The sequence below is a fragment of the Flavobacterium sp. GNP010 genome, from assembly GCF_056428945.1.
In genome coordinates this window covers 57,672-115,342 of sequence record NZ_JBWJVK010000005.1, presented here as the reverse complement: position 1 = coordinate 115,342, position 57,671 = coordinate 57,672, and the positions used below count along the sequence as shown (strand labels likewise).

Sequence of the window (57,671 nt, the reverse complement as noted above, 5' to 3'; positions counted from 1 at the left end):
TAAAATTCTTGGTTTCAAAATGCAAGGCACTGGCTAAAAATGAATCCGAAGCTTTGTTCAACGAATAATCCATCACATCTTGATCGTTTGAAATGCCGTTCATGCGCAACGGAGAAAGCAAAATAAGCCCTTCTAATGAGCGCAAACGTGATAATGCAACATATGCCTGTCCTGGCAGGAAAACTTGCGAAACATCAAGCGCAGCTTTGTCAAAAGTCAATCCCTGGCTTTTATGAACCGTTATAGCCCAAGCTAATTTGATGGGATAATGCACAAAAGTTCCCAAAACCTCTTCTTCAATTTCCTTTGTGGCTGGATCTACTTTGTAACGAATGTTTTGCCATTCGTATTTTTCGACTTCTATAGTTTTGTTTTCTTCGGGAAAATGAACCAAAATCTCTTGGCTTCCCAAGGATTTGATAACGCCCATTTTTCCGTTGAAATAATGTTTATCAAAGGACAAATCGTTTTTTACAAACATAATTTGAGCACCTACTTTCAATTTCAATTCTTGTTCCACGGGGAAAATCTTATCGGGAAAATCGCCTGTAATAACTGGTTGATACGTTACTAATTTACCTTCTAGATCCTCTAAAGCTTGCGCATTCATCGAATCAGCTTTGTTGTTGTGCGTGGTTAAGGTAATGTATCCTTTGTTGGCTTTTAAGTCAAAGTCGGGTTTTACATATTGGTTTAACGTTTGAATGTCTTGCTGAGAAATCTGGTTGTTACGCAGATTATTCAAAACCGAAATAAACGTATCATCAGTTTGACGAAAAATCTTGGACAATTCAATGTATAATGGCGGATGTTGTTGCACCACGTGCGAATGGAAAAAGAATTTTCCTTTGTAATAACTTTTAAGCGTACGCCATTCTTCGTCCCGAATTACCGGTGGCAACTGCAATAAATCGCCAATATACAACACTTGAACGCCACCAAAAGCAGTGCTTTTTTTACGAACGGTTTGCATCATATAATCCATAGCATCCAGTAAATCTGCACGAAGCATACTCACTTCATCAATAATCAATAATTCCATATTGCGAATTACTGATTTCTTCAAACCGCTCATTTTGAAATGCCTACGCAAAGTAGCTTTGGTTTCAAATTTAGTACTTTCAGAAAATTGAGGCGATGAATTATCTGGAATAAATCCTCCAAACGGCAATTGAAACATGGAGTGAATCGTAACTCCACCAGCATTTAAAGCCGCAATTCCTGTTGGCGCCACAACAACCGTATTCTTGTGCGTGGTTTGAATAATTTCCCTTAAAAGTGTGGTTTTTCCCGTTCCTGCTTTCCCGGTAAGGAAAACGGATCGATGGGTTTGATTGATGAATTGTAAGGTATAAGCGGCGGCTTCTGAAATAGTTTGCATTTGGCGTGTATATATAAAGCTAAAGTATTGAATTTTAGGAATACATTTTATAGTTGAAGAAACTATTTGTCTGATGAATTGTTTTTTTTAGCCGTGATAGTAGCGGAAATCCTCGAGACTTAGAAAGTGATTTTTTTATAGCCAGAAAAGAGCGACCAACGGAAACTTCTTTGAAGGGTAAGAAAACACACTTTATAAACGAGAGATTACTTCATTGTACATTTATTTTATTGGTGTTCAGTGAACTACGTTTACAGCGGATAGCGGGACACAAGCGAAGCGAACTGACGAAGTAAATAGCTTCAAAAAAAATGCCTTCAATCTAAGGATAGACGAAGGCAATTTTTTGAATTAATATAAAAAATTATTTTTTAGCTTCTGCTTTTTCTTCTGTTTTAGCAGGTGCTTTGTATTTGTCGTTCAAAGCTTTGATGATTTCTTTTGTGATATCAAATTTGTCTTCAGCATATAGAATTGAAGCCGCGTCACCTGTACCGTAGATGTATGCATATCCTTTTTCTTTACCGTATGCTTTGATAAATTTTTTGACTCCTGAAACTAATGAATCCATTTCTTTTCCGCTCTCTACTTGCAATTCCTGAGATAACGCTTGTTGTGCGTACCCTAATTGTTGCTCTCTTTTTTGTAATTCAGCCCCTTTTTGCTGTGCCCAAGCTTGACCGTTTGCTTGTGCTTGTGCTTGAAAGTTGGCAGCTTCTTGTTTGAAACGATTAATTTCAGCTTCTAGCTGTTTACCTTTCTCTTCAGATTTTGCTTTGTATTTTGCTTCAAGATCTTTTGCCTCTGTATATTCTTTCATCAATTCTGAAGTATCTACGTAAGCGGTTTTTACTTCTTTGACTGCTTCGACAGGTTTGTTACAAGCAACAATCGAAATTGATAATGCAAGTAACACTAATGCTTTTTTACTTTTATTTTTAAAATTGCTTTTTTGGTATTCGTAGATCATTGATTTCATTTTATTGAATTTCTAGTTTTGAGTAATATGGACAAAAATATAAAAAAATAGATAGGATTGACATAAAGTTTTAAAAATGCTACTTTTTTTATGATATAGGATTTTATTATTGTGATTGGTTTTGATATAATTTACAACTATTAAAATCGGCTTTCATATCTTAATTTAAATGAACCTTCTTTAAAATCCCGATTACTGATGTGGATTGATTAAAAATCGGTGTTTAAATACGTTTAAAATGATTTTTAGTTGTTTTTAAGGATGTAAATGTGTGATGAATACTCAAAATTTTGCTTTGCTTTAAAATTTGAACGTAATCCCACAAAAAAAGCTTTTACATAATTCATTTTACCAGTTTTGTATTTTTCCGAAAGTAAGCTCACATAAAAAGAGTCAAACTTCATAGGAAGTACTTTTACCAATTTCATGTCTTCTTTTTCGAAAAGCATTTTAATAGCTGTTTTAGAGAAATGCCAAAAATGAATGGGTACATCGTAAGCGGCCCAAAACTTTCCGTAATATTTTGCATCGAAGGATTTGAAATTTGGAACAGCAATTATTAAAGTCCCGTTTGGTTTTAGCAATCGTTTCAATTCTTTGATTTGGTTTTCCAAATTAGGAACGTGTTCCAAAACATGCCACATCGAAATCACATCGAAAGAATGATTCTCTAATTCGCTGGTTTCTTCAACAAATGAAACACCTTTCTTTTTTGCAATCGCTTTTGCTTTTTCGCTTGGCTCTACTCCTATTGTGTGCCAACCATTATTTTTAGCAACTGACAAAAAATCTCCTGTTCCGGCACCAATATCTAAAATGCTTCCTTTCTCTGGTTGCAATGAATTGATTAAGTTCAATTTGTTTTTAAGCGCAATGCTTTTTACAAAATGATATGCTTTTTCAAATAAAGACCTTTTGCTATCCGTATGCGAAATATAATCTACGCTTTCGTAGTACTTTCCTAAATTTTCTAAACTAGGTTGCGGAGTCGTAATCAGCATGTCTAATTTAGCGTCATGATACAGGTCGAAAATTTCCTGAGAAACAGAATAATCTTTAACGGTTAAAAAAGGCTTTTGGTTTGGAATGTCCATTAATTAATACTCTTTAATATTTTAATTTTAAACTAAACCCTGAAAACACCAACGGATGCTTTCAGGGCTGACTTATTTATTTTTATGATTCTTCAGTTATAGCAAGCCTTCACAACGTAGTTTCACGTGGAACAAAATGATTTAAGAATAAAGATTAACGATTTCTGATTACAGAACTTTCATAAATCTGCAATCAAAAATCGTTAATCAAAAATCTACAATGCTTAACGTCCCATGTAAATCAACAACACCGAAACATCACTTGGTGATACACCACTGATCCTTGATGCTTGAGAAATAGTTACCGGACGAATCTTGCTTAATTTTTGTTTTGCTTCTATAGACATCGATTTGATTTTTTCATAATCAAAATTCTCTGGTATTTTTACATCTTCCAATCGAAGCAGTTTATCCGCATTGTTCCTTTCTTTTTCGATGTAACCAGAATACTTGACTTGGATTTCGGCTTGTTCCAAAATTTCTTGGTCCAAATCATTTTCTGCCACATACGCTGCAACCTTATCGAATTTCATGATGTCTTCTAAACCAATTTGCGGACGAGAAAACACTTTGAACATTTTGTCCCCTTGCGTAATCAGCGCCGTATCTTTTGATTCTAAAATAGGATTTGCTTCTGCAACCGAAACACTCGTTTCTTTGAAGAAAGCCACCATTTTTTCAGATTCATTTAATTTGTGTTCCATTCTACGCAAACGCGCTTCTGAAGCCAAACCTATTTCATGCGACATTGGCGTCAATCTGAAATCGGCATTATCTTGACGTAATAACGTTCTGTATTCCGCACGAGAAGTAAACATTCTATACGGCTCCTCTGTACCTTTTGTGATTAAATCATCAATCAAAACTCCGATGTATGCTTCGTCTCTTTTTAATATTAAGGGCGCTTTTTCATGCACTTTTAAATGCGCATTTATTCCAGCCATCAATCCTTGGGAAGCAGCTTCTTCATAACCGGTGGTTCCGTTTATTTGTCCTGCAAAATACAACCCTTCAATAAGCTTTGTTTCCAAGGTATGTTTCAATTGTGTTGGCGGGAAATAATCATATTCGATTGCATAACCTGGACGAAAGAATTTAACTTTCTCAAATCCCGCAACAGAACTTAAGGCTTTAAATTGAATATCTTCCGGGAGCGAAGTTGAAAATCCATTTACATACACCTCACATGTATTCCAACCTTCGGGCTCAACAAATAATTGGTGTCTTTCCTTGTCAGCAAAACGATTAATTTTATCTTCAATAGAAGGGCAATATCTTGGACCAAGACTTTTTATTCTTCCGTTGAACATTGGCGAACGATCGAAACCTTCTCTCAAAATATCATGAACTTCAAGTGACGTGTACGTCATGTGACAAGATCTCTGATGAACCAAAGGTGACGTCACGTCTGAGTAGGAAAACTTATCCGGCTTGGCGTCTCCTTTTTCTTCGTTCATCTTCGAATAATCCAACGAACGTCCATCCACTCTTGGAGGCGTTCCTGTTTTCATTCGACCTGATTCAAAACCTGCAGCTACTAAATCTTCGGTAACTCCATGCGAAGCACTCTCGCCTGCTCTTCCTCCTCCAAATTGTTTTTCACCAATATGAATCAAACCATTCAAGAACGTTCCATTGGTCAACACAACCGATTTAGATCGTATCTCCAATCCAAGAGAAGTACGGATTCCTTTTACTTTTCCATTTTCAATAATCAAACCTTTGACCATTTCTTGGTAGAAATCAAGATTTGGAGTCCCTTCCAACATCATTCTCCACTCCTCAGCAAAACGCATACGGTCACTTTGAACACGGGGCGACCACATCGCAGGACCCTTAGATTTGTTCAGCATCTTAAACTGGATTGCAGTTCTGTCCGAAACAATTCCTGAGTATCCACCCAATGCATCAATCTCACGCACAATTTGTCCTTTTGCAATTCCGCCCATCGCTGGGTTGCATGACATCTGGGCTATATTCTGTAAACTCATTGTCACCAATAAGGTTTTCGAACCCAGATTTGCGGCAGCAGCAGCAGCCTCAGAACCGGCATGTCCTGCACCCACAACAATCACATCATATTCATTTAGAAACATCTTCTTGTATAATTTAACCCTGATTCAGGATTGTAATTTAGAAATCTGTGTATTTGTTCCACGTGAAACATTGACGACTAATTTATCAGATCTGTACCTTGTGTTCCACGTGAAACACTTTAGATTTGAAAACCAAAACAACACTAATGTTTCACGTGGAACATAGCGATTTTTTCATCTTCTTTAGCGCGCATTAAAAGCTCTTCTGCCTCGCCTTTATCTTTGAAACCGCAGTAGTGTAAAATTCCATGCACTAAAACGCGCTTTAATTCTTCCTCAAAAGAAACATTAAAGTCAACAGCGTTGTCTTTAACTCTTTCGATAGATACGAAAATGTCCCCGTGCAATTCATTACCCATAGAATAATCAAAACTGATAATATCCGTTAACGTATCGTGATCAAGATACTCTACATTGATTTTATGCAGGTATTCATCGTTGCAAAAAATATAATTTATCTCTCCTTCTTTCTTGTTTTCCGAGGTTATAACTTTTCCCAACCAAGCAGCAACAACGTCTTCGTTGTCTAAATTAAAATCGGTTTCGTAATTAAAATTGATCATTTTTTATTAAAATATTCTTGAACCTTTTGATTAAAATTCGAGCGCAAAGGTAAGGATTGTCTATTTAATATTTCTATGCTATTCAAATAATCTAATAAAGCAGCTGGCAACGCATTAGACCGATTATTAAACTCCTTTTTATTGGTTTCAGATTGCCGTTTGTTTTCCTCTCCTTGTTGTTGAATGGCGGTGTTCAATTTTAATAATTCCTGCTTTACATTCAGTATCTTTTGAAGCGTTTCGTTCTTAAACCCTTTATTCAATAGTTGCTTTTCAATTTGCTTCATTTGTTCCAAAGCGCTTTGTCCATTACCACCTAATCCTTGTTTGTTCAATTCGTTTTGTAGTGCTTCACGTAATTGCTTTTGCTCCTTATAAATTTCCAAAATAGCTTGCGCATCACCTTCACCTTCTTGTCCTGACTGACCTGATTTGCCTTGTTTGCCGTTTTGTCCTTTTTGTCCCTCACCTGGCTTATCTCCTTTTTTCATTCCATCTTTCATCTTCTCACCAAGACCTTCTTGCTTTTTAATAATATCTGGCAATTGCATGCCCAGTCCTTGACCGGGTTTCGGTTTGCCAGAACCAGCACCTGACATTTGCATTTGCATATTGTTAAGCATGTCGCTTAGAAAATCTGCTAACTTATTAGCTGCAGAGATTGTGTATTGTTGGTGCGACAAACCTTTAGTAACTTGTGCATCGGTTAAACTGGATAACGATTTGTCAACGTTGTAAATTACATTGCCAATTTCTTTGGTAATATCCTCAGCTATTTTTGGATTACGCAACGACATCGCAAATAAACTATCATCAACATGTTTAAACTGTTGTTTTAAATCTTGCTGAATTTTAATGTTTTTATTAAATGCTGGCGACCCAGATTTATGCTTTCTAAACTGATTCATCACCTCTTCCTGAGATAAAGAAAAAGCCAATAAATTATCTAGTATTTGTCGCAACATCGCAACATCTTCCTCCAACTGCTCCATATCTCCTGCAGCCATACTTTCGGCCATTTTTTTCGCCATCTCTTTCATCTTTTTAGATGCACTTTTTTGATTTGGCTTCGCTTTATCTTTTTTGTCTTTCTTCAATTCCTCCAAAGCTTTCTTTAAATCATCATCAATACTTTTTTCTTTAGTATCGTCTTTTGGTAAATCCAAAGGTGATTTTAATTCCTTATTTTCTTTTTCCAACTCATTTAAATCTTCTTGTAATTTATCGAACTCCCTATTAATATCTTCTTGCTTTTCCAGTTTGTTCTCCTTTTCGTCATTGGATAATTGATCTTGCTTTTCAGAAAGCTTGTCCAATTTGTCCCGTAGTTGTTCGGCTTTCTTTTCTACATAAAACTTCTTGGTCAACTCCACCAACTGTTCTAAATTCTTAGTTTGGTTTTTACTGTTTTGCTTAAATTTATCCAACTTAGTCAACAGCTCTTCATTCTGAATTTTATCGTTCAGTTCCTTTAATTCATCCAAAAGCTTTTGATTTTTCTCCAATTCTTTTTCAGCTTTGTCCATTCGCTTTTGAAGCTCCTCTTTTAAATCATCCTTTTTTTCCGTTTTAAATTGCTCCAAATTATAGTTCATTTTTTTTGTAAATTCCTTCATCATTTCATCTTGTTTCATTTGACGTTTGATGAAATCATTTACTTTTTGCTGATCTTTGAAGTCCAAAACTTCTTTCTCTTTTCCCGACTTTTGCAACTTCTCCATTTCAGAAATTTGCTTGTCCTGGTTTTTCAAAGACTTCTCTAAACTATTGATATTGTCATTTTGTTGTTCCAAAATTTGATCTTCATTTTCTTCATCTGTAGCAACACGATTAGAGAAAACAGATGACTTCGTACTTTTGAAATTATGAATAGCATCATTATCAAAAACTTCAAAATAATAATCATAAGATACACCTTGCACAACCGGGAGATTACTTGGAAACGAAAATACAAATTGGTCAAAAGCACTTTTCTCAACAGCAATTGTTCCACGTCTAGCAGTTTGCGGCTTCTCTCTTTCGTAATACACAACCTGAAGTTTAGACAGGCCATAATCATCCGAAATTTGACCTAAAACATAGTTCTTAGCCACCTTCAAACTGTCGGGTGCGTTGTTTACATTAATCGTTGGAAACTGATCTTTTACTATAGAAAGATGATAATTGAGTTTTTCGTAGTTTTTTACTTTATCATTCGAAGTAAGAATTTGATAATCTGTATTTTGACTAATATTTTTTGATAAAACGAAACTGTTTTCTGTTTTCGAAAAAGTAGCTTTTACAAATCCGTCTATCCAATCCACGCTTTGTGTGGCTAGCGTATTCATCTTCCAAGTAACACGAGTTCCTTCAGGAATAACAGCATTTCCTGTTCCTTTGATAACTTCTGATTTTTTATTCAAATACGCCGAAAAGTTCAACTGCATTTCGAAATTTGCAATAGAGGGAACGGTTATCACTTTAAGTTCATAATCAGGAGAAGAAATAGCATTTCCCTCCACGTGGAACAAAATATTTTCTGAGGGCTTTGCCATCTTAAATTGAAACTCTCCCGCTTTAGTCGATTCCATAAAATAACTTTCGTCATCAATAAAAATCATCGCATTCTCAGGAACTATCTTTCCTTCAGTTTTAATTCGAAGTGTAAAATCCTTTCCTTGCTCCGTTTGTAAATTCGAATTAAGAACTACAAATTTAAAAGGAGCCGGTGGCATAAATGCAGAATTGAAATGCACTACTCTATTCAAACTTTGAGAAATCATGCTGCTGTTTCCTGAAAAATAAAAGAAAGCAAATAACACTATTGGAATCAATGCCAAAGGAAAATATTTCCTGTTACCGTTATAATTTATGGCATTACCAAAAGGTATTGGTTGCAACGCATTGGCTTTTTGTTCTATCGAAGCGGATAATAATTCGGATTTAATTTGATGCTCATTAGGATTTGATAATTGTAAAAAGTTAGTCAATTTATCACTCACTTCAGAAAAATGATTTCCTATAATTGCCGAAGCCTGATTGTAATCGATTCCTTTTTGAAGTTTGAATAATTTAAAAATGGGGAACAAAATAAATCGACACAACAAATAGACTTCTACTCCAACGAAAGTCCAAAATAAAATGGTTCTTCCTATTGGCTTAAGCCAAAGAAAATATTCGACAAAAAGCGTAAATAGAAAATACAACAAACCTAAACCGATAAAGAAAATAGTTCCTCGAATCAATTCGTTGGTATAAAACTTTCTGATGAAAGCTTCTAATTTTTGATAAATAAATTGCTGTTTTTCCAAAATTTATACTTTGATTTTTTATAACCACTAAAAGTAATAATTTAAATGAATAAAGAAATGTTAAAAATCACCAAACTCATTAATCTTACAATATCTCATTTTCAGATAATAACATCAGAAATCGAATTTGTATCTTCGCAAAAAATTTACAGCAATGTCTAAACAAGTTCGGGTGCGTTTTGCACCAAGTCCAACTGGACCTTTACATATTGGCGGCGTTCGTACCGCATTATTCAATTATTTGTATGCCAAAAAAAACAATGGGATTTTCTTCCTAAGAATTGAAGATACGGATCAAAACCGATTTGTTCCTGGTGCAGAAGAATATATCATGGAAGCCCTAGAATGGTTAGGAATTGCGCCAGATGAAACTATTGATAAAAATGAAAAATTTGGCCCTTACCGCCAAAGCGAAAGAAAAGATTTGTACCAACAATATGCTACTAAATTAATCAATTCCGGAAATGCATATTATGCTTTTGATACAGCGGAAGCTTTGGATGAAGCAAGAAAATTAGAAGAAGAACAAGGTAAAACGTTTATTTACAATCATACAAACAGAGAAAAACTGGATACTTCGTTAGTGATTTCTGCAGACGAAACTGCTAAAAGAATTGCAAATGGCGAACATTATGTCATCCGTTTTAAAACTCCGGTGAATGAAACCTTGCATTTGCATGACATTATTCGTGGTGATGTAAAATTTGAAACTAATCTTTTAGATGATAAAGTATTATTCAAAAGTGACGGAATGCCAACGTATCATTTAGCTAATATTGTAGATGATCATTTAATGGAAACTTCGCATGTAATTCGTGGTGAAGAATGGTTGCCATCCATGCCTTTGCACGTTTTGTTGTACAGAGCATTTGGTTGGGAAGCACCACAATTTGCTCATTTACCATTGATTATGAAACCTGTTGGTAACGGAAAATTATCAAAACGTGATGGAGATAAAATGGGATTCCCTGTATTTCCATTGGACTGGACAACAAACATAGGCGTTTCATCAGGCTACAGGGAAAAAGGATTTTTCCCGGAAGCTGTAATCAACTTTTTAGCATTATTAGGTTGGAATGACGGTACGGAAAAAGAATTATTCTCACTGGAAGAATTAGTAGAAGCTTTTGACTTAAATAGAGTTCACAAATCTGGAGCTAAATTTGATCCTGAAAAAAACAAATGGTTCAATCACCAATATTTAATCAAACAAGACGATGCTATTTTAGCTAAAGCCTTCTCCCCTATTTTGGCTGAAAAAGGTTTTGATATTGAAGAATCCAAGGTTACGAAAATTGTTTCCTTGATTAAAGAAAGAGCACATTTTGTATCAGAGTTCTGGGAAATGAGTGATTTCTTTTTTGCAGCTCCAAAAAATTATGATGAAAAAGCCAGTAAAAACTGGAAAGCTGAGACTCCGGCATTAATGCAAGAATTAATTTCTGTTGTCGCAGCAATTACCGATTTCACCTCTCTAAATATCGAAACCATTGTCAAAGACTGGATGACGAAAAACGAAATTGGAATGGGAAAAGTAATGCAACCATTTCGTTTGAGTTTGGTTGGCGCGTTGAAAGGCCCACACCTATTTGATATTGTAGAAGTTATCGGAAAAGAAGAAACTATTTCGAGAATTCAGAAAGCAATTTCAACTTTGTAAGATTACAAAAATATTGTTTAACAGAAAGGCATCTAATTCATAAATTAAGAATTGTGAATTAGATGCCTTTTCTTTTATGTCACTTATAATTTATCTATTAAAAAAATACCAAGTAAGTAAACATTTTAATTTGTAAATTGTGAGATAATTTTTAACTAAAAATAAAAACATTATGAACATTGCATTAATTATCTTACTAGTCTTTGGATTCTTTATTTTACTGTCTTCCTTTTTTACGGTAAAACAACAAACAGCTGTTGTTGTAGAGCGATTCGGAAAGTTCTTAAGTATCAGACAATCCGGTTTACATTTAAAAATTCCTTTAATAGATAGAATTGCAGGACGTGTGAATCTAAAAATTCAACAATTAGATGTTATCATTGAAACAAAAACAAAAGACAACGTTTTTGTGAAGCTAAAAGTTTCAGTTCAGTTTATGGTTATCAAAGAGACTGTTTATGATGCTTTTTATAAACTGGAGTATCCACACGATCAAATTACTTCGTATGTATTTGATGTCGTTCGTGCCGAGGTTCCAAAATTAAAATTGGACGATGTTTTTGAAAGAAAAGACGATATTGCCATTGCCGTAAAAAGAGAATTGAACGAAGCCATGACTACTTATGGATACACAATTATCAATACTTTGGTAACAGATATTGATCCTGATATTCAAGTAAAAAATGCAATGAATAGAATTAATGCTGCTGATAGAGAAAAAACAGTAGCTGAATTTGAAGCAGAAGCATCAAGAATTAGAATTGTGGCTAAAGCAGAAGCAGAAGCCGAAAGCAAGCGTTTACAAGGACAAGGTATTGCAAATCAAAGAAGAGAAATTGCCAAAGGTTTAGTAGAAAGTGTTGATGTTTTAAATAGAGTTGGAATCAATTCTCAAGAAGCTTCTGCATTGATTGTTGTAACCCAACATTATGATACGCTGCAGGCTATTGGTGCTGATACCAATTCAAATTTGATCTTATTGCCTAATTCTCCACAAGCTGGAAGTGACATGCTCAATAATATGATTGCATCGTTTAGCGCTTCTAATCAAGTGGGTGAATTAATGAAAAAAAGAGGTGAAAAAGGAACTTCAAGAAGAGAAAAAAACATCGACCTACCTGAAAAACCAGAAGCTCAAGAAGATCAAGAAACAGAAGAATAGAGTACTTAAATTCATAAAAAAAAGAGGCTTAATTGCCTCTTTTTCTTTTAGTAAACCAATTTTTTATAAACGGAATTGCTTTATTTAATATAAAAGGAGCCGCAGTAGAAACAATTGCTCCATACGGAATAACAGAACTATACGTCCCTATTAAGTCACTTACAATATTTTGAGGCGTAATACTTTCCTTTGTTTTTTGAAAACAATAAGCCAATTTTTGATAACTGATTTCTTTTTCAATCTTTAAAATTTCGAGTTCCCTTTCTATTTGAGCATACGAAGAATATTTTTTGGTTTCCATATATTAGTCGTTAAAAAAGATTTCTGAAAATTTCTCTAAAATGGGTCCTTCTACGATTTTATCTTTTATAGAAAATAAAATTCCTGTTACTACAAGATAAACGCCCCCAACGATTAAAAATCCCAATGCGTAACTATCTAAAGCCATACCAATAGCTAAAGCCCCAGCTACCGAACAAAACAATAAAACCATACTGAAACACAATAAAATCAATGAAAATTTTATGATCATGGTTGTCGATTTCATAGCGACCTTAAAACCCCACAATTTATAATAAGCCACAGTGCTTTCTAGATACGCTTTGGCTTGTTCTTGAATGTTTTCTGTATTTTCTTTTAATTCTTCAAAAGCCATAGATTTTATTTTAGGATTTGATACAATGAGTAAATCAAAATTATTTTTGAAGTTTAGCGTTCTGCCTTTTTAGTTCGGCTAATTTTTCTTCTAAAAAGGAAATTACATCTTCGGTCTTGTGACTCATATTTGAAACCAATTCTTCATAGGTTTCTTCCAGATCAATTTTTGCGGTAGAAAATTTATCTTTAAATTCTTCTGAGGCATGATCTAGTTTATTTTTTAATTCATTCTTAACATCATCAAAACCATCTTTCATTTTTTCTCTGGTTTTTGATCCTTTATCGGGAGCAAATAAAATTCCGATTCCAGCTCCAATTACTGCTCCAGTCAAAAGAGCCAAAAATGTATTTCCTGTTGAATTCGACATGATTCTTAATTTTAAAAGTTTGTTTCATAAAGGTACCTGTTTATTAACAACTCCCTGTTAACAACTCGTTAAAGTGTAATTTCACAAGGCAAAAAGCGAATATAAGCGAACTGTTTCACGTTTATTTTAATTCCATATGAATTGTTATTTGTTTTAAAAAACGGTCTTAAAATCAATTTATGAACGTCGTTTTTAATAATAAAAAAATATTAAAAACCATATTTTTATAACTAATTACAATAATAACAAAAGCCCTCTAATAAGAGAGCTTTTGATTGGTAAAATCTATTTAAAATAAAGGTCTTAAAATTTAAGGTCTTTTAATAATTGTAACACTTTTTCGTTTTTCTCGATTGATTTTAATTCTGACAGTTGTGTTTCGAAAAGGCTAAAATTATTCAAATCATTTTGCAAATTTTCAATCGCTAAAATTCTAACCGCTGCCATTTGACTTTTTAATGACATGGTGTATAATTTTGTCAAAGCTTCTTCTTCGATATCTTTTACTTTTACTTTATTTGAATGATGCAAAATCAAATTAGAAAATAAGAGCGAGTTGTTATCATTTTTAATGCTTTTTACAATTGTCTGAATAATTAAACTGTAATTGTCAATACTTTTAATATTGTCAACAATAGTATTTAGAATCAAATTGGCATTGTTTTCGTCCTTTTCTTTTACATATTTATTGATTTCTTTTTGAGTATTCATCAATACATTTTCTTCTTTTTTACCTTTTTCTTCCCAGGCATCTTTCAATCCCACGGTTTTATTAAAGACAATTTTGCCTTCAGCCGTATCTTTATCTACATTGAAATAACCCAAACGTTGAAACTGGAATTTCTCTCCAGATTGCGCCGTTGCTAAACTTGGTTCTACAAATCCCTTCACAATTTGTAACGAACTTGGATTCATAAATTCTAAGAAATTTTTCTCTTTATGACTGTCTGGAGCTTCATCAATAAACAAGCGATCGTACAAACGAACTTCAGCTTCTAATGCATGTTGTATCGATACCCAATGCAAGGTTCCGGCTACTTTACGTTGACTGGCTTCGCTCCCACTTCCGCTTCTGCTTTCTTCATCATAAGTTACATGAATCTCCGTAATAGTTCCTGCAGCATCTTTTATAACACTTTCACCTCTAATAATATACGCATTTTTAAGACGTACTTCTCTGCCTAAACTCAAACGGAAAAACTTTGCAGGAGCATCTTCTAAAAAGTCTTCTCTTTCAATAAATAATTCTTTAGAAAAAGGTACTTTTCTAAATCCCGCGCTTTCGTCTTCTTGATTATTTTCGGCTTCCAACCATTCTTCTTTATCTTCTGGATAATTCGTAATTACTAATTTTATTGGATCTAGAACCGCCATAACTCTTGGAGCCGATTTATTCAAATCTTCGCGCAGGCAAAATTCCAAAAGTGAAAAATCAATTATATTTTCTCTTTTGGCAACACCAATAATATCACAAAATTTACGAATAGCATTGGCTGTATACCCTCTCCTACGCAATCCTGAAATTGTAGGCATTCTAGGATCATCCCAACCATTTACTATATTTTCTTGAACCAATTGCAACAGTTTTCGCTTGCTCATTACAGTGTAATTCAAGTTCAAACGGGCAAATTCATATTGATGTGGTTTTACTTTTGAGTCATCATAAATTTGGTCCAAAAACCAGTTGTATAATTCTCTGTGCATTACAAATTCTAACGTACAAATAGAATGTGAAATTTGCTCTATATAATCACTTTCTCCATGTGCAAAATCATACATGGGATAGATTTTCCAATCGTTTCCAGTTCTGTGGTGATGACGGTGTAAAACACGATACATCAATGGATCACGCATCAACATATTAGTCGAAGTCATATCAATTTTAGCACGCAAAACATGGCTTCCTTCTTCAAAATCTCCATTTTTCATTCCTTCGAACAAAGCAAGATTTTCTTCAATAGAACGGTTTCTATAAGGACCATCAACTCCAGGTTGTGTAGGCGTACCTTTCTGCGCAGCCATATCTTCTGAAGATTGACTGTCAATATACGCTTTCCCGTTTTTAATCATTTTTACAGCCCAATCGTACAATTGTTGGAAATAATCAGATGCATAGCGTTCTTCAGCCCAATTGAAACCCAACCATTGCAAGTCTTCTTTGATAGCATCAACATATTCCTGCTCTTCTTTGGCAGGATTTGTATCGTCAAAACGCAAGTTAACTGGTGCATTGTACTTTAACCCTAGTCCAAAATTCAAGCAAATCGATTTGGCATGACCTATGTGTAAATATCCATTAGGTTCTGGCGGAAAACGGAAACGTAATTTATCTTGGGGAAAACCGTTGGATACACTGTCTTCAATGATTTGTTCTATAAAATGGAGTGATTTTTCTTCAGTTGACATTTTTTTGTTTTATTTTAGCAAAGGTAAAAAAGTTTAAGGTTTAATGTTTACTGTTTACATAGAAACCTATGAAAAGTTCGAAATTGCACTTTATACTTTACACCATAAATAAAAAATATAATAATGGGAATCATAAAACTTAAAAATATCAGAACCTTCTCTTACCACGGTTGCTTGATCGAGGAAGGAAAAATTGGCTCTGACTATACCATAAACTTAGAAGTTAAGACTGACTTGAGAAAATCAAGTATATCAGATGATTTAAAAGATACGGTGGATTATGTGCTTTTAAATCGCATTGTTGTGGAAGAAATGGCTATTCGTTCGGACTTATTAGAACATGTTGCTCACCGAATCATAACTCGAATTTTTGAAGAAATTCCTGAAGTTTCCAGAATTATTGTGGCGGTTTCTAAACTCAATCCTCCTATTGGCGGTGACGTTGAAGCAGTTACTATAGAAATGGAAGAATATAGAAGTTAAGTTAAATACAAATTACAAATTATGAATTATGAATTTTTAAAACTTTGTAATTATTAGCTTTCCTTTTTTAACTTTTTTACTATATTTGCACACCAATAAATAATTGGCGTCGTGGCCGAGCGGCTAGGCTGGGCTCTGCAAAAGCTCCTACTCCGGTTCGAATCCGGACGATGCCTCCAAAAGAGATACAGAAATGTGTCTCTTTTTTTTATGACTAATTTTTAAAATAAATTAAATAAAGATATGGTTCGAATCCGTCCCGAGGCTTCGGGAGATGCCTCTAAAACCTTCAAGGAAACTTGGAGGTTTTTTTTATGCTTAATTTTTAGTAAAAATTAAATAAAGTTGTGGTTCGAATCCGTCCCGAGGCTTCGGGAGATGCCTCTAAAACCTTCAAGGAAACTTGGAGGTTTTTTTTATGCTTAATTTTTAGTAAAAATTAAATAAAGTTATGGTTCGAATCCGTCCCGAAGCTTCGGGAGATGCCTCCAAAAGAGATACAGAAATGTGTCTCTTTTTTTTATGACTAATTTTTAGAAAAAATTAAATAAAGATGTGGTTTGAATCCGTCCCGAGGCTTCGGGAGATGCCTCAAAAGGGATGCAGAAATGTGTCTCTTTTTTTTACACCTAATTTTTAGAAAAAATTAAATAAAGATGTGGTTCAAATCCGTTCCGAGGCTTCGGGAGATGCCTCTAAAACCTTCAAGGACACAAACAAAGTGAATTGGCGTAGCAAACTGGGAGGTTTATTTTATGTCTAATTTTTAAGAGAAATTAAAAAGTTTCTGATTTAAACCATTAAGAAATTAAGAAAAATTAAGTGTTAAGTCTTAATGAAACTTAATTACTTAATGGTTTAAAAAAACTTAAATGTTTAAATAAAAAAAACTGAATCTAAATCACTTATAATCAAAGATTATACTCTTTTTAAAAAATTATTATCTATTAATTCTCTATTTTTTCAAACGCTTTTTTAACCATTGCTTTTTCTTCTGGGAACCAACCTTGAGTGATTAAAACCATCCCAAAAACCATCATTACAATACTGATTCCTTTTTTGATTTTAAGAATATTAACTGGTGTTAGTTTTGTTTTTAATTGCTTTGCTAAAAGTATTTTGATGCAATCGATCAATAAATAAGTAATAACTACCGATATAAAAAAAGTAATCATTCTGGAGGTTTGCATTTCTAATTTTGGTCCCACAGAAATGATGATAGCCAACCAAAAACCTAGAACACCAATATTAATAATATTCAACAAAAACCCTTTTATAAACAGACTTACATAGTTTTTTTTTACTATTTCCCTGTCAATAATATCAGTGTTTATTTTTTCTTCTTTTTTTAATTGTATGAAGGAAATTATACCATAAGCAACCATTAAAACACCACCAAAAATAAAAAGAGCAGGTTGGTCTTTTAAACTTTGAATTAACCTGTAACTCCCTAAATAAGCTATTCCTATAAAAACAATATCACCTAAAACAACTCCTAAATCAAATACTAAGGCTGCTCTAAATCCTTTTATAATACTTGTTTCTAGTAATATAAAAAAAACAGGACCAATCATAAAACTTAAAAATATTCCCCAAGGAATACCAGCTAAAATATCGTTTATCATTAAAAATTTAAATTTATTACGCTAAAATATAAACCAAAGTACTACTATTTTTCTAAAATAGTACCGCCAATAAATACTTCTTTATTGATCTGTTTTGGTTTACCGTAGATAAATATAGAGCCTCCAGCTTTCACTTTTGCATCCACTAATGTAGTTGCATGAATTTCAGATTTTCCTCCCGCAGCAACGCTAATTTTAGTCTGATTCGTGTGTAAATCTGCTGCTTTTAGAATTCCGCCTGAAGTTATGGCTACATCTGAGTTCGTAGCTTTACCAGAAACATCAATTATTCCACCTGCATTAGCTTTTATATTCACCTTATCAACATTAATTTCAATGTTAATCTCTGCTCCTGATTTTGCATTCAAATCTAAAAGTGTTTGCTTAAAATCAGTATCACTTGAAACATAGCTTCCCTCGCTGGCACTGATACTTTCGATATTTTTAAAATATAGTTTTATTGTGATAGCATCACCCGATAACAATTGTGGAAATGGCATTCTAATTTTTAATTCGCCATTTTTATTTACAGTTTCCACTTCATCAGCACGGTCTCCAGTTATAACTATTTTGTTTTCTGAGGCTGGAATTAATTTTACACTGATTTTATCAAATACTTTTACTTCATCAAAATCTCCTAAGTTTCGGGTTACCTGTGCATTTATTATTTGACTTAAAAATACAAAGGCAATAATCACTAATTTTTTACTCACATTTCTAATATTGCTTTTTTGGAATTGCTTCGCCAGTTCGTTAGCACTCGTGTCGTAAATCTTTGATTTCATTTTTTTTATTTTAACGGTTCTTCCATTCTTCTTAGAAAATTAAAATCCAGTTGTTTTTTAACTAAATCGGCATTTTTTACTTTAACGTAAATTTCGTCTCCTAATTGTAATAATTTACCAGAAGTTGCGCCAGTTAGTGCATATTGTTTTTCGTCAAAAGTGTAATAATCGTCTTTTATATCTCGAATTCTACACATTCCTTCGCATTTGTTTTCGATGATTTCTACATAAATTCCCCATTCGGTAACACCAGAAATTACGCCTAAAAATTCTTGATCTTGATGATCTTGCATGTATTTTACTTGCATGTATTTAATAGAATCACGTTCCGCATTGGTTGCTAAGCCTTCCATTGTTGACGAATGCAAACATTTTGTTTCATACGTTTCTTCATCAACTGATTTTCCTCCATCTAGATAATGTTGCAACAATCGGTGTACCATAACATCTGGATAACGACGAATTGGTGAGGTAAAATGAGAATAATACTCAAAAGCTAAACCGTAATGTCCTATGTTATCCGTAGAATATTTAGCTTTACTCATACTCCTAATTGCTAGAGTATCAATAAGGTTTTGCTCCTTTTTACCACTTACATCTTCCATTAATTTATTTAAAGCCTGGGAAATAGAGCCTTGCTTAAAATCTATTTTATGTCCAAACTTGGCAATAACAGCTTGCATTGCAAAAAGTTTATCTTCATTTGGTTCATCATGAATTCTATAAATGAAAGTTTTCTTTTGTTTACCAATGAATTCTGCTACTTTTTTATTGGCCAAAAGCATGAATTCTTCAATCAGATGATTGGCATCTTTTGAAACTTTAAAGTAAACACCTTGTGGTTCACCAGCTTCGTCTAAATTGAATTTTACTTCTACTTTATCAAAAGTAATTGCTCCATCAGCCATTCTTTGTTTTCTAAGAATTTTGGCTAATTCATCCATTTTTAGCGTTGCAGCAACAATTTCTGCTGAAACTTGATATGAAGTTCCAGTAATCGAAATTTCTTCTGGAATTGTGTCGTCCTTCATTTCTATGATATACTGCGCTTCCTCGTAAGCAAAACGCTGATCCGAATAAATGACAGTTCTTCCAAACCATTGATTGACCACTTGTGAAGTTTCAGTAATTTCGAATATAGCAGAAAACGTATATTTTTCTTCATTTGGACGCAAGGAACATGCAAAATTTGATAGTACTTCTGGCAACATAGGCACTACTCTATCCACTAAATAAACAGAAGTTGCTCTTTGATAGGCTTCATCATCCAGGATTGTTCCTTCTTCAAGATAATACGAAACATCGGCAATATGAATACCAATTTCATAATTACCATTTTCTAATTTTTTAAATGAAAGTGCATCATCAAAATCCTTCGCATCTTTTGGATCAATGGTAAAAGTCAACGTATCACGCATGTCACGACGATTCGCTATTTCACTAGCAGTAATCGAAGTATCTATTTTTTGTGCAAACGTCTCGACTTCAATAGGAAATTCTGATGGCAAACCGTATTCAGCAAGAATGGCATGAATTTCTGTATCATGCTCTCCTGGTTTTCCTAACACTTTTATTACGGAACCAAAAGGACTATCAGCTCTAGCTGGCCAATCTTCGATATGAACTAAAACCACATCACCTTGTTCTGCCTCGCCTATTTTATCCTTTGGAATAAAAATATCCGTATACATTTTAGGGTTTGCGGTAGAAACAAAGGCAAAATTAGCTTGAATGTCAATAACACCTACAAAATCAGTTTTGTGTCTTTCAAGGACTTCAATCACTTCTCCTTCAGGTCTTTTACCACTTCGTTTATTATAAACGTACACTTTAACAATATCTTTATCTAAAGCGTGGTTTAAATTATTGGTAGGAATAAATACATCATCATCTAAATCAGGGCAGACAAAATAAGCGGTCTTTCGTCCTGTCATGTCAATTTTACCTTCGTAATAATCTTTACTAACTGCTTTGATTAAATATTTACCAGGTTCTGATTCAATAATTTTATTTTGCGAAGCCAGAATCTTCAAATCTTTTATAATTTGATTCCTGCTTTCGGTATCATCAACTTCTAGCTTGGCTCCTATTTGTTTGTAATTGAATGCTTTATTGGCACTTTGCGATAATATTTTTATAATTTTTTCTGAGAAATCTTTCCCTTTTTTTACCGGCTTTCTTAATCTTTTACTCATACATCTGTTCTTAAAAGTCTAAAATTACAAAATAGTAAACTGTAATTAGCCAACAGCGTATAGTTTTAAAGAAAATATAACTTTACAGAATAGTTGTATCTTTATAAAAAGTATAAAAAATGGAAGAATTTCAGACCATTGCAATTTTTAATTATTCGCATGAAATTATAGTTATAAAGCATTTGCTCGAGCAAGAAGCAATTCATTATTTTTTTGAAAATGAAAACTTAGTTTCTGTCGATCCTTTTGGCAGCTTTGCATATGGAGGAATCAAACTCAAAATTCATTTTAACGATTTTGAAAAAGTACAAGAATTGCTAGACAACCTAAACAGCAATTTGAAAATCGTTTGAAATAGAATTCATTTTTTTGACTTCAATTTTTTGAAAGTTGTCAACATATATTTAAATAAACAAAAAGAAAAATTAAATTTAAAATTCTTCTTGGTTGTTATTATAGCGTGTTAATAGTGGCAATAAATTTATTTTAAAAAGGATTGAAATCAACTTAAAAGATGTTATACCGACTTATCAACATAGTTATTTTTGAATAAAGTATTCGTTTTAAAGGAGTTTCTATTTTTAATTAACAATGGTTAATAATCCAATAATAATTCATTTTGTAAATAAGTAGTTTTTAAAAATTTGTTAATAAACTACTTTTTAATAATGATAACTATTCTAAAAATTCCTCAAAGTAAATTAGGTTTTAAAAACTGGGTTTTGGATTACTTAATTTTTTAATAGTACCAAAAAATAGTTCTTATTTTCTATCTCAAGTTATCAACATCTTGTGTTAATTTAAAGTTAACTGAATATCAATCAATTGCGTTTTGCTATTAACAATGCAAATTTTTAACATTTACAATAATAAATGTACATTGATTTACAGGTATTTATACATTAATAAAAATTGTTGATAACCCGTAATTATATAGCTATTAAAGGGTTACAAGACCATTAATAGAAATACTATAAGTGGTTTAATTAGCAAACAAAGAACAAAAATTTATTAGGCAATCAATAGAATAGTTTCTCTAAATTTGCAACACACAACTTAAAATACACATCATGAAAATCTCCATAGGAAACGATCACGCAGGACCAGATTATAAACAGGCAATTGTTGAAATGCTTATCGCAAAAGGACATCAAATTACAAATTATGGAAGTGATTCAATTGATAGTGTTGATTATCCTGATTTTGGTCATCCAGTAGCCACTGATGTAACAGAAGGTAAGGCTGATTTAGGAATTGTAATTTGCGGAAGCGGAAACGGAATTGCAATGACGGTTAATAAACATGCTCAAGTTCGTGCTGCTTTATGTTGGACGAAAGAGATTGCTATTTTAGCACGTCAACATAATGATGCCAATATTATTAGTATTCCTGCTCGTTTTACTTCAATCCCACAAGTTCTAGAAATGGTTGATGCTTTTATTACTACTGATTTTGAAGGAGGTAGACACCAAAACCGTGTCAATAAAATAGCGTGTCAATAAAAAATCGAGGTGCTTCGCACCAATAATAGTTTGTAAGCTCGGTTTTTACACCGGGCTTTTTTTGTTTTCTATTGACTGAATTTACATTAATTCAGTCAATTAACTGACTGAATTTACATTTTTTAGTATATTTGTATCTAAATATTTAAAATTCAAGACGATGAATTTTTTAAAAAGAGGAATAGACACATTGTTTTCCAAAAAAGTTTTACCAAACAAAGTACTGATTTTGTTAGGTGCAAGACGTGTGGGTAAAACGGCTTTTATCAAAAATTATCTTTCAACCATTCCAAAACAAGAGTATTTGCATCTTAATGGCGAAGATATAGATGATGCCAATTTACTAAAAGAACGATCAGTAAATAATTACAGCCGGCTTTTAGCAAATATTAAAGTATTGGTTATTGACGAAGCGCAAAATATTCCCGACATTGGCTTAATTCTTAAATTGATTGTCGATTCTATTGATGGAATAAAAATTATCGCCACAGGATCGTCCGTTTTTGATTTATCGAATAAGTTAGGCGAACCTTTGGTAGGAAGAAAAAATACGATATATTTATTTCCAATGGCTCAAATGGAATTTGCTAAATATGAAAATTTCAAGGAAACTACTCAAAAATTAGAGGAACGATTGCTTTTTGGATCTTATCCCGAACTCGAACAATATTCAGATTGGAATGATAAAATTAACTATTTGAAGGAGATAATTAATTCCTATTTATTGAAGGATATTTTAGTTTACGAAAGCATCAAACAATCCAATAAAATTTTGGATTTATTGAAATTAATTGCTTTTCAAGTGGGACAAGAACTGTCTTTGCAAGAATTAGCTCGGCAATTAGGCATTTCTAAAAACACCGTCGAAAGCTATTTGGACTTACTATCTAAAGTTTTTGTAATTTATAAAGTACCTGGTTTCAGTAGAAATTTGCGAAAAGAAATCACCAAATCCAACAGATGGTATTTTTATGATAATGGGATTCGAAATGCAATTATAGCGAACTTTAGTCGATTGGATTCAAGGACAGATGTGGGTGCATTATGGGAAAATTATCTTTCTTCAGAACGAGTTAAGCACCAAAATTACAGTCAAAAAAATGTTGCCAATTATTTTTGGCGCACGTATGATCAACAAGAATTGGATTGGCTGGAAGAAGAAAACGGTATTTTGAGAGGTTATGAATTCAAATGGAACGAAAACCGAAAAGCCAAAATTCCTACGGCTTTCGCCAAAGGGTATCCAGAAGCTAGTTTTGAAGTGATTAATAAACAGAATTATTTAGATTTTATAATGTAAAAAACATTTTTAGGGTTTAATATTATTGTAAAAAACAACTAGTAACACAGCAATAAAGTAAGAATCTTTTTTATTTTTACCACAAATTAAATCGAATGAAAAAGCACATAGCATTATTTTTATTTTCTTTTACAGTATTTTCTCAAGAAAAGTCAAAAATAATTTACAGCAACGAAACAGTTACTATTAATTCCGGAAAAACTTTAGAAATTGAGTCTTTTGTAACAGAAAGTAGGGGAATTTCAAAAAGCAAAAACACACAGGAATATTCCATTAGAATTCCCTTTAATAGTTTTAACGAAATTTCAAATATAAAAGGTTCAACATTCATTATAAGAACAAACAAGACGGAAGCCTTGACATCTTCGGCTATTGGAACATTCGACGCAGAATACGAAAATGTTTATAAAAGCGACAACCAATTCAAATATTTTGTACTTCCAAAAGTAGAAGACAATTCGGTAATTGAATTTTCGTATAAAAATAAAATTAAAAAACCTCAGTTTTTATCGACATTCTTGTTTCAAAATCTAATAAAAACAGGGGCAACAAAATTCCAAATTAGATGTCAATCCACAACGGAAATAGGTTATAAAATTTTTGGAAATTATCAAGACAAAATAATTTTCACCAAAACAAGGGAAGGAAATTTAGACATTTATACTTGGGAGGCCAACGATATTCCAGAATTCGAAGCAGAAAAAGATATGCCAAGCTCTCTTTATTTTATACCGCATCTCATTTATTACATTAAAAGTTATGAACAAGAGGGTAAAAAAAAAGAAGTATTAGGAACTCCAGAAAAATTATATCAATGGTATTATTCGCTTGTAAAAGACATCAATAAAACCGATCAAACAGCATTAAAAACCAAAACTTTTGCGCTGATAAAAGATAAAAAAACAGATTTAGAAAAAGCAAAAGCAATTTACCAATGGGTACAACAAAATGTACATTATGTAGCTTTTGAAGAAGGAATGGGCGGATTTGTTCCCAGAGAAGCATCGGATATTTTTCAGAAATTTTATGGAGATTGCAAGGATATGGCGAATCTTTTGAACCAAATGTTGCAATATGCCCAACTGGAATCTAATCTAACTTGGATTGGAACACGCCTTAAACCTTATAAATATGAAGAAGTTCCAACACCACAAGTGGACAACCATATGATTACCAATCTTGTTATTGACGGAAAAAGTTATTTTCTCGATGCCACTGATAAATTTTGTCCGTTTACTTTCCCATCTTCTATGATTCAAGGTAAAGAAGCTTTGATAGGTAAATCAGAAAAAGAATTTAGATTAGAAATGGTTCCAATTGTAGAATCTATCAAGAATAAAACAACCATTTTATTGAAACTAAATCTAGAAAATAATAACATAATTGGAGATGTAACTACAACTATTTCAGGATTAAACAAGAGTTATTTACTGAACAGTCTTTCGGCTAATATCCAAAAAGAAAATGAAATTTGGAAAAATACGCTTACGGTAAACAACCAAAAAATTCAGTTAGAAATTCAAGAATTGCAAAAAAACGACTATCAAGAATTGCCTTCAAAAGCTTTTTTTAAATTGAAACTAGAAAATGGCGTCAAAGATGTCAACGGCAAATTATTGGTAAAATCCCTTTTGCTTTTTCCTTTAAAAGAAAGCTTGATTGATATTGAAAAAAGAAAACTCTCAATCGAAAATGACCTGGCTTATGTTTATGAAATTCAGTATGAATACCAGTTGCCAATGGATTATAAAGTAGAATATTTGCCAGAAAATGCCAAAACAGAAAACGATTTGGGAAGTTATGATATTCAATATAACCTGGTTAATAATTCGATTAAAGTTATCCAAAAAATAGAATCCAAAAAATTACTCTTGGAAACCAAAGATTTTGCACTTTGGAATTCTTTTATAAAAGCATTAACCAAACAATACAACCAATCTATAATTCTCTCCAAATGATGAAAAAAATTACCCTAATTTTTGTATTATTATTGTCGTTTCAAAGTTATTCTCAAGAAATAAAAAGTTACACTTGGGATGAAAAACCAACTTTCAAAGAAATCCCAGAAGAATATAAAAATCAACCTGCAGTAGTTTTGCTTGACAAACGCTGGATTCATACACGAGTTGGAGGGTATGCATTCGCCACCTTTGGAATGAATCACTTTGCCATAAAAATTAATAAAGCAGAGGAAATCAATAAATACAACAAAATAAAAGCCCAAGACAATGGCTATATCAGAGACGTTCGGGATTTTCACGCTCGAGTAATAAAACCTAATGGAGAAATAAAATTATTACCGCAAGAAAAAATTATCGAAACAACTGAGGATAAAGTCAAATCGATAGTTTTTGAAGGAGTAGAAGTAGGCGATATTTTGGAATATTATTTTATCATAAAAGAAAACCCAATGTCTTATGGAGTCGAAGTTTTCCAAAAAGAAATCCCAGTATTATTCGCCGAATTTACTTATTCTAAAGAAGGTGTAAAATTTGAAACTTTTGCTTCACCAGAGTTCGAAAAAACAGGTTCGAACAGTAAAACCACTTTAACAGCGACTAATATTCCGCCTTATAAAGAAGAATCGAATGCCCGAAACATAAAGAATTTAGTGAAGTTAATTTATATGGTTTCAACACCAGGAATGGATATTTACAATTGGAGTACTTTTTTACCTAGATATCTTTCTAAACCTTCTTTTCAATTTTTTAAGAAAAACCAAGCGAGAGAATTTATTCAAAATTTAAACGTTGGAACCGAATCAACAGAGGAAAAATTAATCAAAATCGATGAATACATAAAAACTAATTTCGATTTTATCGGCAAAGGAGAAACGGCTCAAAAAATCACGAGTTTAAATAGCGGAAAGCAAAAATTAACGGCCAATGATGTTTTCGATTTATATGGATTTACACTCAAAGAATTGAAAATTCCTTATAAAGTGGTCGTTGGAATGTCGCGTTTTGTTGGGGAAGTGGACGTCGAAAAATTTGTCGTACCCTTGTCACACGAATTTATGTATTACATCATCGAAACCGAAAAATTCTTTTCTCCTTACGAGAAATATTTGTCCTACGGTTATCCAATGTATGAAGTGCAAGGCTCAAAAGGGAGAACTTATAACGCTGCCAATAAAGAGAATTATGAAATAACTTTCCCAATTGTTCCTGCAGAATTTACCGTCAACGAAACCCAAAGTGTCGTTTCGCTTTCCGACGATTTAACAACTGCAACCATTGATAAAACATATTCAAACACTGGATATGACGGGCAGTTGTATAGAAATTGGGTGAAATACATCAAAGAAAATGAAGACGAAAAAACACTTACCGACTTTATCAAAAAGAGGGTATTTGGAGAAGAATTAGATTTAAAATTAGCCAATTTTACTTTCGAAAATCAAGAGTTCAAATACAACTATACTAATACGCCATATACCATAAAAGTTAAGGCTGAAGCCAATGAATCCTTAACTGAAAATGCTGGAAATTTGGTGCTTGTAAACCTCGGAAAAGTGATTGGAAAACAATTTAATTTATACCAAGAAACGGAAAGAAAATGGGATGTAGACATCTACTACACCAAAACATACAAGCACAAAATAATTTTTGACATTCCAAAAGGGTATGAGGTCGAAAGTTTCAAAGATTTGGTAATTGACAAAAAAATGGGTGGAGACGAAAGCAAAAATTGCTCATTTAAATCCACCGCAAAAGTCGAAGGAAACCAATTAATTATTGAGGTTTTAGAGATTTACAAATCCATAAATTACCCAAAAGAAACCTATCAAGAATACAGAAATGTAGTGAATGCATCTTCCGATTTTATCAAAGCATCGGTAGTGTTGAGACCAAAGAAATAAGTTATTAATGGCTTGTAGTTCAAGATCAATGTTTTTAAATTAATAATTCATCAACCGAATCGAAAGTTACTTATGAAGTGATTAATAAACAGAATTATTTAGATTTTATAATGTAATTTAAAAAATAAATTTATGACACTTCAGGATTTTGAAAAACAGATTGATCCAGTTATTCTTAAAAGAGGAAAAGAATATTTCAACAACGATTCCGTTGAATTTTTAAAAGAAATAAAAAAAGGATATTGGACTGCAAACGTACCAGGAACAGATGACTATACTATTGAAATACAGGTAGGAAGTAAAGAAAGTATTAAGCTATACTCTTGCGATTGTCCTTATGATTATGGAGATATATGCAAGCACATAGTAGCAGTATTATATGCAATTTCAGAAGAAAAAAGTACTGATATCCTACCAAAATCAGCTAATATAGAAAAAGTAACAAAGCAACGAAAACTATCTTTTGATGTCCTTTTAAATAAAATAGAGCTAAGGGAGTATCAAGATTTTATAAAACAATATTCTCAAATTAATAAAAATTTTAAAGATCAATTTGAATTGTATTTTTCAGAAAAAAACGAATCATTTGATTTAGAGAAAAAGTATGTTGAGATTATAAAAAAAACAATTAAAAAACATACATCAAGAGGTTATATTGATTACTTGGCATCCAATAAATTAGGAAAAGAACTCAATCAATATTTAGACGTTGCTAAACAATATGTTTCCAAGAATAATTATCGGGACGCAACGGTTCTTTATCAAATTATTATAAAAGAGGTTATAAAAGTTGTTGAATATTGTGATGACAGTAGCGGTTATGTTTTTGAAAATGTTAACGAAGCCATTTCAAGTTTAGCTGAAATGATTAATGCTCCTGTATCGTTTGACTTTAAGGAAAAAATTACTGATTTTTTAAAACAAGAACTTAAGGACAAAATTTATTTCGATTACGGAAATTTTGGTTATGATTTAACAGAAATCTATGCCACATTCTCTATTAAAACCGATAGAAAAGAAGATTTTATTCAATATTTAGATTCTAAAATACAATTTGCAAAGGATATCGATTTTGATAGAGCGTTTTTTATAAAAACAAAAATTTCGTATTTATTAAATATAGGTAATAATGATGAAGTAAAGAGAATCATTCAGCAAAACCTAGATATACCAGATATTAGAAATATTGAAATTGATGGGAATATTGAAAATCAGGACTATGAACTAGCAAAAAAACTGATAAGTGAAGGCATAAAAATAGCGGAATCAAAAAGACATTCAGGAACCGTATTTCAATTTGAAAAAAAATTGTTAGCAATAGCAGTTTTAGAAAAAGACATTCAATTAGAGCGTTATTTTTCAAGGAAATTCGCTTTGGGACAAACATTGGACAGCAACTATTATAAACAATGGAAAAGTACTTATCAAGATGAAGAATGGATACAGACAATTGAAGAAGTGATTTCAACAGTTACTAAAAAGATAAACGACACAGTTAAAAACCATGTGCTCCATAACTATAATTCACTTAACAGTAACTTACTCTATAGGTTAGGGCCTATATATATTCAGGAAAATTATTGGGACAGACTTTTAGCTCTTGTTCAAAAACAAGAAAATTTAGTTACAATTTTAAGTTATTATCCTTACTTATTAAAAACATATCCGAATGAGTTATTAGATACTATTATTCCCGTATTTGAAAAAGAAGCAGATAAAAGCGATGGAAGAAGTCAATATAAAGATTTAGCCAACAAGATGAAGTCAATTATAAAAGATTATCCAAAAGAAAAAGAACGCATTTTTGAAGTTGCCCGAAAATTAAAAAAGAAATATCCTCGACGTCCCGCAATGATAGAAGAATTAGATAAGTTATTTTAAAGTCAGTTTTGATACAAAATGTTAAAATAAGTAATTGTCAAAATTTGGATAATAATAACCACAAAAAACTTCCATAAATAGCTTTTTTTGGCTGTTTTATGTCTAAAAAGTAGCATTGCAATTCCTGAACCAATTGTTCCGCCAAGAAATACAAAACTTAAAAGAGTACGTTCAGGAATTCTTCTTTTTTGATTTTTAGCTAAATATTTATCGTAGCCTATGCTCGCAAAAGCAATTAGGTTTATCACAAAAAAGAAACAGAATAAAACAGTCATTTGATTTAAATTAAAGTCAAAGATATTATTTTAGCCCGTAGAAAATAGAGACAATGACAAATATAGATTTCATTAAAAAACAGGTCGCTACAGCGGCCATAAACATTCAAAAAACAGTTCAACTTTTACAAGAAGATTGCACGATTCCGTTCATTTCCCGATATCGAAAAGATACCACTGGAAATCTAGATGAAGTACAAATTGAACACATTGCCAAGCTTCAAAAAGAATATGAAGCAATTGCAAAACGCAAAGAAGCAATCCTAAAATCAATTGAAGAGCAAAACGGATTAACCCCAGAATTAGACAAAAAAATACAGCAAAGTTTTGATTTACAGGAATTAGAAGATTTGTATTTACCTTTCAAAAAGAAGAAAAAAAATAAAGCTGATGTGGCTCGTGAAAATGGGTTAGAACCTTTAGCGAAAATCATCATGGCTCAAAACAAAGATGATATTGATTTTTTAGCAACGAAATATTTGAACGATACTGTCAATAATGAAGATGCAGCTTTGCAGGGTGCAAGGGATATTATTGCCGAATGGATCAACGAAAATATTTTTGTTCGTAAACAATTGCGACGCCTGTACGAGAGAAAAGCAACCATTACAACCAAAGTAGTAAAAACCAAAAAAGACGAAGAGGGCGCTCAAAAATTCAACCAATATTTTGATTGGTCTGAACCGTTGACAAAAGCACCATCGCATAGATTATTAGCAATGCTTCGTGCCGAAAACGAAGGTTTTATCAAGTTTAAAGTAGAAGTAGATCTGGATGAAGCCTATGATATTATTGACGAATTGGTTTTAAAAGCAGACAGTCCAGCTACGTCACACGTACAGTTAGCCATTGAAGACAGCTACAAGCGGTTGCTCAATCCTGCTATATCAAACGAAGCTTTACAGGAAGCGAAAGCAAAGGCTGATGCCAATTCGATTCAGGTTTTTGCTACTAATTTAGGGCAGTTATTGCTAGCGCCACCTTTGGGCGAGAAACGAATTTTAGCCATCGACCCAGGATTTCGTTCAGGTTGTAAAATAGTTTGCTTAGATGAAAAAGGCGATTTAATCTACAACGAAACCATTTATCCGCATGCGCCACAAAACGAAACCGCTATGGCCATGAAAAAGATAAAATCGATGGTAAACGCCTATAATATCGACGCAATTTCAATAGGAAACGGAACGGCTTCGCGCGAAACCGAGTTCTTTATCAAGAAAATTGCTTTTGATAGAGCGGTTCAAGTTTTTATCGTTTCAGAGGCGGGTGCTTCGGTATATTCTGCATCAAAAATCGCTCGTGAGGAATTCCCTAATTATGATGTCACGGTTCGTGGATCGATTTCTATCGGTCGCCGATTGAGTGATCCTTTGGCCGAGTTGGTAAAAATTGATCCAAAAGCCATTGGAGTAGGCCAATACCAGCACGATGTGGATCAAAGTAAATTGAAAGAAGAACTGGATACCACTGTGGTTCGATGTGTAAACTCTGTGGGTGTCAATATCAATACGGCGAGTAAACATTTGTTGAGTTATGTGAGTGGAATAGGAGAGAAGCTAGCCGAAAATATTGTTACTTACCGTTCTGAAAATGGTCCTTTTGAGGATCGAAAGCAACTCAAAAAAGTACCTCGTTTGGGCGAAAAAGCCTTTCAGCAAGGTGCTGCTTTTGTTCGAATTAAAGACGGGAAAAACCCATTGGATAACTCAGCTGTTCATCCTGAAGCCTATTCAATTGTGGAAAAAATGGCTAAAGATTTGAAGTTGAAAGTAACTGATTTAATTGCAAACAAGGAGAAAACAGCCTTAATCAAACCAGAAAATTATGTTACGGCTGAAATCGGTCTATTGACTTTAAAAGATATTATTAAGGAATTAGAAAAACCTGGTTTAGACCCTAGAAAAGCAGCTAAGGTTTTCGAATTTGACCCGAATGTAAAAACCATTAAAGACGTAAAAACAGGAATGATTTTGAACGGAATTGTCAATAACATTACCAATTTTGGTTGTTTTGTAGACTTGGGTATTAAGGAAAGTGGTTTGGTACACATTTCTCAACTCAAAGCAGGATTTGTGAGTGATGTTAACGAGGTAGTCAAGTTACACCAGCACGTTACCGTAAAAGTAACTGAGGTAGATGAGGATAGAAAGCGAATTCAGCTGACGATGATACTTTAAATCATAAAAAAAGGCTTTTCAAATTATGAAAAGCCTTTTTTTTATTTTGTTTCTTCTTCTTTTTTATCAGCTGGCTGACCGTCTTTAGCAGCGTTTTTGAATTCTTTGATCCCGCTTCCTAAACCTTTCATTAATTCTGGAATTTTTTTACCACCAAAAAGGAGTAAAACAACAGCAATGATTAAAATCCACTCTGAACCACCTGGCATGAAACCTAAAGTTATGTTTAAAAAGTTCATATCTCTAATATTTAAATATAGATTACAAAGGTATATAGAATTAGTTAACAGAAACAGATTTCGGTACGTTTATTTGGTTTCAAAAGCGTTAAAAATTCATTAAAAAAATTTTCAGCTTTAAAATGCTAGCAAAATATGCCAATACAAGCATGAACAATAATTGTTATATTTGTTCGATAATCAAATGATATGTCCAGTAAAAGTCAAAGAAGGCGCAAACTCAAGGAAAATCTATTCAACAAGCGACGTTTAATCATATTGAACGAAGATACTTTTGAAGAAACATTTTCTTTGAAACTCACGTTAATGAACGTATTTTTGGTTGCAAGTGTAGGAGCAATTTTAATCATTTTTGTCACTACATTTATTATAGCTTTTACCCCATTACGAGAGTTTATACCGGGATATTCTTCCTCAAAATTAAAGAAAGACGCCCTTGAATTGGCCTTGAAATCAGATTCTTTGTCCCGAGCGTTGAAAAAAAACGAAGTCTATATCAAGTCTATTCAAAAAGTATTGACGGGTGAGTTAGAATATGCAAAATTCAATAAAGATTCTATACTTTCTACCGCAGATGATGTGCCTTCTCAAGCCGATCTGTCCGCATCAAAGCAAGAATTGGAACTCAGGGAACAAGTAGCTAGAGAAGAAAAGAGATCGCTTTCTATAAAATCAAAAACAGAGTAAAAAATCGATTTTTATCTTTTAAAGAACAAAAATTAAAATGTCAATAAAATCAATTGCAGCAAAATTATTTGCACAAAAAATATACAAGAAAACCCAACTTTGGGCCAATAATCCTATTGCAACGCAAAAGAAAGTTTTACAAAAATTAATCAAAGAGGCAAAGCAAACGCAATTTGGTATTGACCATCATTTTGACCAAATTAAAAATGAGAAGGATTTTGCTAACCAAGTTCCAGTTCGGGATTATGAGGCGCTAAAACCGTATGTGGACAAAGTGGTTCAAGGCCAAGAAAATATCTTATGGAAGGGAAAACCGCTCTATTTTGCTAAGACATCTGGAACAACGTCGGGGGCCAAATACATTCCGTTGACTAAGGAATCTATGCCGTTTCATATTGAGGCCGCTCGCAATGCGATTTTACATTACATTCACGAAACAGGTAAAGCTGATTTTGTAGATGAAAAAATGATTTTCTTGCAAGGAAGTCCGCTTTTAGAAGAAAAAAACGGAATAAATCTAGGAAGGTTATCCGGAATTGTAGCGCATTTTGTTCCAAAATACCTTCAAAAAAACAGATTACCTTCTTGGGAGACAAATTGTATTGAAGATTGGGAAACTAAAGTAAATGCGATTGTCGAGGAAACATTTAATGAAAACATGACGGTTATTTCAGGAATTCCTTCTTGGGTGCAAATGTATTTTGAGAAGTTGCATCAAAAAGGAGGGAAGCCTATTGGCGAAATTTTTAAAAATTTTAATTTGTTTATTTATGGCGGTGTGAATTACGAACCGTATCGCGCCAAATTTGAAAATTTGATAGGTCGAAAAGTAGATAGTATTGAATTGTTTCCGGCTTCGGAAGGATTTTTTGCGTACCAAGATTCGCAAAAGGAAAAAGGAATGCTGCTGCTGTTGAACTCCGGAATTTTTTATGAATTTATAAAAAGTGACGAGTTTTATACTGAAAATCCTAGACGATATACGATCGGCGAAGTAGCATTAGGCGTGAATTATGTTTTGATAATTTCTACCAATGCGGGACTTTGGGGGTATAATATTGGCGATACCGTTCAGTTTACGAGTTTAAAACCGTACCGAATAATTGTATCGGGTAGAATCAAACATTACATATCGGCTTTTGGAGAACATGTTATTGGTAAAGAAGTCGAGAGTGCGTTGCAAGAAGCTATTATTGGTACTACTATTCGAATTAATGAATTTACGGTGGCGCCACAAATTACACCATCCGAGGGATTGCCGTATCACGAATGGTTTATAGAGTTTGATCCCGAAGCATCGGGAGAACCAGAAGACTACGTAGCATTTGCGGAAGCGCTGGACAATGCCATGCGCAAACAAAACATGTATTATGATGATTTGATTGTGGGCAAAGTGCTCCAAAAATTGGTGGTTACTCAAGTAGTTAAAAACGGTTTTCAAGAGTACATGAAATCAATTGGTAAACTGGGGGGACAAAACAAGATTCCAAGACTTTCGAATGATAGAAGTATCGTGGATCAATTAGAAAAATTACTATTATAAAATGAAAAAATTTACACTGTTTTTATTATTCGTGAGTTCTTGCATGTATTCACAAATTAAAGGGATCGTTCTTGATGAGAGTAATAAGCCCATTCCTTATGTTAATATTTGGGTAGAAAATGAAAATATTGGAACAACAACTGAGGAAAATGGTTCGTTTTCTATTCATTTAGAAGATCAAAATAAGGTTTTAATTTTTTCTGCTTTGGGTTTTGAAACCAAAAAAGTTAAAATTTCGGAAGCTGAAAAAGTAGTTTTGAAAGAAACAGCTTTTCAGTTGGATGAGGTGGTTATTTCTAAAAGTAAAAGCACAGTAGAAATTGAGATTGGAGGCTCTAAGAACATAAATCATACATACTTACCAGGCGGCGTTCCGTGGATTTACGCCAAACGATTTAATTATAGCAATGATTTTTCAAAAACGCCATTTATTAAAAATACTATTATTTTCACAACAAGTGAAATTAAAAACGCCACCTTCAAATTAAGAATTTTCGAAGTAAATAAAGAAGGGACTCCAGGGTTAGATTTATTAGATGAAGATATTATTGTAGCGGTTAAAAAAGGAAATCAAGAAAATAAAATTGACTTAACTAAATATAATTTAGTAGTACCCCAAAACGGAATTTTTATAGCTTTTGAATGGATGATTATTGAAAGCAATAAGATTAAATTAAATTACAAAGAAAAAAATTCAAATAAAAATAGAGAATATATAACGTTTGCCCCAAGTATTGTATGCAATCCAGTAGAATTAGAAAATACATTTGAATTTAGAGGTGGTAAATGGATACAAACTAAAAAAAGTATTCGTGAGGGAAAATATAAAAATAAAGTAACTGAACCCGCAATTAATCTTACTTTAACAAATTAGAAAATAAAAAAACTACCTTTGCAGGTTAGAAAATAAGTAGAAAATGAAAGAAACAAAAAATATATCACGCTCCAGAGCGCAAGAATCATCGGCAGCCATCGAAAAAATGTACATCACGATGCGTCATCTTTTTAACCGAGGATTTTATAAGCCAATGGGAATTTCAGGTGATACGTTGCGCGAAGCTTTATTAGCGTTAAGCCCAGAAATATATGGAAATATTGCAGATGAAAAAGTAGAATTAAACGGACTTTTGTATGTAATCGAGCGTTTGCCAGTTGGTATTGAAGAATGTAGGTTTATCAATTTAACATCAGAAGAAGGGTATTCAAAATCGCATTTTCAGGCAATAGTTCCTCCCAAAAGACGTCGCAATTGTTACCGTATCGATGAGGAGCAAATGAATGTAGAAATTACAAGAGGACGATCAGATATTTATGATATTCTGACACACTTGACGTTTATTTTCATTGAATCACACAAAATTAGAAATAGAGTTTTACTAGATGATTCTGGTGAAGTTTCTCGCGATTGGATCAAATTAGAGCAAGCAGTTTCTCAAAAGAAGAAACTAACTTTGGTAGAAAAAGAGAAAGCGATTTCGCACGCTGCTAATATTCTAGGACGAAGATTTGAAGAAGTACTGGATATTTATGATGCCTTTGGTTCCGCCGCTGCACCAGATCGCTTCTTGCACGTTATTTTTTGGTTAGGAAAATTAGCGATTGAAGAAATCGTTGAAGATAACAAGAGAACCATAACGTTTAGTCCTATTTTGAGGGAACGTTTGGGACACCATATTCACGGAGAAATTTGGGCTACCAATATCAAAGAAGTTTTAAAAGAAAATCAACTTTTAGACCGTCCAATTCACGTGATCAGTGCAAACATGCACAGTGTAATGAATTCTATCTTTGCTACCGAAGTTTTGAAAACCAAGTTCAAAGACAAGTCTGATTTCTTTATTTATGAGGAGTTAAGTAAATCTGGGGCACATGAGGTTCGCAATCAAGTAACGGCAGTTGCTTTGAAGCAAGGAATGATCTCGTTGCCAGATGCATCAGGAACTAATATTGACGTACAAATTTTTGATACAGCCAAAATTGATTGGGCGAGATCATCTTTTCCTAAAGCCAATACAGGAGATAAAAAGCCGGTATTGATTGTTATGGATTATGCTTTTGGGGAACAAGCCTATGAAACCATTGATGAATTATTAAAACCCTATAAAAAAGAAACTTTGCTCAATGTAGAATCGGTTTCTATAATGGGTAAAGCAGGGATTTTAGAAGGAGGGAAAGGCGATATCATGATTCCGAATGCGCACATCAACGAAGGAACAGCTGATAATTATTTCTTTGAAAATGAATTGTCCGCTGAGATGTTTGAAGGGAACGATATTGCTGTATTTGCAGGTCCAATGGTAACGGTACTAGGAACATCATTGCAAAACAGGGATTTATTAAAATTTTTCCACGAATCGACTTGGGGAATTATCGGACTGGAAATGGAGGGTTCTTATTACCAAAAAGCGATTCAATCGGCATCAAAAATCAGAAAAAGTGTGCCGCACGATGTCAAAGTAAGATATGCATATTATGCCTCTGATAATCCACTTGAAACCGGAAGCACTCTAGCTTCAGGCGGATTGGGAACTACAGGAGTAAAACCTACGTATTTGATTACTATTAAAATATTGGAACAAATTTTCAACGTAAAATAATTATCCTATGAACGAAAATAGGCCGCTTAATTCAAGTGATCAAGAAGTTGATTTGTCTCTGATATTTACTAAAATGGGTCTTTTTATAGATCGTGTTTTTTTGCGACTATTTGAAGGTTTTTTGTTCCTGAAACGAAATGTTTTGGTGCTTATCGTATTGTTCGTTTTGGGTGCAGCGCTTGGCCTATTTTTGGATAAATCCAGAACAGCCTATGATCATGAAATAATTGTCATGCCTAATTTTGGATCTACAGATTATTTGTATGGTAAAGTTGCTTTGCTAAATGCCAAAATCAAAGAAAACGACAGCTTGTTTTTACAAAAAATAGGATTTGACAGCGGTATCAAATTACGAAATATTGAGGTAACTCCAGTCATTGACGTCTATAAATTTGTGGGTAACAATGAGCAACGTCTAGAGTTAGTAAAACTCATGGCAGATGAAGGTGGTGCCGCAAAGTCATTAGAAAACGAATTGACTAGCAAGAATTATCCTTTTCATCAACTGTCGATCTCTACAGCTAAGAAAGTAGGTCAAGATGATTTTGTGAAACCTTTGCTGGCGTATTTGAATGATTCAAAGTATTTCTCGGATATCCAAAAAGAAAATCTGAACAACCTTGAAACGAGCCGCAAAGAGAATGATTCGATACTCAAACAAATAAATACCTTACTGAACAACTTTAGCAACAATCCAAAAGGATCAAGCAGCAGTTTAGTATATTACAACGAAAACACACAAGTAAACGACTTGATAAAAAATAAGGAAGCCATAATCAAGCAACAAGGTAGTGACCGTTTAGACAAAATTAACTTCGATAGTGTTATTAAAGAAGTTAGTTTGGTTACTAACATTAAAAATGTAAAATCTATCAATGGTAAACTTAAATTTTTAGCTCCATTTGTTTTTATTGGAATTTTTTTATTGGGTAGCTTGTTCGTTGGTTTTTATCAAAATCTTAAAGTTAAATACAATAAATAGTAGACCAATATAATCAGTTTGGCAGGAAGAACCGTTTTAAAATAAAATATTTTCTTACAAATAATTTAAAGTTTAAAGTTGTCAAACGAAAAAAATTAAAGAGTTTATGACATTTAATACAACCAAACTGGAAGGCTGTTTCATTATTGAACCCAAAGTGATTCAGGATGAAAGAGGCTTCTTTATGGAAAGTTTCAATGCCAAAACGTTTCGAGACGGTGTGCAAAAGGAAGTTCATTTTGTGCAAGACAATCAATCGTTCTCAAGCAAAGGAGTACTGAGAGGATTGCATTACCAAACCGGTATTTACGCTCAAGCTAAATTGGTTCGTGTTTTGAGTGGTGAAGTACTTGATGTAGTAGTCGATTTGCGTCCAGAATCAGTAACTTACGGGGAGCACGTTTCGGTGGTACTTTCTGCCGAAAACCAAAGGCAGTTTTTTGTACCAAGAGGCTTTGCACATGGTTTTGTGGTACTTAGCGAAACAGCAACGTTTTTCTATAAATGTGACAATTTTTACAATAAAGAATCGGAGGGTGGATTAAAATATAATGATCCTGCTTTGCAAATTGATTGGAAATTTTCGGATGCGGATTTATTGATTTCTGATAAAGATCAAATTTTACCTAACTTAGATCAAGCCAAATGCGTTTGGTAGTGCTCGTTACTGGTGCCAGCGGTCAGTTAGGTCAAGCCTTACATCATATTGCAAAGGAATATGCTGAAATCGATTTTGTTTTTTGCAATTCAAAAACGCTAGATGTAACGGATAAAGCTGCCATTAAAAGTCAGTTTGAAAAACATCAGCCCAATTTTTGTATCAATGCAGATGCATATACTGCGGTTGATAAAGCAGAGCAAGAACCCGAAAAAGTAATTGCAATTAACACCACCGCTGCACAATATTTAGCCGAAGTGTGTGATGAATTTAATGTGCAGTTATTGCATGTATCAACTGATTTTGTGTTTGATGGACTTGCATTGGAGCCCTATCTAGAAACCGTTTCGCCTAATCAGCAAAGTGTGCATGGGCAAACAAAATTAGCTAGTGAAAAAGCAATTCAAGCGGTTTTTAGTGCTTATTTCATCGTTAGAACCTCATGGGTGTATTCGCAATTTGCAGGTAACTTTATGAAAACCATGTTGCATATAAGAGCTGAACGAGATTCCTTATCAGTTGTTTACGATCAAATTGGCACGCCAACACATGCAGTTGATTTAGCTCATGCATTAGTACAAATTATCCTTTTTGCATCAAACAATCCCAATCACCAAGCTCATGGATTGTATCATTATAGCAACGAAGGTTCCTGTAGTAGGTTTGAATATGCACAAAAATTTTTCGAAATAAACTCTATTTCTATCGCGCTACAACCTTATTTCAACAAGCAGTTATCCAACACCTGCAAAGCGTCCGAGGTACAGCGTTTTAAATAAAGAAAAAATTAAAACCGTTTTTGGCATCTCTATTAAATCTTGGGAGGATAGCTTAAAAAACAATAAGCAATAGCCACATGTTTCCGGATAGGCTTTTACAATAAACGAATGAAAAATGTTTTAAAAATCAAATGGACTAACGTAAAATGCCGGGAAATTGTTTTTCTTTTGGCGGTATTTTTATTGGTTGTTATCCCCAAAGGAGGTTTTAAAATAGCAGGTATCCCCATCACTTGGGGATATTTGTATTTGGGTTTTTTATTGGTTTTAAGTCTATTTATTATTGGGCTTAAAAGTCAGTTTAAAGTTCCGAATAAGGCTTTTATTGCTTACGTAGCTACTTTACCCTTCGTAGCTTATTTCACGCTTCATTTGCTTATAAATGGCTATCAAGGAAGTTTAGGGAACCTTATTTCGTTTTACGTAAGTTTTGTTTTTTTACCGTTACTATTTTATATCTTTTTAAGTTCGTTTATAAAAAAAATAAGTACAACTTACATTGCTAGTATTATTAGCCAAGCAGTTTTTATTGTGGCCGTGTACGGAATTTTCTTGTTTGTGTACAAGCAGGTTGTGGGGCATTTTTTAGAGATTCCTTATTTTACCGTTAATGCTGGTGATTTAGGGGAGTTAGATACTTCCAAATTCAATCAGCGTGGCTCCGTTAGTAAACTGATTTCAACGTATAATAACGGTAATATTTTTGGGGTTTGTACCCTTATGTTGTTCCCAGTTTTTTACCAAAACACCAAATCAAAAATAAAAATTATCACTGTGGTATTGGCGCTATTACTGACTTTATCGAGAACAGTGTGGATTGGTTTGATTTTTTATTTTCTGTTTTTGTATCGCAACCAAGTCCTGAAATTACTCAAAGTTTATTTGTTGGGCGGACTTTTGTTGCTGTTTTTGGGTTCAATTATTATGACGCGTTACTTTCAATACGGTTCGCTTGGAGGTTTTATTTTGGACTCGAATCTAGGGGGACGAATTCTGCAAATTAGAAAATCAAACGAAATCACCTTTTTTGGAAGCACGGTATATAATGCTATTGAAGAAATCGTGTATTTGTCTATTTTTAAACAATTTGGTTTGATAGGATTGGCTTTGTTTTGCATTTCTTTTTTCACACCCGTTTACCTTTTTTTAAAAACAAAAAACAACAACTTTATTTATTTCATGGGTGTGATCACTTACTTATTTGTGTGTTTAAGTGACGGCTGCATTTTATTAATTCCCACTTTAGCTTTTTTTTATTTTATTTGTGTTATGACTTTTATTAGGGACAATAGTTCCCAACAGCAGAATATCGCATAAAAAATAGCAGTAAATGCCGTATTGGCGAACCAAAATATTTTCAGTTAGAAAGGCAAAGCAAAACAATAAAGTGACTGAAAAATACAAGTAATTTTGTTTTTGATAGGCCAATCGCAATTTGGTAAACAAAAGCGTAACAAAAGCCACAAATAGCAATACACCGCCTTTTAAAAAGTAATCCAAATATTGATTGTGAGAGTTAATGTTCTTTTTTGATAATTCCGAAAAACCATACTGATCATAGCAAGCATTGAGTTTGCTTTGAAGCGTGTTTGGGTTTGTTCCTAGTAAAAAAGAATCGCTAATAGTTTGTAAACTGCAATAATTAATAGTGTACCTAGAGGAAGTGGCGAGCTTATTTTCGAACAAAAAAACAAGATCTTCCCAATACCTTTGAGAAAGCATAAGTATAGCACAAAACGCTATAAAAAGTATAAATACCAATTTTTTAGAAAATGCCAATTGATTGCTTTTAATAGCATAAAAATAGTACAATAAAACTCCCAAGAATAGCATCGCATATAGTATCATGCGCGAATTAACAATGAGTAAACCTGCTACAAATACCAAGCAAAAAAAACTATAAAATACGTTTTTGATGTTGGTTTTGGCGGTACTGCTTATCCAAATATTAGCGAGAATTAAAAGCGCAATACCCATCCATAAACTGAGATAAGTGGCGTGAATGTGGAGGTGATTTTCGATATTAAATCGGGCAAAATACCAATTAAAATTATGGTTCGGAATATCGATGAGGTAGAAAACAATTGTATAAAAACTGAGCAATCCTACGCTGCTGCAAAAGCTGAGCATTATGCGTTTTTTATGATTTAAGAAAGTTTGAGATTGGTATATAAAGCTACTGCACAAGGGAATTGCAAATAACAATAAAGTGTTGGCTAGCAAGCTGACGCTCTTGGAACTGAAATACCACAAACAAACTGCTGAAAATAGTACCGCTACAGCGATAAAAGGGATATTAAAAGTATTTATTTTGAGAGATTCTTTCTTTAACTTGGTTAATAAAAGAACGCTACACCCAATCATAGTAATAGATTGAAAGGCTTCCCAAAAATATAAAACTGGCGAAATAGCCAAGAGATAAAGTAGGAATACTAGTAAAAGATCATCTTTGAGCAGCGCTTTCATTTTACTATTTTTTTAAATGCATCTCGAATGCCATTTTGCATCCAGAGTGGTAAATATTCGCGGATAAATTGAATCAATTTTTTCTTCCATTTTAATCGAAACAAATCCCACGTACTGATGTTTAATTGCAGTGAATAAATTTCATCTTCTGCAATAAACCCCAATGAATTCCATTTGGTCGGATCGTTTTCATGTAAGTTAGTAAAAGTGGTGTAATTGCTATGATTAATTTTTTTCCAAAACTCAAAAAAAGCCAAGTTATCAGAGTCGTCGCGGTGGGACCAATTGGTTATTTTAGTATAAATTTCGTCTTCGTCTCGGGCCCAAGATTGGTGCAATAAAATGAATTTTGTAATTATTTTATTAGAGTGTCTTGTGGCACGCATGTATTTGTAATCGGGCCAATTGGTTGCTACTTCAATAGTATCGAGCGAATCTTTTACGTAGAGGAAACCGCCTTCTACTTTTTTGAAAAGCGTGATCCATTGTACCTGAATTTCAACGGGTTGTTGCTCAGGATTATTTAAATAGTGTTTGTTTTGTTTTAAAAAATCAGTAAAACCTTTAAACTCTTTAAAATATTCGTCACTATCAATTTGAATGTGCCAGCCGCCTTTTCCCATGGCTTGTGCCAATAAATTACGCTCTCTGGTATCGTTTTGAGCTGGCGTATTTTCAGGGATGTAAAAGGTATCTTCGTACAAAATAATTTTGTTCGAAACATCAAATTGGCGTACCCATTCAAAAAATTCTGGAGCAATGAATAGCGCATTGCCACTCCAAGTTTTGCGTTCTCTATCTATTGCAAGCACAATCAAATCAGCCTCTTTATAAACTAAAGGAATGGATTGGTACAAATACTTGAAATCATACGAAACTAAAAATCCAACCTTAATCATGTTTGAAAAAATTTAATGTGCTATTGGTCCAGGTTTTATAATTTAAGTACAAGCAAATAAAAAGCTCCGTCAAAAGTAAGGCTGCAATCATACCTTCAACATGAAAGTAATACGTAAGCCCAAACGACAAAATCAAATTAAGCAGTAAACCAAAGCCGTAACCGCTAAAGTAAATATTTTTTTGCTCATGCAACACTACCGACATGTAAGCCGATTGATTGAGTGCGGCAATAAGCGGTAGTGGAGACAGCAGCATTAAGTACCAACTGGATTCGGCTATATTTTGACTGCTCAAAAAAGGAACAATCCAATCGGCAAAAAACCAAATAATTACCATTCCTAAGCCATACAAAACCAAATACGATTTAAAAATATAACGCAAATAGCGATTCAATTGGTCTAAATTACGTGTCCCAATTTGTACAATTTTCGGGAAAACACCTTGAAATAAAACGCCAATGGTATGTTTGCAAAGCATAATTATTTTTTCGGCAACGCTATAAATACCAACAATTTTTGGCTCAAAGAACAATCCCAGAATAAGTGTCCCCGAGTTTAAGATGGAGCAAATACTCAAGTTGGTCAGAAACATTTTAAAACCGCTTTTTAGTTCCGCAGTAAGCATTGCAACAGAGGTACGCTGGTAGCTAAACTCACATTTAAAATACAAATACAGTAGCGCTGCAATAAACTGCAGACTATCAAACAGTGCGAGAACAAAAAACACGAAAGCAACGGTTTTAAATTTTGGCAAGAGCAGCATTAGTGTGACAATAGCACTTATTTTGAAAATAGTATTCAGGATAAAATACACATTAATTTTATTGAGGCCAATAAAAATCCAGTGGGTATTTTGCGATCTAGAAAACAACAATGCAAACAATGATAAGCACAAAATTAAATTGTTTTGAATGTCAGCGTACAATTGTACGCATACCAAAAGCAATAGCATTGACGGGATAAGCAATACTGTCTTGGTGTTAATTACAGATGAAATATAAGTATTTAAAGCTTGCCTGTCAGTACCTAATTGACCAATTTTCACAGGTCCTAAAATACTCCAAGAGTAATCGTTGATTACGGCAATATAGTTGATGAGCGAAATACAAATTGCAATTAATCCGTAGGTTGTTATTCCAAAAACATTGATGTAAAAAGGAATAAGCAATACCGGAAAAAGAAAGTTGATAAAGTTGATGCCAAAACTTAAAAAGACATTTTTAATCACAATTGTGTGTATATAAAATAGAGGTCTCGCAAAAACGAAAACCTCTATGTTTTATTTCAAAATAATTTTATTTGGTGTTACTATTGTGCATCATCAGCGCTCCCTTGTGAGGTCCACGCACCTGATTTGTCTCCTCGCATAGTGACTTCACCAGTTTCAGTATCCAAAATAAACAAACAAACTTCACCGCCATCAGTACGTTGAATTACTGACATTTGGTACCTGCCTTTTGCTTCCGTTTCTGTTTTCTCTTTGGATGGTTCTTGACAAGCAGCTAATAATGCAATTATGGCAATACTAAAAACTATTTTCTTCATTTTTTATCAAATTAAAAATCAATTCAAATGTAATTCTTTTAAAGCACACTACAAAATTTTTCGAGTTAGAGCCTCTTTCATAGTAGATTTTTAAATTGTAAAAAGCACCAATATACTTCCTAAACAGTGTAGATGTTTGTGTACTGATAATTATTATAAATCCATAAAAAAACTACCTTTGTGTGAATAGATTTTGATCCAATTAGAATACCGAAGGCCTATGAAAAAAATTGTTATGCGACTAGTAGATGCTCTAGCTTATGTTTGCAGTTTTTTGATTTCGTATTCGGTCCTTAGGTACAGCAAGTATTTTAAGAACAGAATCTATGCTTTCATGGTGAAAAGAAATTTTAAAAACTGCGGTTCGAATTTTTATCTAGAAGCACCCATTTACCTCCATAACGCACATAACATTACCATTGGTGACGATTTTTATTGTTTTGAACGCTTGCGACTAGAATGTTTCGAGCGCCATAATGGGCATTCTTTTCAACCCAAAATAACCATTGGAAATAATGTAAGCATCAACTACGATTGTCATATAGGTTGCATGAACTCGATAACAATTGGTAATAATGTACTATTGGCAAGTAGAGTATTTATTACAGATCATTTTCATGGTTCAGTTGATGCAATTTCGTTACAAACGCCACCAAACAAACGTTCTCTAGTTAGTAAAGGTCCTGTAGTTATTGAGGACAACGTGTGGATAGGCGAAGGCGTGAGCATTATGCCAAATGTTACTATTGGTAAAAACTCCATCGTGGGTGCCAATGCTGTTGTAACAAAGAGTTTTCCAGCAAATTCAGTACTAGCAGGTAATCCTGCGGTTTGTATAAAAAGCATTCCATAAATGGAAAATAGCACCTTAAAAAACGGTTACTGTATTGCTATTCCGGCCTACGGACGACCTATAGAGTACGAGGCACTTTTGCAATCTATTTTAGAAATGGATTTGCTGCCAAGTGAAGTAATTGTAGCCGAAGATTGCTCCAAAGAACGCAAAGAAATTAGGAAAATAAGTGAGCGTTTTCAAATTCTTTTGGGTGAAAAAAACGTGGTTTTACAGTATCATGAAAATGAACATAATTTAGGTTACGATGCCAATATTCGAAAATTGATTGATTTGTCTCAGTTTAAATGGGTTATTTTGATTGGTAATGACGATTTATTCTTGAAAGCGGGCTTAAGTTATATTGCCGACTTTTGCGAAAGGCATCCTGATATTGCTATGGTCTCGCGACCATTTGTTCGTTTTGAAACAAGTTTAAAGGAACCCATCGGAGTTTCGCGTATTTTACCAACAGAAAGTTGTATCAAAAAAGGAGACGATCCGAAGTTGATTTTTAGGTCTTGCGGTTTTGTTGGCGGACTCGTAATCAATACCGCTTGGGCAAAAGAAAAATCCACAACGCAGTACGACGGCACTTTATATTATCAAATTTATCTAGCGGCCCATGCCTATTGTACACAAGGAATTGGTTATTTGGCACAGCCTTCGGTTGGCGGTCGTACGGGCAATCCGCCATTGTTTGGAGAATCAGCCAAGGACGGAGCGCATCATATTGCCGGAGCTTATTCGGCGAAAGCTAGAGCCAAAATGTGGCGTGGCGTTTTACAAATTGCTAAAGATGTAGGTGCGCAATACAATTGCAATTTAGTAGATGCTTTGCGACAAGAATTGATGGTTCGACAAGCATTTCATATTTTCGAAATGAACGTGGGAGCAAGCAATGCTACTTTGAAAGAATTACGAGTAGAACTCACCAAATTGGATTTGTTTAGTCATTGGCTGCCCAAATCATTATTTTACCTTAATTTTATTTTTGGTAAATACGCCTATTATTTTTATTTCCTAATTCGAAAAGTAGCACAGTAAGCCGGAATGAAAAAAGCATTAATAAACGATTGGTATTATGTAAATGGAGGTGCTGAGAAAGTAATTCATTCACTCAACTCGATTTGGGATGATTTTGACCATTATGCCTTAATTGATTTTTTGAACCATTCTGATCGAGATTTTATTTTAAATGGCAAAAGTGCTGCTACTTCTTTCGTCCAAAAATTACCTTCTGCGAAGTCAAATCATCGGAAATTTTTGCAATTGTTTCCTAGCGCCATGTCACAATTTGATTTGAGTGCTTACGATTTGGTTTTTAGCTCTTCCTCGTCAATTGCCAAAGGAGTGCGAACCAAACCGGAGCAATTGCATATTTGTTACTGTCATTCGCCTATGCGTTATGCCTGGGATTTGCAAGCACAATACTTGCAAGATGCGGGCTTGAACAAAGGTTTAAAAGGAAAATATGCGCAATATGTGTTGCGTAAAATGAGAGAATGGGATTTAAAAAACAGCCCTCAGGTTTCGCATTTTATTGCTAATTCAAAATATGTTGCCCAACGCATTAAAAGTATTTACCAGCGAGAGGCAACGGTAATCTATCCGCCAGTGAACACCGCTTTTTTTACACTTCAAGAATCGAAAAAGGATTATTTTTTCTCGGCCTCCAGAATGGTTTCGTATAAAAAACTGCAACTTATTGTAGAGGCTTTTAACGCCATGCCTCATCATCAATTAATCGTGGCGGGAACGGGACCAGAGTTTGCAGCGATTCAAAAAATAGCCAAATCCAATATTCAACTTGTGGGTTTTGTAGATCAAGAGCAACTCAAACATTATTTACAAAATGCGAGAGCATTTGTTTTCGCTGCCGAAGAAGATTTTGGTATTGCTCCTGTCGAAGCTCAGGCTTGTGGAACACCTGTAATTGCTTTTGGAAAAGGGGGCGTTCTTGAAACCGTGGTTCCGGAGCAAACGGGTTTGTTTTTTCAGGAACAGACAACGGAATCCATACAAGCTGCGGTTGACCTATTTAAAACCAAAAAATTCGATGCCAAAACGATTCGGGAACACGCTAAAAAATTCTCAAAAGAACGTTTTGAAATGGAGATAAAAAACTTTGTAAACGATAAGTACGCTCTACATCAAAAGCAGTTTACAATTTAAAAAAACAAACCCAATAATTATAACTATTTTTGTTACCAGTAAACTACAAGTCCCCATATACTATGAAAAGAATTTTAATCACTGGAGCCGCAGGATTTTTAGGATCACATCTTTGCGACCGTTTTATCAAAGAAGGTTATTTTGTTATAGGAATGGACAATCTCATTACCGGAGATTTAAAAAATATTGAACATTTGTTTAAGCTGGAAAATTTTGAATTTTACCATCATGACATCACCAAGTTCGTTCATGTCCCGGGTAATTTAGACTATATTTTACACTTTGCATCGCCAGCAAGTCCTATTGATTATTTAAAAATCCCCATTCAAACCTTAAAAGTAGGTTCGTTAGGAACGCATAATTTATTGGGTTTGGCACGAGTTAAAAAGGCTAGAATCCTTATTGCATCGACTTCTGAAGTGTACGGAGATCCATTGGTTCACCCACAAACTGAGGAATATTATGGCAACGTAAATACCATAGGACCAAGAGGAGTGTATGACGAAGCAAAACGTTTTCAAGAATCTATAACTATGGCGTATCATACCTTTCATGGCGTAGAAACCAGAATTGTTAGAATTTTTAATACGTACGGACCTAGAATGCGTCTCAATGACGGTCGTGTTATTCCAGCTTTTATAGGCCAAGCCATTCGTGGTGAAGATTTAACTATTTTTGGTGATGGTATGCAAACCCGTTCTTTTTGTTATGTGGATGATCAGGTCGAAGGTATTTTTAGGTTATTACATTCTGATTATGTATTTCCAGTAAACATTGGCAATCCAGACGAGATAACCATCAAAGATTTTGCCGAGGAAATCATAAAACTTACAGGAACTAGTCAAAAAGTAGTATATCATCCGTTGCCTGTAAACGATCCTTTGCAACGCCAGCCAGATATTACAAAAGCTAGAGAATTACTAGGTTGGGAAGCCAAAGTAGACCGTGCCGAAGGAATGAAAATCACCTATGACTATTTTAAATCTTTATCTAAAGAAGAATTATCAAAAGAAGAGCACAAGGATTTTTCAAAGTATATTTTTTAGTTTACTCTCCTCTTTTATTTGTTACCAAATGAAAGAAGTGCTCTTAAACAATTTTTTTTAAAATTCGAAACAGTTTTAGGTTCTTACATGCTATTTTAATTTGTATCCTATTGAAAACAAAAACAGGAAGATATTCTGGTTACATTCGTCCATTTTCATTTGCTATTGATTTGTTCATAATCAATGTCTTGTTGTGGTACATGACTGACTTTCCTGTAAAAACACCTTTTTATCCTGTAATAATAAGTTTATGCTGGTTTATAATTGCAGCAAACTTGGGTTTTTATGAAGTCTACAGGTATACTAAAGTTATTTCTATACTAAACTGCGCCTTAAAACAATGGATATTATTTACTCTTTTTTGTCTTGCCTTAGCTTTTTACAAATCAGATAATTCAAGTTTTCAAAGTATTGGTTTTTATACATTTGTAGCACTATTCTTAATTTTAATCGTTAAGCTGTCTATTTATTATTTTCTAAGAAAATACAGGTTATTATATGGTGGGAACTTTAGAAAAGTAATTCTGATAGGCACTGTAAAAAGTACTGATCCTTTACAACATTTTTTTACAGAGAATCCAGATTATGGGTACAAACTTGAGCGTGTTTTTGAACTAGAAAAAAATAAGTCTAAAACTTTAAAGGAAAGTTTTGACTATGTACTAGAGCATCAAATAGATGAATTGTATTGCTCTATGAGTGACTTAAATCAAAACCAAATTAATGAGATTGTTTTTTTTGCAGATAATAATTTAAAAACACTGAAGTTTATTCCCAGCGAAAAACAAATTATTTCTCGCAATTTTTCATTTGAATACTACAATTACATACCTGTAATCTCACTGCGAAATATTCTTCTTGATGATACCTTAAACAAGGTTATTAAGCGTGTTTTTGATATCGTTTTTTCATTAATTATCATTTTAGGAGTGCTATCGTGGTTGACACCCATTCTGGTCGTATTTATTAAATTGGAGTCAAAAGGACCGCTGTTTTTTATCCAAAAAAGAAATGGATTAAATTACAAAGAATTTATTTGTTACAAGTTCAGATCTATGGAACTTAATGCGGAAGCTCACTTGAATCAGGTTTCTAAAAATGACAGTAGAATAACTAGGGTAGGTCGGTTTATAAGAAAAACAAGTATTGATGAGTTGCCGCAGTTTTTTAATGTTTTACTAGGCGAAATGTCAGTTGTAGGGCCTAGACCGCACATGGTGAGTCACACCCATAAATATGCGCTTACTGTAGATAAATTTATGGTGCGTCATTTTATAAAACCAGGCATAACAGGACTTGCTCAAACAAAAGGTTTTAGAGGTGAAGTTGAGACCGATAAGGACATTATCAACAGAGTAAAATATGATATCTTTTACATGGAAAATTGGTCGATTTTATTAGATATTAAAATCATTTTTTTGACAATTTACAACACTATTCGGGGCGATAAAAAAGCATATTGATATGAAAAACAGTCTGGTATCAATACTAATGCCTTGTTATAATGCTGAGAACTATATTCTTGAGGCTATTGCATCAGTTCAGCAACAAACGCACAGCCACTGGGAATTGATTCTAGTTGATGATTGTTCAACTGATAATACCGTATATATTGCTACATCAATTGCAATTCAAGACAACCGAATACGTATTTTTAAACTCCCAGTAAACTCAGGAACAGGAATTGCTAGAAATACAGCTTTAACACAAGCTGCAGGCAATTACATTGCTTTCCTGGATGCAGATGACGTATGGAAACCTCATAAATTGCAAGTTCAATTACAGTTCCTACAAGAGCATCAATTGCCGTGTACTTTTTCGTTTTACGAATGTATAAATGCAGGAGGAAAGCCGCTCAATAAACGTGTGGAGGCACCACTGCAGCTTACGTATAGGCAACTATTTTTTTGTAATTACATAGGCAATCTCACCGGGATTTATGATGTTTCTTTCTACGGAAAAATTCCTATTTCTCATTCTAGGAAACGCCAAGATTGGATGCTTTGGCTTACGATTCTAAAAAAAATAAAAATAATACGTCCCGTACCAGAAAGTTTGGCGTTTTATAGAGTAAGGAACAACTCTATTTCGGCTGGTAAAATGGGTTTATTACAACATAATTTTGCCGTTTACAGAACGTTTCATGGTCACAATTGGATTCTATCATTATTCTGCATGGCTGTTTTTTTATTCACGCAAATACTGATAAAGCCGTGGTACATCAAAAAATCAAATTAAAGATGTAAACTGTTTTAATTTCCCGCGATTGCTGCGTTCCAATGTTTTTTTTCTAATGAAATTAAACAGTAAATTAGGTTCCAAATACAATTCAATCGCCGCTTCAATTTTTTTAATTTGTGCCAAATTTAATTCGGTTTCGCTCACATATTCAATTTCAAAAGTATCAATTTTTGTTTGTTTTATAGTGAACTCTTTTACGTTTCCATCATCTTCGATGATGCTTTTTGTCACATAATAAAAGGTCAATCCAGGTGCAGTTTTTCCGCTGGGTAAAATGGCAATATCATTGGTTCGTCCTATTAATTTTTTTAGAATCGGTTTTTGTAGTGTGCTTTTTTCATCTAGAATCCCAGTATCGCCAATGTCGTATCGTATAAATGGATGTGCTTTGTTGTATAAGGAAGTAATGACGATGCGACCCGAAGAGCCATTTGGAACCGCTTTATTATTCTCATCCAAAATTTCTACAAACAAGGTTTCAGAGTTTACTTGCCATTCTCCTTCCTTATTCTGAAATGCAATTAAGTCTAGTTCCGAAGCTCCGTATTCATTTACAACAGGAACGCCAAACTGTTTTTCTAAAAGTATTTTATCGTCTTCAAAAAGCATTTCAGATGTCACCATACAAACTTTTAACGTAGGGCAAATAGTTGTTAGAACAATATTTCTCTTTTGTAAAAATTTAGCAAATAAAACAATAGAACTGGTATAACCATTAATGTAATCAAACTTTTTATACTGAAATTTTTTCAGCATCTTTTCTAAAATAGCATCTGATAAATCGAAAATCGGAAATCGATACCGATGGCTCAAAAAATCCTTGAAGCGTTCTTTTTTGTTTCCGATAAAATCCATCGGAATACCATAAAAACGCGCTTGATAAGAGGAGTTAAAATCAATTCCATACCAACCAAATCGATATTTATTGGACGCCCAGGTTAGCGCATGACAGTATTTGTCTTTGGCAAAAATGAAAGGAGTACCACTTGAACCAGATGTTTTATTGACATAAGAATTTGATGCTTTATAGCCTTTAGATAATCGTTCTAACAATGGTTTTTGCAAATTACTTTTTGTCAAAACGGGTAAATCCTCCCAATTTAAGTTTATGGTTGTACCAACTAATTCTTTGTAAAAAGGATTATTTTGCAAATGAAAATCAACAATTTCTTTTTTTTTATGATTTATAAACGCAGTGTGCTCACTTTCGTTAAAGGTTACTATTTTCCGCAATTCAGCTTTAGCTTCCTGAATTGGGAATCCGTTTAGATGAAGCGATACGTCAAAAAGTAGAAACATTGTGAAAGCATATTTTACCAAAAATAATATTTACTCCCCACTAATAATGGTGAACTGGCAATTTTTTGACATTTAATTATTTTATGAGTCCAAAAGCAATTATTTTTGCACCATCCTCCATTAGGCGGCTACACAACTAAACACAACTACACATGACTATTTTACTATTGGGTTCTGGAGGAAGAGAACACGCTTTTGCTTGGAAAATGATTCAGAGTCCACTTTGTGATACTCTTTTTGTAGCACCAGGAAATGCTGGTACCGCTGCCATAGCGACTAATGTTCCTATGAGCGTAACCGATTTTGAAGCTATAAAAGCATTTGTTATTCAGGAAAAAGTAACCATGGTGGTTGTAGGTCCAGAAGACCCTTTGGTAAAGGGGATTTATGACTTCTTTTTAAACGATGTCGCATTATCTGATATTCCAGTTATTGGTCCGTCAAAAATGGGTGCGCAACTAGAAGGGAGTAAAGAATTTGCAAAGGAATTTCTAATCAAACACAACATCCCTACTGCTGCCTACGATAGTTTTACAGCAGAAACCGTAGAAAACGGATGTAAATTCTTGGAAACACTGCAGCCACCTTATGTATTGAAAGCAGACGGGTTAGCCGCTGGAAAAGGCGTATTGATTATTCAAGATTTGGCAGAAGCCAAAGAAGAATTGAGAAACATGCTCGTACATCAAAAATTTGGAGAAGCCAGTTCAAAAGTGGTTATTGAGGAATTTCTAGACGGAATTGAATTAAGTTGTTTTGTCCTTACCGATGGTAAAAACTACAAAATATTACCAACTGCTAAAGATTACAAACGCATTGGCGATGGAGACACAGGATTAAATACAGGCGGAATGGGTGCGGTTTCACCAGTTCCTTATGTAGATGCGGTTTTGATGGAAAAAATAGAGACTCGTATTGTAAAACCTACTATTGATGGTTTCCAGAAAGACGGAATTCCATACAAAGGGTTTGTTTTTATAGGATTGATCAATGTCAATAACGAACCAATTGTAATTGAATACAATGTGAGAATGGGCGATCCAGAGACCGAAGTCGTGATTCCAAGATTGAAAACGGATTTAGTCGAATTGTTTTTGGCTGTGGCCAATGAAAAACTCGACGAAATTAATTTGGAAATTGATGAAAGAAGTGCTACTACAGTTATGGTTGTATCAGGAGGATATCCAGAGGATTTTGAAAAAGAGAAGGTAATTTCAGGATTAGAAACCGTTAAAGATTCGATTGTTTTTCACGCCGGAACTAAATTAGATAACGGAAATGTAGTCTCAAATGGCGGACGAGTTTTAGCAGTAACTTCTTATGGGAATGATTTTGAAGAAGCCATAAAAAAATCTTACCAAAACATAGACAAGCTACATTTTGATAAGATGTATTTTAGAAAAGACATAGGAAACGATCTTAAATAAAGCAATCAATTCCCACAGGTTTTAGCAGATCTTATTTAAAAAAAGAGTGAGCGGTAGTATCTTGTTTTTCAGTCCCAGCATCTTCAAAAATTTTCAATTGCTTGATCCAATATACCATTGCCGAAGCACAAATAATCATGAAAATCCAATTGATAGTATTGGCAGCAAACCAAGATGACAACTCTAATGAACGTAAAAAGTCTAATGGAGCGAATAAAATATTTACAAATAAGTATTGAATTCCTTCGAAAAATGCTTTCATAATGTATAAAATTAATTTAATTAATCGTTTTTTGAGAAAAATGAAGTTGTAAAAAAGTTTTAAAAGAAAGTTTTACAACTTGCAAGGTTTCCTTTTTAAACAAGTATTATATTTACGATCACAAAAGTATAAAATATCCGTATGATAACAAGTGTTTTTAGAAAATCTACACCATTAAATTTTTCATTGGTCGTAATTTTAATACTGGTTTTCTTTTCTATATACCATTTTCAAGATTTATCTTGGCTGAATTCCTTTTTACAACTGTCGAAAAAGGGTGTTTTGTTTTGCGTAATAATAGCTTCCGTTTTTATCACAAATTTTATTGTCAAGAAAAACGGATTAAGTAAAGACAGCAGTTACACTATTTTATTTTACTTGTTGTTCCTGTTATTTTTTCCTTCGGTGTTAGATAATTTAAACCTGTTGTTGTCTAATTTCTTTGTTTTATTAGCGCTCCGCAGACTAATTTCTTTGCAATCTTTGAAAGCCTCTAAAGAAAAAATATTTGATGCTTCATTGTGGATTTTTCTAGCTACTTTGTTTCATTTTTGGAGTATTATTTTTATCTTTTTAGTTTTTATATCTATAATTTTCCATGTTTCAAGAGATTATAGAAATTGGATTCTACCGTTTATTGCTTTTTTCGTTGCGGTAATTCTCTTTATGTTGTTTGCAACCGTTTTTAAACTTGATTTTGTCGATTACATTGTAAATAGCGTACAAATCAATTTGAATATCGATTATTTTACGAATAATTATCAAAACGGAGCTTTGTCCATTTACGCAACAATCGCCTTGTTTTTTTTAGTGTCTATGTTTGCAACATTGTCGAATAGACCGCAAATACTTCATACTTCATTCAAAAAAATCATTGCTTTTTTCTTTATTGGGGCAGCAGTTTTTGTAATTTCGGCCAATAAAAGCAATGACTTGTTGCTTTTTACTGTTGCGCCTTTAGCAATGATGGCTACAAGTCATATAGAAATCCCTCAAGAAAAATTAAAACAGGAGATGGTACTTTTTGTGCTTATTGCCTGTAGTCTTTTTGCTTTTTTCTCTCAATTATAATTTTTGGCCGTAGGCTAAATCGCCTGCATCGCCTAAGCCAGGTACAATATAGCTGTGTTCATTTAGTTTATCATCTAGGGAAGCTACCCAAAGATGGCAGTGTTCTGGTAAGTGCTGTTTGAGATAAGCAATACCCTCTGGAGCAGCAATTACAACCGCAATATGAATTTCTTTTGGCATCCCTCTCTCCATCAATTTATTGTATACTGCCACAATAGATTGTCCCGTGGCAAGCATGGGATCTACTATTAATAAATTTTTCCCATTTAAATCTGCAATAGCTTGGTATTGAACTAAAATATCAAAGTAATCATCATTATTAGGATGGTGTCTGTACGCAGAAACAAAACCATTTTCAGCATTGTCAAAATAATTTAAAAAGCCCATGTGCAATGGTAAGCCGGCACGTAAAATAGAACACAAAAGCAATTGATCTTGTATTTCAGTTGTTTTTTTTATTCCTAATGGTGTTTGTATTTCTATATTTTTGTAGTGTAACTTTTTACTCAATTCATACGCCATTATTTCACCGATACGTTCAATATTTCTTCGGAAACGCATGCTGTCAGTGTGAACATCAACATTTCTTATTTGTCCTAAAAAATGATTTAAGACGCTGTTCTCCTCTGATAAATAATGAATGTGCATGGTTTTATTTTTGTAATTAAACTTCTGAGTATTTTTTTATGGTATAAAAGTATAAAAAGTATCTTTGTCTTTTAATATATAAAGATATGTTTTCAAAATTAGCCTACTCTGTATTTGAGCAAAGCATCAAAGATTATCATCAGTTTGATAACGTAGATCAGCCCATAAATAATCCTTTCCCAAAGGATAAATTCGAACATTTGTTATACCACAAAAACTGGATTGACACTGTTCAATGGCATTTTGAGGACATTATTCGGGATCCAAATATTGACCCTGTTGCGGCCTTAACCTTGAAAAGAAGAATAGATGCTTCTAACCAAGAACGTACGGATATGGTAGAGTATACCGATAGTTATTTTTTACAAAAATACAGCCATGTAGTAGTAAAAGACAACGCAAAAATTAATTCAGAAAGTCCGGCTTGGGCTTTTGACCGATTGTCAATTCTAGCTTTGAAAATTTATCACATGCAAGAAGAAGCTAATCGTGATGAGGCCTCACAAGAGCACAGAGATAAATGCCAAGTAAAGTTGAATATTTTATTAGAGCAAAGAACTGACCTGTCTACAGCTATTGACGATTTGCTTACAGACATTGCAAACGGAGATAAATTCATGAAAGTGTACAAACAAATGAAAATGTACAACGATGATGAATTAAATCCTGTTTTGTATCAGAACAAGAAGTAAATAAGATATTTTGAACCATTAAGGTGTTAAGAAAATTAAGAAAAACTTAATGAATCTTAATACCTTAATGGTTTTAAACAAAAATTAATTGTCAACTACTATCAAACATATAGCCGTCATGAGACTTTCTGCAATGGGAGATGTCGCTATGACGGTTCCTGTTTTACGCGCTTTTGTAAAGCAGCATCCTCAAGTGAAAATCACGGTCGTATCCAGACCTTTTTTCAAACCATTTTTTGACGTAATTCCCAATCTTACTTTTTTTGCTTTCGATGAAAAAGAACGGCACAAAGGTTTTCTTGGATTGTTGCGTTTGTTTCAGGATTTGAAAGAATTAGAAATTGATGCTTTCGCCGATTTACACAATGTGTTGCGTTCTAAGGTTGTTCGAACGCTTTTTGCCCTGAGCGGAAAAAAAAATGCCACAGTGGATAAAGGAAGAGCAGCAAAAAAAGCATTGACCCAACCCAAAAATAAAGTGTTCAAGCAACTTCCCACCATGTTTGAACGGCATATCAAAGTGTTTAAAGAGCTGGGTTTTACAGTTGATTTGTCTCAGCCAGATTTCCCTGAAAAAGCAATTTTGAACCCAGAAATTCTAGCGATAATTGGAGAAAAAAATCAGAAATTAATAGGAATCGCACCTTTTGCACAATATGATTCTAAAGTGTATCCTTTAGATCTAATGCAGGAAGTGATCGATCAATTGGCTTTAGATACAACCAATACCATTCTGCTTTTTGGCGGTGGAACAAAAGAAATTGAAATTCTGGATTCGCTTGCTGCTAATAAAAAAAACGTCATCAATATGGCGGGAAAACTCAAACTGCAACAAGAATTACAGCTCATCAGTAATCTAGATGTGATGCTTTCGATGGATTCTGGGAATGCACATATTGCGGCCATGCTAGGTGTAAAAGTCATCACGCTTTGGGGAGCCACACATCCGTATGCTGGGTTTTCACCCTTTAATCAACCAATGGAAAATGCGTTGGTTTCTGATAGAAATCAATTTCCAAAAATACCCACTTCGGTATATGGGAATAAAAAAGTTGCAGGTTATCAAGAGGCTATGCGAACGATTGCTGTGAAAGATATAGTCCGTCGTATTTTGTAATCTTTGCGAGGAAAGAATCAATCCTGTTTGTTACTTTCGATTTAAATTTAAGGCTTTAATTTCAAACCCATTTTTCCGAAATGTATTCTTATTAGTTCTATTTGTCTGACCGAAATAATTCTAAAAAAAATCTGACGATTGTTTTTATATCCCAAAAGATCAGATTGAACTAATGCATAATTTTTTCCGAAGGTTCTTTTTGCTCTTTACCTATTAATGTTACTATAAGATTTTTATTCCTATTTATATTAGTCTTAAAACTGGTCCTGTTTTTTGGGGCAACATAAAAACACACAAATAAATACATCAAACAATAACCATTACAATTGAACTAATCTAAAAATTCAAGAGATGGGTGCTGAACAATAATAGAAAATCGAGAAAAAACAGCAAGACCAGAGGATTTTTTCGATTTTATATTTTTGCTGCGTATTAATAATTTGATTTGTAATTATTCAAAAAAGGGAACACCAAATTGCAGTAAGGAATTTATAAAACGTAGCTTTGTGTTCAATAAAAATAAAATGCAGCTTGAAGTTGTTGTTTTTTTGCTTTTTGTATCCCCAACAAAAAAATATTCTATTGATTAATGAATGAAATTAAAATAATTAATTGTCCCGTTTGTAGCGGTAAAAACAATGTAAGTTATATAACGACTAATGCATTAATGCATGAACTAAATAATGAGCGCTATGAATTTAAAAAATGCGTCTTGTGCCAAAGTG

General features: G+C 33.5%; 52 protein-coding genes and 1 tRNA gene (2 of these 53 cut by a window edge). 31 read left to right on the top strand and 22 right to left on the bottom strand.

The window, feature by feature from the left end:
* The 6 genes from AC061C_RS03280 to AC061C_RS03255 form a co-directional block, all read right to left on the bottom strand.
* Positions 1–1,381, bottom strand: partial view of a helix-turn-helix domain-containing protein gene (locus AC061C_RS03280; protein ID WP_478290018.1) — the 5' portion only. 887 nt of this gene lie to the left of the window's left edge; 1,381 of the gene's 2,268 nt are visible here — the first part of the coding sequence; its start codon is at positions 1,379–1,381; its stop codon lies beyond the left edge, outside the window.
* 364 nt (positions 1,382–1,745) lie between these two features.
* The gene (locus tag AC061C_RS03275; RefSeq protein ID WP_417968587.1) at positions 1,746–2,351 is read right to left on the bottom strand and encodes an OmpH/Skp family outer membrane protein; all 606 of its coding nucleotides are present in this window, start codon (positions 2,349–2,351) and stop codon (positions 1,746–1,748) included.
* Positions 2,352–2,605: 254 nt separating this feature from the next.
* Positions 2,606–3,454 (bottom strand): class I SAM-dependent methyltransferase, encoded by an 849-nt coding sequence (locus AC061C_RS03270; protein ID WP_478290017.1) that lies wholly within the window; start codon positions 3,452–3,454, stop codon positions 2,606–2,608.
* A 224-nt stretch (positions 3,455–3,678) separates the two neighbouring features.
* The gene (gene mnmG / locus AC061C_RS03265; protein WP_478290016.1) at positions 3,679–5,550 is read right to left on the bottom strand and encodes a tRNA uridine-5-carboxymethylaminomethyl(34) synthesis enzyme MnmG; all 1,872 of its coding nucleotides are present in this window, start codon (positions 5,548–5,550) and stop codon (positions 3,679–3,681) included.
* Between the two features lie 143 nt (positions 5,551–5,693).
* Positions 5,694–6,113, bottom strand: coding sequence for an rRNA maturation RNase YbeY (gene ybeY, locus AC061C_RS03260; RefSeq protein WP_478290015.1), 420 nt, complete (start codon positions 6,111–6,113; stop codon positions 5,694–5,696).
* A complete protein-coding gene (locus AC061C_RS03255; protein WP_478290014.1) occupies positions 6,110–9,403 on the bottom strand; it encodes a coiled-coil domain-containing protein in 3,294 nt (1,097 codons plus the stop codon). Before AC061C_RS03255 ends, ybeY begins: the two co-directional genes overlap by 4 nt.
* A gap of 154 nt (positions 9,404–9,557) precedes the next feature.
* Between AC061C_RS03255 and gltX the strand changes: the two genes are divergently transcribed.
* Together gltX and AC061C_RS03245 are read left to right on the top strand one after the other, a co-directional pair.
* Positions 9,558–11,063, top strand: a complete 1,506-nt coding sequence (gene gltX, locus AC061C_RS03250) for a glutamate--tRNA ligase (protein ID WP_478290013.1) — start codon at positions 9,558–9,560, stop codon at positions 11,061–11,063.
* A 172-nt stretch (positions 11,064–11,235) separates the two neighbouring features.
* A complete protein-coding gene (locus AC061C_RS03245) occupies positions 11,236–12,225 on the top strand; it encodes an SPFH domain-containing protein (protein ID WP_478290012.1) in 990 nt (329 codons plus the stop codon).
* 28 nt (positions 12,226–12,253) lie between these two features.
* Here AC061C_RS03245 and AC061C_RS03240 read toward each other — a convergent pair whose 3' ends face one another.
* The 4 genes from AC061C_RS03240 to AC061C_RS03225 form a co-directional block, all read right to left on the bottom strand.
* Positions 12,254–12,526: a DUF6327 family protein gene (locus tag AC061C_RS03240; RefSeq protein ID WP_478290011.1), complete on the bottom strand. Its 273-nt coding sequence runs from the start codon at positions 12,524–12,526 to the stop codon at positions 12,254–12,256.
* A gap of 3 nt (positions 12,527–12,529) precedes the next feature.
* Entirely contained in the window at positions 12,530–12,880 is a 351-nt protein-coding gene (locus AC061C_RS03235) for a phage holin family protein (protein ID WP_478290010.1), read from the bottom strand.
* Between the two features lie 40 nt (positions 12,881–12,920).
* Positions 12,921–13,250 carry a YtxH domain-containing protein gene (locus AC061C_RS03230; RefSeq protein WP_417947988.1) on the bottom strand — a complete coding sequence of 110 codons (330 nt, stop codon included), beginning with the start codon at positions 13,248–13,250 and terminating at the stop codon, positions 12,921–12,923.
* Between the two features lie 303 nt (positions 13,251–13,553).
* Positions 13,554–15,656 carry a glutamine--tRNA ligase/YqeY domain fusion protein gene (locus AC061C_RS03225; RefSeq protein WP_478290009.1) on the bottom strand — a complete coding sequence of 701 codons (2,103 nt, stop codon included), beginning with the start codon at positions 15,654–15,656 and terminating at the stop codon, positions 13,554–13,556.
* 123 nt (positions 15,657–15,779) lie between these two features.
* Here AC061C_RS03225 and folB point away from each other — a divergent pair, with 123 nt between their 5' ends.
* Positions 15,780–16,139: a dihydroneopterin aldolase gene (gene folB / locus AC061C_RS03220; protein ID WP_417985647.1), complete on the top strand. Its 360-nt coding sequence runs from the start codon at positions 15,780–15,782 to the stop codon at positions 16,137–16,139.
* Between the two features lie 105 nt (positions 16,140–16,244).
* A tRNA-Cys gene (locus AC061C_RS03215) sits at positions 16,245–16,318 on the top strand.
* A 768-nt stretch (positions 16,319–17,086) separates the two neighbouring features.
* Here the strand turns inward: AC061C_RS03215 and AC061C_RS03210 are convergent.
* Genes AC061C_RS03210 through rnr form a run of 3 tightly spaced genes read right to left on the bottom strand, consistent with a single transcriptional unit; the run spans position 17,087 to position 20,744 of the window.
* A complete protein-coding gene (locus tag AC061C_RS03210) occupies positions 17,087–17,764 on the bottom strand; it encodes a LysE family translocator (protein ID WP_478290008.1) in 678 nt (225 codons plus the stop codon).
* Positions 17,765–17,808: 44 nt separating this feature from the next.
* A complete protein-coding gene (locus tag AC061C_RS03205; protein WP_478290007.1) occupies positions 17,809–18,549 on the bottom strand; it encodes a head GIN domain-containing protein in 741 nt (246 codons plus the stop codon).
* A 5-nt stretch (positions 18,550–18,554) separates the two neighbouring features.
* Complete coding sequence (gene rnr / locus AC061C_RS03200; RefSeq protein ID WP_478290006.1) at positions 18,555–20,744, bottom strand: ribonuclease R; 2,190 nt, start codon at positions 20,742–20,744, stop codon at positions 18,555–18,557.
* A 119-nt stretch (positions 20,745–20,863) separates the two neighbouring features.
* Between rnr and AC061C_RS03195 the strand changes: the two genes are divergently transcribed.
* The 6 genes from AC061C_RS03195 to AC061C_RS03170 all read left to right on the top strand — a co-directional run bounded on the left by AC061C_RS03195 (position 20,864) and on the right by AC061C_RS03170 (position 29,289).
* A complete protein-coding gene (locus AC061C_RS03195; protein WP_309757393.1) occupies positions 20,864–21,097 on the top strand; it encodes a DUF2007 domain-containing protein in 234 nt (77 codons plus the stop codon).
* A gap of 717 nt (positions 21,098–21,814) precedes the next feature.
* Positions 21,815–22,246 (top strand): RpiB/LacA/LacB family sugar-phosphate isomerase, encoded by a 432-nt coding sequence (locus AC061C_RS03190; RefSeq protein WP_478290005.1) that lies wholly within the window; start codon positions 21,815–21,817, stop codon positions 22,244–22,246.
* 160 nt (positions 22,247–22,406) lie between these two features.
* On the top strand, positions 22,407–23,546 hold the full coding sequence (locus AC061C_RS03185) for an ATP-binding protein (protein ID WP_478290004.1): 1,140 nt from the start codon (positions 22,407–22,409) through the stop codon (positions 23,544–23,546).
* Between the two features lie 95 nt (positions 23,547–23,641).
* Positions 23,642–25,504: a DUF3858 domain-containing protein gene (locus AC061C_RS03180; RefSeq protein WP_478290003.1), complete on the top strand. Its 1,863-nt coding sequence runs from the start codon at positions 23,642–23,644 to the stop codon at positions 25,502–25,504.
* The gene (locus tag AC061C_RS03175; RefSeq protein ID WP_478290002.1) at positions 25,504–27,408 is read left to right on the top strand and encodes a DUF3858 domain-containing protein; all 1,905 of its coding nucleotides are present in this window, start codon (positions 25,504–25,506) and stop codon (positions 27,406–27,408) included. The genes AC061C_RS03180 and AC061C_RS03175 overlap by 1 nt, the downstream gene beginning before the upstream one ends.
* Before the next feature lie 132 nt (positions 27,409–27,540).
* Positions 27,541–29,289, top strand: a complete 1,749-nt coding sequence (locus tag AC061C_RS03170) for an SWIM zinc finger family protein (RefSeq protein WP_478290001.1) — start codon at positions 27,541–27,543, stop codon at positions 29,287–29,289.
* A 2-nt stretch (positions 29,290–29,291) separates the two neighbouring features.
* Here the strand turns inward: AC061C_RS03170 and AC061C_RS03165 are convergent, their stop codons facing one another.
* The gene (locus AC061C_RS03165; RefSeq protein ID WP_478290000.1) at positions 29,292–29,564 is read right to left on the bottom strand and encodes a DUF1294 domain-containing protein; all 273 of its coding nucleotides are present in this window, start codon (positions 29,562–29,564) and stop codon (positions 29,292–29,294) included.
* A 53-nt stretch (positions 29,565–29,617) separates the two neighbouring features.
* On the opposite strand from AC061C_RS03165, the gene AC061C_RS03160 reads away from it, so the two are divergent.
* A complete protein-coding gene (locus tag AC061C_RS03160) occupies positions 29,618–31,741 on the top strand; it encodes a Tex family protein (protein WP_478289999.1) in 2,124 nt (707 codons plus the stop codon).
* 41 nt (positions 31,742–31,782) lie between these two features.
* On the opposite strand, the gene AC061C_RS03155 is transcribed toward AC061C_RS03160, so the two are convergent.
* Entirely contained in the window at positions 31,783–31,950 is a 168-nt protein-coding gene (locus AC061C_RS03155) for a Sec-independent protein translocase subunit TatA/TatB (protein ID WP_478290036.1), read from the bottom strand.
* 219 nt (positions 31,951–32,169) lie between these two features.
* Between AC061C_RS03155 and AC061C_RS03150 the strand changes: the two genes are divergently transcribed.
* The 9 genes from AC061C_RS03150 (at position 32,170) to AC061C_RS03110 (ending at position 40,543) form a co-directional block, all read left to right on the top strand.
* Positions 32,170–32,667, top strand: coding sequence for a peptidase (locus AC061C_RS03150; protein WP_478289998.1), 498 nt, complete (start codon positions 32,170–32,172; stop codon positions 32,665–32,667).
* A 37-nt stretch (positions 32,668–32,704) separates the two neighbouring features.
* A complete protein-coding gene (locus AC061C_RS03145; protein ID WP_478289997.1) occupies positions 32,705–34,210 on the top strand; it encodes a GH3 family acyl-acid amido synthetase in 1,506 nt (501 codons plus the stop codon).
* A gap of 1 nt (position 34,211) precedes the next feature.
* Positions 34,212–35,084, top strand: coding sequence for a carboxypeptidase-like regulatory domain-containing protein (locus tag AC061C_RS03140; protein WP_478289996.1), 873 nt, complete (start codon positions 34,212–34,214; stop codon positions 35,082–35,084).
* Between the two features lie 43 nt (positions 35,085–35,127).
* Positions 35,128–36,807 (top strand): DUF6909 family protein, encoded by a 1,680-nt coding sequence (locus tag AC061C_RS03135; protein ID WP_478289995.1) that lies wholly within the window; start codon positions 35,128–35,130, stop codon positions 36,805–36,807.
* A 7-nt stretch (positions 36,808–36,814) separates the two neighbouring features.
* The gene (locus AC061C_RS03130) at positions 36,815–37,789 is read left to right on the top strand and encodes a hypothetical protein (protein WP_478289994.1); all 975 of its coding nucleotides are present in this window, start codon (positions 36,815–36,817) and stop codon (positions 37,787–37,789) included.
* 106 nt (positions 37,790–37,895) lie between these two features.
* The gene (rfbC, locus tag AC061C_RS03125) at positions 37,896–38,447 is read left to right on the top strand and encodes a dTDP-4-dehydrorhamnose 3,5-epimerase (RefSeq protein ID WP_478289993.1); all 552 of its coding nucleotides are present in this window, start codon (positions 37,896–37,898) and stop codon (positions 38,445–38,447) included.
* On the top strand, positions 38,435–39,226 hold the full coding sequence (gene rfbD / locus AC061C_RS03120; protein ID WP_478289992.1) for a dTDP-4-dehydrorhamnose reductase: 792 nt from the start codon (positions 38,435–38,437) through the stop codon (positions 39,224–39,226). The genes rfbC and rfbD overlap by 13 nt, the downstream gene beginning before the upstream one ends.
* Complete coding sequence (locus AC061C_RS03115) at positions 39,168–39,299, top strand: sugar nucleotide-binding protein (RefSeq protein ID WP_478290035.1); 132 nt, start codon at positions 39,168–39,170, stop codon at positions 39,297–39,299. The genes rfbD and AC061C_RS03115 overlap by 59 nt, the downstream gene beginning before the upstream one ends.
* A 35-nt stretch (positions 39,300–39,334) precedes the next feature.
* Positions 39,335–40,543, top strand: a complete 1,209-nt coding sequence (locus tag AC061C_RS03110; protein WP_478289991.1) for a hypothetical protein — start codon at positions 39,335–39,337, stop codon at positions 40,541–40,543.
* On the opposite strand, the gene AC061C_RS03105 is transcribed toward AC061C_RS03110, so the two are convergent.
* The 4 genes from AC061C_RS03105 to AC061C_RS03090 all read right to left on the bottom strand — a co-directional run bounded on the left by AC061C_RS03105 (position 40,469) and on the right by AC061C_RS03090 (position 44,136).
* Positions 40,469–41,692 carry an O-antigen ligase family protein gene (locus AC061C_RS03105; RefSeq protein WP_478289990.1) on the bottom strand — a complete coding sequence of 408 codons (1,224 nt, stop codon included), beginning with the start codon at positions 41,690–41,692 and terminating at the stop codon, positions 40,469–40,471. The genes AC061C_RS03110 and AC061C_RS03105 overlap by 75 nt on opposite strands.
* Positions 41,689–42,591 carry a hypothetical protein gene (locus AC061C_RS03100; protein ID WP_478289989.1) on the bottom strand — a complete coding sequence of 301 codons (903 nt, stop codon included), beginning with the start codon at positions 42,589–42,591 and terminating at the stop codon, positions 41,689–41,691. Before AC061C_RS03100 ends, AC061C_RS03105 begins: the two co-directional genes overlap by 4 nt.
* Positions 42,584–43,819: an oligosaccharide flippase family protein gene (locus AC061C_RS03095; protein ID WP_478289988.1), complete on the bottom strand. Its 1,236-nt coding sequence runs from the start codon at positions 43,817–43,819 to the stop codon at positions 42,584–42,586. Before AC061C_RS03095 ends, AC061C_RS03100 begins: the two co-directional genes overlap by 8 nt.
* Positions 43,820–43,899: 80 nt before the next feature.
* Positions 43,900–44,136: a lipoprotein gene (locus AC061C_RS03090; protein ID WP_478289987.1), complete on the bottom strand. Its 237-nt coding sequence runs from the start codon at positions 44,134–44,136 to the stop codon at positions 43,900–43,902.
* Between the two features lie 220 nt (positions 44,137–44,356).
* Between AC061C_RS03090 and AC061C_RS03085 the strand changes: the two genes are divergently transcribed.
* From AC061C_RS03085 to AC061C_RS03060, 6 genes are all read left to right on the top strand, one after another.
* Positions 44,357–44,989, top strand: coding sequence for an acyltransferase (locus AC061C_RS03085; protein WP_478289986.1), 633 nt, complete (start codon positions 44,357–44,359; stop codon positions 44,987–44,989).
* A complete protein-coding gene (locus AC061C_RS03080) occupies positions 44,990–46,015 on the top strand; it encodes a glycosyltransferase family 2 protein (RefSeq protein WP_478289985.1) in 1,026 nt (341 codons plus the stop codon).
* Positions 46,016–46,021: 6 nt separating this feature from the next.
* The gene (locus tag AC061C_RS03075) at positions 46,022–47,143 is read left to right on the top strand and encodes a glycosyltransferase (RefSeq protein WP_478289984.1); all 1,122 of its coding nucleotides are present in this window, start codon (positions 46,022–46,024) and stop codon (positions 47,141–47,143) included.
* A 62-nt stretch (positions 47,144–47,205) separates the two neighbouring features.
* Positions 47,206–48,189, top strand: coding sequence for a UDP-glucuronic acid decarboxylase family protein (locus AC061C_RS03070; RefSeq protein WP_478289983.1), 984 nt, complete (start codon positions 47,206–47,208; stop codon positions 48,187–48,189).
* A 110-nt stretch (positions 48,190–48,299) separates the two neighbouring features.
* Positions 48,300–49,652: an exopolysaccharide biosynthesis polyprenyl glycosylphosphotransferase gene (locus AC061C_RS03065; protein WP_478289982.1), complete on the top strand. Its 1,353-nt coding sequence runs from the start codon at positions 48,300–48,302 to the stop codon at positions 49,650–49,652.
* Between the two features lies 1 nt (position 49,653).
* A complete protein-coding gene (locus AC061C_RS03060; protein WP_478289981.1) occupies positions 49,654–50,427 on the top strand; it encodes a glycosyltransferase family 2 protein in 774 nt (257 codons plus the stop codon).
* Here the strand turns inward: AC061C_RS03060 and AC061C_RS03055 are convergent.
* On the bottom strand, positions 50,419–51,729 hold the full coding sequence (locus AC061C_RS03055; protein WP_478289980.1) for a phenylacetate--CoA ligase family protein: 1,311 nt from the start codon (positions 51,727–51,729) through the stop codon (positions 50,419–50,421). The genes AC061C_RS03060 and AC061C_RS03055 overlap by 9 nt on opposite strands.
* 152 nt (positions 51,730–51,881) lie before the next feature.
* Between AC061C_RS03055 and purD the strand changes: the two genes are divergently transcribed.
* Positions 51,882–53,156, top strand: a complete 1,275-nt coding sequence (purD, locus tag AC061C_RS03050; RefSeq protein ID WP_478289979.1) for a phosphoribosylamine--glycine ligase — start codon at positions 51,882–51,884, stop codon at positions 53,154–53,156.
* A gap of 31 nt (positions 53,157–53,187) precedes the next feature.
* Here the strand turns inward: purD and AC061C_RS03045 are convergent, their stop codons facing one another.
* Positions 53,188–53,418, bottom strand: a complete 231-nt coding sequence (locus tag AC061C_RS03045; RefSeq protein ID WP_309758189.1) for a DUF6341 family protein — start codon at positions 53,416–53,418, stop codon at positions 53,188–53,190.
* A gap of 141 nt (positions 53,419–53,559) precedes the next feature.
* Here AC061C_RS03045 and AC061C_RS03040 point away from each other — a divergent pair, with 141 nt between their 5' ends.
* On the top strand, positions 53,560–54,489 hold the full coding sequence (locus tag AC061C_RS03040; protein ID WP_478289978.1) for a DUF6427 family protein: 930 nt from the start codon (positions 53,560–53,562) through the stop codon (positions 54,487–54,489).
* Here AC061C_RS03040 and upp read toward each other — a convergent pair.
* Positions 54,484–55,137, bottom strand: a complete 654-nt coding sequence (gene upp / locus AC061C_RS03035; RefSeq protein WP_478289977.1) for a uracil phosphoribosyltransferase — start codon at positions 55,135–55,137, stop codon at positions 54,484–54,486. The genes AC061C_RS03040 and upp overlap by 6 nt on opposite strands.
* 86 nt (positions 55,138–55,223) lie before the next feature.
* On the opposite strand from upp, the gene AC061C_RS03030 reads away from it, so the two are divergent.
* From AC061C_RS03030 to AC061C_RS03020, 3 genes are all read left to right on the top strand, one after another.
* Positions 55,224–55,829 (top strand): DUF4254 domain-containing protein, encoded by a 606-nt coding sequence (locus tag AC061C_RS03030; protein ID WP_478289976.1) that lies wholly within the window; start codon positions 55,224–55,226, stop codon positions 55,827–55,829.
* 118 nt (positions 55,830–55,947) lie between these two features.
* The gene (locus tag AC061C_RS03025; RefSeq protein ID WP_478290034.1) at positions 55,948–56,946 is read left to right on the top strand and encodes a glycosyltransferase family 9 protein; all 999 of its coding nucleotides are present in this window, start codon (positions 55,948–55,950) and stop codon (positions 56,944–56,946) included.
* Between the two features lie 589 nt (positions 56,947–57,535).
* Positions 57,536–57,671 carry the 5' end (the start) of a class I SAM-dependent methyltransferase gene (locus AC061C_RS03020; RefSeq protein WP_478289975.1) on the top strand. It continues 797 nt past the right edge of the window, so the window shows 136 of its 933 coding nt (coding positions 1–136); the start codon lies at positions 57,536–57,538; its stop codon lies off the right edge, out of view.

Excerpts from the sequence above, each read along its gene's own strand:
- AC061C_RS03275 (WP_417968587.1), bottom strand. The coding sequence starts at position 2,351 with ATGATCTACGAATACCAAAAAAGCAATTTTAAAAATAAAAGTAAAAAA.
- AC061C_RS03270 (WP_478290017.1), bottom strand. The coding sequence starts at position 3,454 with ATGGACATTCCAAACCAAAAGCCTTTTTTAACCGTTAAAGATTATTCT.
- mnmG (WP_478290016.1), bottom strand. The coding sequence starts at position 5,550 with ATGTTTCTAAATGAATATGATGTGATTGTTGTGGGTGCAGGACATGCC.
- ybeY (WP_478290015.1), bottom strand. The coding sequence starts at position 6,113 with ATGATCAATTTTAATTACGAAACCGATTTTAATTTAGACAACGAAGAC.
- gltX (WP_478290013.1), top strand. The coding sequence starts at position 9,558 with ATGTCTAAACAAGTTCGGGTGCGTTTTGCACCAAGTCCAACTGGACCT.
- AC061C_RS03245 (WP_478290012.1), top strand. The coding sequence starts at position 11,236 with ATGAACATTGCATTAATTATCTTACTAGTCTTTGGATTCTTTATTTTA.
- AC061C_RS03240 (WP_478290011.1), bottom strand. The coding sequence starts at position 12,526 with ATGGAAACCAAAAAATATTCTTCGTATGCTCAAATAGAAAGGGAACTC.
- AC061C_RS03235 (WP_478290010.1), bottom strand. The coding sequence starts at position 12,880 with ATGGCTTTTGAAGAATTAAAAGAAAATACAGAAAACATTCAAGAACAA.
- AC061C_RS03230 (WP_417947988.1), bottom strand. The coding sequence starts at position 13,250 with ATGTCGAATTCAACAGGAAATACATTTTTGGCTCTTTTGACTGGAGCA.
- AC061C_RS03225 (WP_478290009.1), bottom strand. The coding sequence starts at position 15,656 with ATGTCAACTGAAGAAAAATCACTCCATTTTATAGAACAAATCATTGAA.
- folB (WP_417985647.1), top strand. The coding sequence starts at position 15,780 with ATGGGAATCATAAAACTTAAAAATATCAGAACCTTCTCTTACCACGGT.
- AC061C_RS03210 (WP_478290008.1), bottom strand. The coding sequence starts at position 17,764 with ATGATAAACGATATTTTAGCTGGTATTCCTTGGGGAATATTTTTAAGT.
- AC061C_RS03205 (WP_478290007.1), bottom strand. The coding sequence starts at position 18,549 with ATGAAATCAAAGATTTACGACACGAGTGCTAACGAACTGGCGAAGCAA.
- rnr (WP_478290006.1), bottom strand. The coding sequence starts at position 20,744 with ATGAGTAAAAGATTAAGAAAGCCGGTAAAAAAAGGGAAAGATTTCTCA.
- AC061C_RS03195 (WP_309757393.1), top strand. The coding sequence starts at position 20,864 with ATGGAAGAATTTCAGACCATTGCAATTTTTAATTATTCGCATGAAATT.
- AC061C_RS03190 (WP_478290005.1), top strand. The coding sequence starts at position 21,815 with ATGAAAATCTCCATAGGAAACGATCACGCAGGACCAGATTATAAACAG.
- AC061C_RS03185 (WP_478290004.1), top strand. The coding sequence starts at position 22,407 with ATGAATTTTTTAAAAAGAGGAATAGACACATTGTTTTCCAAAAAAGTT.
- AC061C_RS03180 (WP_478290003.1), top strand. The coding sequence starts at position 23,642 with ATGAAAAAGCACATAGCATTATTTTTATTTTCTTTTACAGTATTTTCT.
- AC061C_RS03175 (WP_478290002.1), top strand. The coding sequence starts at position 25,504 with ATGAAAAAAATTACCCTAATTTTTGTATTATTATTGTCGTTTCAAAGT.
- AC061C_RS03170 (WP_478290001.1), top strand. The coding sequence starts at position 27,541 with ATGACACTTCAGGATTTTGAAAAACAGATTGATCCAGTTATTCTTAAA.
- AC061C_RS03165 (WP_478290000.1), bottom strand. The coding sequence starts at position 29,564 with ATGACTGTTTTATTCTGTTTCTTTTTTGTGATAAACCTAATTGCTTTT.
- AC061C_RS03160 (WP_478289999.1), top strand. The coding sequence starts at position 29,618 with ATGACAAATATAGATTTCATTAAAAAACAGGTCGCTACAGCGGCCATA.
- AC061C_RS03155 (WP_478290036.1), bottom strand. The coding sequence starts at position 31,950 with ATGCCAGGTGGTTCAGAGTGGATTTTAATCATTGCTGTTGTTTTACTC.
- AC061C_RS03150 (WP_478289998.1), top strand. The coding sequence starts at position 32,170 with ATGTCCAGTAAAAGTCAAAGAAGGCGCAAACTCAAGGAAAATCTATTC.
- AC061C_RS03145 (WP_478289997.1), top strand. The coding sequence starts at position 32,705 with ATGTCAATAAAATCAATTGCAGCAAAATTATTTGCACAAAAAATATAC.
- AC061C_RS03140 (WP_478289996.1), top strand. The coding sequence starts at position 34,212 with ATGAAAAAATTTACACTGTTTTTATTATTCGTGAGTTCTTGCATGTAT.
- AC061C_RS03135 (WP_478289995.1), top strand. The coding sequence starts at position 35,128 with ATGAAAGAAACAAAAAATATATCACGCTCCAGAGCGCAAGAATCATCG.
- AC061C_RS03130 (WP_478289994.1), top strand. The coding sequence starts at position 36,815 with ATGAACGAAAATAGGCCGCTTAATTCAAGTGATCAAGAAGTTGATTTG.
- rfbC (WP_478289993.1), top strand. The coding sequence starts at position 37,896 with ATGACATTTAATACAACCAAACTGGAAGGCTGTTTCATTATTGAACCC.
- rfbD (WP_478289992.1), top strand. The coding sequence starts at position 38,435 with ATGCGTTTGGTAGTGCTCGTTACTGGTGCCAGCGGTCAGTTAGGTCAA.
- AC061C_RS03110 (WP_478289991.1), top strand. The coding sequence starts at position 39,335 with ATGAAAAATGTTTTAAAAATCAAATGGACTAACGTAAAATGCCGGGAA.
- AC061C_RS03105 (WP_478289990.1), bottom strand. The coding sequence starts at position 41,692 with ATGAAAGCGCTGCTCAAAGATGATCTTTTACTAGTATTCCTACTTTAT.
- AC061C_RS03100 (WP_478289989.1), bottom strand. The coding sequence starts at position 42,591 with ATGATTAAGGTTGGATTTTTAGTTTCGTATGATTTCAAGTATTTGTAC.
- AC061C_RS03090 (WP_478289987.1), bottom strand. The coding sequence starts at position 44,136 with ATGAAGAAAATAGTTTTTAGTATTGCCATAATTGCATTATTAGCTGCT.
- AC061C_RS03085 (WP_478289986.1), top strand. The coding sequence starts at position 44,357 with ATGAAAAAAATTGTTATGCGACTAGTAGATGCTCTAGCTTATGTTTGC.
- AC061C_RS03080 (WP_478289985.1), top strand. The coding sequence starts at position 44,990 with ATGGAAAATAGCACCTTAAAAAACGGTTACTGTATTGCTATTCCGGCC.
- AC061C_RS03075 (WP_478289984.1), top strand. The coding sequence starts at position 46,022 with ATGAAAAAAGCATTAATAAACGATTGGTATTATGTAAATGGAGGTGCT.
- AC061C_RS03070 (WP_478289983.1), top strand. The coding sequence starts at position 47,206 with ATGAAAAGAATTTTAATCACTGGAGCCGCAGGATTTTTAGGATCACAT.
- AC061C_RS03060 (WP_478289981.1), top strand. The coding sequence starts at position 49,654 with ATGAAAAACAGTCTGGTATCAATACTAATGCCTTGTTATAATGCTGAG.
- AC061C_RS03055 (WP_478289980.1), bottom strand. The coding sequence starts at position 51,729 with ATGTTTCTACTTTTTGACGTATCGCTTCATCTAAACGGATTCCCAATT.
- purD (WP_478289979.1), top strand. The coding sequence starts at position 51,882 with ATGACTATTTTACTATTGGGTTCTGGAGGAAGAGAACACGCTTTTGCT.
- AC061C_RS03045 (WP_309758189.1), bottom strand. The coding sequence starts at position 53,418 with ATGAAAGCATTTTTCGAAGGAATTCAATACTTATTTGTAAATATTTTA.
- AC061C_RS03040 (WP_478289978.1), top strand. The coding sequence starts at position 53,560 with ATGATAACAAGTGTTTTTAGAAAATCTACACCATTAAATTTTTCATTG.
- upp (WP_478289977.1), bottom strand. The coding sequence starts at position 55,137 with ATGCACATTCATTATTTATCAGAGGAGAACAGCGTCTTAAATCATTTT.
- AC061C_RS03030 (WP_478289976.1), top strand. The coding sequence starts at position 55,224 with ATGTTTTCAAAATTAGCCTACTCTGTATTTGAGCAAAGCATCAAAGAT.
- AC061C_RS03025 (WP_478290034.1), top strand. The coding sequence starts at position 55,948 with ATGAGACTTTCTGCAATGGGAGATGTCGCTATGACGGTTCCTGTTTTA.